The organism is Streptomyces sp. NPDC104096 (assembly GCF_055584385.1).
In genome coordinates, this window is the sequence record NZ_JBVJMD010000050.1 from 1 (window position 1) to 44,864 (window position 44,864).

Below are 44,864 nucleotides of genomic sequence, written 5' to 3' on the forward strand. Positions count from 1 at the left end.
GGCGTGACCTGCCTGAACGCTACGGGCCGTGGAAGACCGTCTACGAGCGCCACCGGCGCTGGTCGGCCGACGGAACCCGGGAACGGCTGCTCCAGCAGGTGCAGGCCCAGGTCGATGCCGCCGGTGGGATCGACTGGGACGTCTCGGTTGATTCGACCTCTATCTGTGCCCACCAGCATGCAGCCGGCGCGCGGAAAGCTCCGCCGCCTGCCGCGTCAGAAGACTCCGCCATGCGCACCAGTGGGTTGTACCCGCTCCTCCACCGAGTAGGGGGCGCCGCTGCGGAGGGCGGCCAGAGCTATCACGCACGCCTCGTCATCACCGATCAACAGCGATTCCAGGACATGCCGTTCCATGGTCACCCCGTTTGGATCGTGCGGTACAGCAGCCAGGTACCGCAACCCTGGTAGCCGCCCCCGCACGGTAGCGTCCCTCCGGGCCCGCCCATCGGGCCTCCTCCAGGTCGCCGGCGGCGCACAGCTCGACGAGCTCGGCCACGTCCACCTGGAGGGCGCTGAGGGTGTCCCCCTGGATCAGGACTCCGGGGAAGTTGCGCCCCGGGAGGCGCACCACGGCGTCGTTGCCGCCATCGGTGAACAGCTCAGCCTCTGCTCGCTCCATCGGAGCCCCCGTCTCAGTTTTGGAAAGCGGTCGCGGCAGATGTAAGGAGGTCGGAGATCATCCGGACCACCAAGAGAACCCCCTGATGTCAGCTGTTGTCGTGGCACTCGTTTTCGGTGGGGGGCTGGCAGGCCCAGCACAGTTCGTGCCGCCCATGAGAAGTGATCACGCTTCCCCAGCCGTTGCACACCTCGCAGCCAGCAGCCAAAGCGGCGTTGGCGCGGGGGTTGGGCTCGAGAGTGATCATCGTTCCGTAGGTCATTGATTCTCCTGACGTCGGGACTGCTCCAGATGCACCCTTGGGCTACGCGACGCCTACTTTATTCCGTTTCATGTCCGATTATGCCCGTTCGTGCAGATTTTATGACTGCTTTACCTGTTGTGGCAGCCGGACTCGCTTGAGGCCGAGGAATCGGCCCCTGGAGTGGCGCCGTGATGGTGGGCCGCCCCTGGGCCGTCCGACGCCGCTCAGCAGCGACCGATGACGCCTGCTAATGACAGTCGTAGCAGGCGGCAGCCGCAGGTCACCGAGTTTGATCTGCGCCTAAGTCCGCTCTTTAGAATGATCTGCATGGACATGCACAGGATCGTTGCAGTGCTGGCCGAGGATGCTGAACACCAGATCCAAGATCAGGTGTGGAAACTGGAGCCGAGCGACCGCGCACTCGCCCTTGAGACCCAGGCCGGCCTGCGCGGCGCTGTCGGGCCGCCGGACGTCCAGGAGGCCCTGCCGCAGATCAAGCGACTCGAACGCCTGCGGGAAACTCTCGCCGTCTTGGCCATCTCTCTCGCGCGTACTCACGGCCGTCTGGCATGGTTTTTCTCCGGCGCTCTCAACGCACTCGAACCGGTCCTGCGCTGGCGTGCCCTGCCAGCCGACCATGGCGGCACCTTCGGCACTGTCCTCCCGAGTCCTGAGGAATATACGGAGGCGGAGGATGCCGTCCGCCGGCTCCAGGACGCCCTTGCGCACATCACCGCCGAGACGAGTGACCTCGGCAGCGTTCGCCCAAATCAGCAATCAGACGGGGTCTGAGCGGGCGAGAAGGCGGAGCCCGGCACACGTCGGCCCGACACACGTACACACCCTGGTCACCAGGCTTCTCTGGCGTGCCCCTCCCGTGCCCGAACCGGCGGGCCCAGGCGGGGACCGCCGGGGGAACTGCGGTCGCGACGCGACGGAGCAGCAGGTCGGCGTCTTGCCAGATCAGACCGCATCCGCATACGCGATCTTCCGAACTGGGGCTGGCCGTCCATGCGATCGCCACCAGGGATAGCCTTCCCGTCCGTCGAAGGTTCCTGGAGGCTCCCTGTGCGCACCACCGTTTTCCTGCTGCGGGACGCACTGGGCCTTGGCGGAGCTCTGGTGTTCGCGTGGGAGTTGAACCGCCAGGCTTCGGGACCAGGCTGGAGGAAGCCGCGGGTCTTTACTGCTGCGGCTGCCGGGCTACTTGCCGCACTGCTGACCGCTTACGCCTAGAGGCCGCCAGTCGACGTGCCCCTCCCGCGCCCGTTCAGTCGGGAAACAGCAGGGAGTCACGGGCACCGCGTGGACACCAAGCACGAGAACGAGCCCTGACCGAGTTAGCCGGGCACAGCCTTTTTGTGCTGGGGGTGGGCGTGAGATTCTAACCCGCGGTGACTCGCGCCACGACGGTCTTCAAGACCGTGTGCCGGACACGGCTTGCCGACGCAGTCCCCACGCCCTGAACCGGCCACTCACAAAGATGCCGACGCCGACGGACAACCCGATCAGCACGATGGAGGCGTCACCCTCCACCGTCACGTGGCGACCCCGGGCTACCGTGGCCCCGAGAAAGGCCACGAGCGCAGTGAAGGTGGCGGCGGCTACGGCAAGGAAGATCGCCATTTCAGCCCACCACATCGCCTGCGCTGGTCGAGTCGTCATGGCGTAGTTGTACCTCACGCTCGCCCGCCGTAGCGCAGCAAGGTCCAGCCAGCAGGCCTCAGGGACCGCCCACCCACAGTTCGCACCGCGGGTCTCCCCATGCGCGAGCGCCCTTCCGGGCCGTCCTGGGGCCGTGGAAGGGCGCTCGATGGTGACCGACGTCGACAGGTGCCGACAGCTCGGCAGCAGGTCGCGGCGTTGATCGAGTAGGCGGCCGCAGGTCACGGCCGCCGGTGATCAGTTGTGGCTGTGCAGATCACGCAGCGCCGAGCTGAGCGGCCAAGAACACCGCTGCCACCGAGGGGCGGACTGCGTACGTTGCGCCGGCGCGCCCCTCAGGGGCCTCCCACCAGTAGAACGGAAGCCGCCGTTCACTGTTGCTGTGCCCCTTGCTCATCCCGGACAGCACCCCTGCCACGCGCCGCGCCGAATCACTCTCGTTCGGCCCGCCCAGGGCCTTGTCCACCAGCTCCGTGCAGTGGATCCTCCGGCCAGGGTTGCGCGCCAGATACTCGAGCACCTGCCTGGCCTGCGGCGCGAGTTCAGCCAAGAACACTACGGCGCGCTGCAAGTCCTCCGGACCCCATTCCGGAGCGCCGTAGTGCCCATCTTCGCCGGAGTGCTCAGCCCACCGCGGATCAACCTCAGACAGATACTCCGTCATGCCCGCCCCCCAACAGATCGTCGCTTGTGTGTCGTTCGCACCGTACAGACCGCCAGGACACCGCGTGTCGAATCCGTGTCGAAGTTCCATCGGCGACCTGCTCAGCTGCGGAAGAGCCGCAGGCCCAGAGGAGGGCGGGGCGCAACCGCAAAGCGCCTTCCAAGCGCTCCGTGATTCGGAACGTGCCACAGCCGTGCCACATCGGGCGGTCGACCACGGTCAACGACGGCTCGCCGCAGTCGAGATGCGCCGTTCACCCGGGACGCGGCTACAGCCGTAGTGACCTGGACGGACATGCCGACGACTACGTCCGCCCTTACAAGGCAGTGGTGGCTACAGCCAGTCGCTTCACCACATGACGGATCGTGGCAACCCCGCCGGCAGAGCGACAGACGAACCAGGTCGGCCGCAAGCTCTCTCGCTACGCCTGCGGCCCCTCGGCATCCCTGCGGCTGGACACGACATGCCGCGCGATCGTGGACAGGGCCAGCTCACGATCCTCGTCGACCACAAGCCAGCCCTTGCCCAGGAGCGCTTGCAGCACCGGGCGAACCTCGTCACCCAGCTCCTCCGCCAAGTCGTCATCCGTGGGGGAGAGGCCGTCCTGGACGAGGCTCGCCACGTGGAACACGACGGCTTCCTCCCCCGCGGTGATGTTGAAGTCCATGACGTGAAGGTATGCGAGCCCCCTTGGCCGCAACACGCCGAGGGCCCTGTCGTCACGGGCCGGCCGTCACGACTTGCTCTGGTCGACGGCACCGACGGCACCGACGGCACCGACGGCGTCGCCGAGGCCCGTGGGGACTGAACGAGGCATACGCGTGCGTGGTCGGCTCGGCGCACCCGCCGTCGTGGCTGACCGTCGTCGGCTGAGGTCCACGCGGCTGACCCGTGAAGGTGTCCGGCGGCGGTACACGGCCGTGTCGGCCAGGGGCGCACGGTGCGACGGGGCGGGGAACCCAGGCACGTGGTTGGGTTCCCCGCCCCGATTGGAACGGCAGTAACGGGTGGTGAACGCTCGCGCCCCGTCGTTCAGATGTTGTGCGGGTCGTCCACCGCCAGGAGGTCACCGCGGATGGTCGCAACGCGCAGGATGTCCCGTAGAGAGCCGGTCAGTTCGCGCGCCAGCCGTCGCATGTCCTCCGGGTTCTCGCTCTGGTCGTCGAGTGTCTCGTGGGCGTGTGCCAGCAACTCGTTCGCCGTGCCGAGTTGGACCGACTCGATGTTGTCCGCCAGGCGGGACATGCAGCCGTCCCGGTCGTCGGTGCTCAGGTAGCAGGGCTTGCCCTCCGGGCCCGACCACGGGAGGAGGCGCAGTTCGTTTCGGGGCGTCACCCTTGCGTCTGCCTCTCGTCAAGCACGTGGTGGGTGGTGAAGACCGCGTCGATGCGGTCCCCCGGGAAGGCCAGGAGTGCGGCTTCGACGACCCGGCCGGTGGCGGCGGTCGCGACTCGTGTGATCGCGAGGACCGGCGCGGCGGAGGCGATCCGGAGGGTCGATGCCTCCTCCGGTGTCGGTGGGCGGGCGCAGACCGTCTCCCGGACAGCAGCCGACGAGACGGTGAGGACAGCGAATCTTGTGATCGGGGCCCGGTCTGCGGATGCGTCGTTGCTCGGCATCCAGAAGGCCGCGCTGGTCACGCACATCCGGCGGACGTACTACAGCGACGACGGACGGCCCGTCGAGACGGCGGACATCGTCGTGCCCGTCGCTCACTGCGAGATCGTCTACGAGATTCCGATCAATCGTTGATCGTCGGTGGAGGCGGGGGCGGTCGCGGGGCATCAACACCCGCGGCCGCCCTCGACTCTTCCCTGCTGCCGTTCGTGGCCGGTCAGAGGCCTCGCCCAAGATCATTCCTGGGCCGTCCCTGGGCCGTGGGAGGTCGACGGAAGCTGACAGAGGACGCTCAGGGGTGACCACCCCCACCCCGCTCTGGCCTGGGGACCCTCGGATGATCTGCCACACTGGACGTGTTATGCCTGCACCCGGAGAACTCACTTTCGTCGCCCCCCGTGGAGCCAAGAAGCCGCCGCGGCATCTTGCCGATCTCACGCCCGCCGAGCGCAAGGACGCCGTGGCCGAGATCGGGGAGAAGCCGTTTCGTGCCAAGCAGCTCTCGCAGCACTACTTCGCGCGGTACGCGCACGACCCGGCGGAGTGGACCGACATCCCCGCCGGCTCGCGCGGCAAGCTCCAGGAGGCGCTGCTTCCCGAGCTGATGACGGTCGTGCGGCATCTGTCCACCGACGCGGGCACCACGCGCAAGACGCTGTGGCGGCTGTTCGACGGGACGCTCGTCGAGTCCGTGCTCATGCGCTACCCGGACCGGGTGACCATGTGCATCAGCTCGCAGGCGGGCTGCGGGATGAACTGCCCGTTCTGCGCGACCGGTCAGGCCGGACTGGACCGGAACCTGTCGACCGCCGAGATCGTGCACCAGATCGTGGACGGGATGCGGGCCCTGCGGGACGGTGAGGTGCCCGGCGGACCGGCCCGGCTGTCCAACATCGTCTTCATGGGCATGGGCGAGCCGCTCGCCAACTACAAGCGGGTGGTCGGAGCCATCCGGGCGCTCACCGATCCCGCGCCGGACGGGCTCGGGCTGTCGCAGCGCGGTATCACCGTGTCGACCGTCGGTCTCGTGCCCGCCATCCACCGGTTCGCCGACGAGGGCTTCAAGTGCCGTCTGGCGATCTCCCTGCACGCGCCCGACGACGAGCTGCGCGACACCCTGGTCCCCGTGAACACGCGGTGGAAGGTGCGCGAGGTCCTCGACGCCGGCTTCGAGTACGTCGAGAAGTCCGGCCGTCGGCTGTCCATCGAGTACGCGCTGATCCGGGACATCAACGACCAGGCCTGGCGCGGTGACCGGCTGGGACGCCTGCTGCGGGGCAAGCCCGTGCATGTCAACCTCATCCCGCTGAACCCGACGCCCGGCTCCAAGTGGACCGCCTCGCGGCCCGAGGACGAGAAGGCGTTCGTCGAGGCCATCGCGGCCCACGGCGTGCCCGTCACGGTCCGGGACACCCGCGGTCAGGAGATCGACGGGGCGTGCGGGCAGCTGGCCGCCACGGAGCGCTGATCCCATCCGGCGGTTGCCGTCCGTACCGGGCGGTAGTCGTAGGGTGGCGATTCGGCGGACGGTAGGCTGACGCCGTACACATCTTCATATTCCGACAGGGGAGCGCCACAGCGCTGAGAGTGCGGCAATCGGGCCGCAGACCCTCTGAACCTCGCCCAGGTCATTCTGGGTAGGAAGTTCGGTCTTCACTCGAGCTGTTGCGCCCTGCCCGGGAGCCGGCGGATCCGTCCGACGGTCCCGGGCAGGGCCGCGTCTCTTCCTGGTCACCCCCAGGAGGAAATCAAGTGCACACCAAGACGTTCGTCGCCGCGGCGATCGGCCTCGGGCTGGTCACGCTGTCCGCCTGCGGCTCGTCCGGCGACAAGGGCGGCGCGGGTTCCGGTGGTTCCGGCGGCTCCAAGACCGTCACCCTCGTCAGCCACGACTCGTGGGCCGTCTCCAAGAACGTGCTCGCGGACTTCGAGAAGCAGTCCGGGTACAAGGTCAAGGTCCTGGAGGACGGGGACGCCGGCCAGGCCGTCAACAAGGCCATCCTCACCAAGGACAACCCGCAGGGGGACGTCTTCTTCGGCGTCGACAACACGCTGCTGTCCCGGGCCCTCGACAACGGCCTGTTCCAGTCGTACCGGGCCAAGGGGCTGGACCAGGTCGGCGCCGCCTACCAGCTCGACCAGGGCGAGCACCGGGTCACGCCGATCGACTACGGCGACATCTGCGTCAACTACGACAAGGCCTGGTTCAGCGCGCACAAGCTGACCCCGCCGGCCTCCTTCGACGACCTGGCCGAGCCCGCCTACAAGAACCTTCTCGTCACCGAGAACGCCGCCACCTCCTCGCCGGGCCTGGGCTTCCTGCTCGGCACCGCCGCGAAGTACGGCGACGGCGACACCTCCGGATGGCAGGGCTACTGGAAGAAGCTCAAGGACAACGGCGTGAAGGTGGTCGACGGCTGGGAGCAGGCCTACAACGAGGAGTTCTCCGGTTCCGCCGGCGGCAAGAAGGCCAAGGGCGACCGGCCGCTCGTCGTGTCGTACGCCTCCTCGCCGCCCGCCGAGGTGATCTACGCCGATCCCCGGCCCACCACCGCGCCCACCGGAGTGGTCGCGGACACCTGCTTCCGGCAGATCGAGTTCGCCGGGCTGCTGGGCAACGCGAAGAACGCCGAGGGCGGCAAGGCGCTCATCGACTTCCTGGTCTCCAGGGAGTTCCAGGAGGACATGCCCCTGAACATGTTCGTCTACCCCGTGGTCACCGGCGCGAAGGTGCCCGCCGAGTTCACCGCGTACGGTCCCGCGGCCAAGGACCCCGAGACCGTGGCCCCGGAGAAGATCGCCGCCAACCGTGACCAGTGGGTCAGGTCGTGGACCTCGCTCGTACTGAAGTAGCCCCCCGCGGGAGCCGGAAGGGGAACGCGGCGCGGTTCGGGCTCATGGCCCTGCCCGTCGCGTTCTTCGGCGTGTTCTTCGCCTGGCCCGTCGCCGCGATCACGGCCCGCGGGCTGAAGTCCGACGGCGCCTGGCACCTCGGGCGGATCGCGGACGTGCTCGCGCAGTCCGACATCCGGCACGTGCTCTGGTTCACCGTGTGGCAGGCGCTCGCCTCCACCGCGCTCACCCTGCTCGTCGCGCTCCCGGGGGCGTACGTCTTCGCCCGGCTCGACTTCCCGGGCAAGCGGGTGTTGCGGGCGGTGGTGACCGTGCCGTTCGTGCTGCCCACGGTCGTCGTCGGTACGGCGTTCCTGGCACTGGTCGGGCGCGGCGGGCTGCTCGACGAGCTGTGGGGCGTACGGCTGGACACCACCGTGTGGGCGATCCTGCTCGCGCACGTCTTCTTCAACTACGCGGTCGTCGTCCGCACGGTCGGCGGCCTGTGGGCGCAGCTGGACCCGCGGCAGGAGGAGGCGGCGAGGATGCTGGGCGCCTCCCGGCTGCGGGCCTGGCGCACCGTCACGCTGCCGGCGCTCGGGCCCGCCGTGGCCGCCGCCACCCTCATGGTCTTCCTCTTCACCTTCACCTCCTTCGGCGTGGTGCAGATCCTGGGCGGCCCCACCTTCTCCACCCTCGAGGTCGAGATCTACCGGCAGACCTCCGAGATCTTCGACCTGGCCACGGCCGCCGTGCTGACCCTGGTCCAGTTCGCGGCGGTGGGCGCGATCCTCGCCGTGCACGCCCGGACCGTACGGCGCTCGGAGAGCGCGCTGCGGCTGGTGGACGCGGCCCGGACGGCGCGACGGCCGCGCGGGGCCGGGCAGTGGACGCTGCTGGCCGGTGTCCTCGGCACGGTCGCCGTACTGATCCTGCTGCCGCTGGCGGTCCTCGTGCAGCGGTCCCTGGACGCGCCCGACTTCGGTTATTACCGGGCGCTGACCTCGGCCGACTCGGGGGTCTTCCTGGTGCCGCCGATCGACGCCGTCGGCAACTCCCTGACGTACGCGCTCGCCGCCACCGCCATCGCGGTGCTGATCGGCGGGCTCGCCGCGGCGGCCCTCACCCGGCGGGACACCGGGCGGTTCGTACGCGGCTTCGACGCGCTGCTGATGCTGCCGCTCGGGGTGTCCGCGGTGACGGTCGGCTTCGGTTTCCTGATCGCGCTCGACGAGCCGCCGCTGGACCTGCGGGCCTCCTGGATCCTGGTACCGCTCGCGCAGGCCCTGGTGGGTGTCCCCTTCGTCGTACGGACCATGCTGCCCGTGCTGCGGGCGGTGGACGGGCGGCTGCGGGAGGCGGCGGCGGTGCTCGGGGCGTCGCCGTGGCGGGTCTGGCGCGAGGTCGACCTGCCGCTGGTGCGGCGGGCGCTGCTGATCGCGGCCGGGTTCGCCTTCGCCGTGTCGCTGGGCGAGTTCGGGGCGACGGTGTTCATCGCGCGGCCCGACAACCCGACCCTGCCGGTCGCGGTGGCCAAGCTGCTGGGCCGCGCCGGTGAGCTCAACTACGGCCAGGCGATGGCCCTTTCGACGATTCTGATGGTGGTGTGCGCGGTGTCCCTGCTGATGCTGGAGGGGCTGCGGAGCGCGGATCGGACGGGGGAGTTCTGATGTTGCTGTCTCTCGCGGGGACGACCGTGCGGTTCGGCGGCCGGGCCGTGCTCGACGCCGTCGACCTGGACGTCGCCGAGCACCAGGTCGTGTGTGTGCTCGGTCCGAGCGGCAGCGGCAAGTCGACGCTGCTGCGGGCGGTGGCCGGGCTGCAACCCCTGGACGGCGGACGGGTGGTGCTGGACGGGCGGGACCAGACGGGGGTGCCCGCGCACCGGCGGGAGGTGGGCCTGATGTTCCAGGACCACCAGCTCTTCCCGCAGCGGGACGTGGGCGGCAACGTGGCGTTCGGACTGCGCATGCGCGGCGCGTCGCGGGCCGAGCAGGGCGCCCGGGTGGGGGAGCTGCTCGACCTGGTCGGACTGCCGGGGGCCGCGCGCCGGGCGGTCGCCGCGCTGTCGGGCGGCGAGCAGCAGCGGGTCGCGCTCGCCCGGGCGCTCGCGCCCCGGCCGCGGCTGCTGATGCTGGACGAGCCGCTGGGCCAGCTCGACCGGTCGCTGCGCGAGCGGCTGGTGGTCGAACTGCGTCAGTTGTTCGGCCGGTTGGGCACGACGGTGCTGGCGGTCACCCACGACCAGAGCGAGGCGTTCGCGCTGGCCGACCGGGTCGTGGTGATGCGGGACGGGCGGATCGCCCAGTCCGGTACCCCGCTGGAGGTGTGGCAGCGGCCCGCGGACGCGTTCGTGGCACGCTTCCTCGGCTTCGACAACGTGGTGGAGGCGACCGTCGCCGGGGAGGCCGCGGACACCCCCTGGGGCAAGGTCGAGGTGGGTGAGGGCGCCCCGCAGGGGGCGCGCACGCTGCTCGTGCGCCCGGCCGGCGTACGGCTGGTGCCGGCGGACGAGGGCCTGCCCTGCACGGTGACCGCCCGCACCTTCAAGGGCACCCATGTCGCCGTGCATCTCCAGCCCCCTGGCGCGCCCCGCCTGGAGGCGGCCTGCGCACTGCGGACGGCACCGGAGACCGGGGACACGGTCGGAGTGCGGTTCGACTCATCGGACGTCGTGGTGCTCGACTGACGGACCGCCCTCACGGCACGGGTCCCGGCTCCGGTTCCGGTCCGCTCCCGGTCGGCACGGCCGAGGTCCGGCCGACATGCCGGTGGCCCGCCCCGGTGCGGGACGGGCCACTGGTGTGTACGTGTCGCGGGGGTCAGCTCTTGCTGCTCGCCCCACGGCGGCGCATGCCGAAGAACACGGCACCGCCACCGACGACCACGAGGGCGCCCGCGATGCCGGCGATCATGCCGGTGTTGGAGTTCGCACCGGTCTCGGCGAGGTTGGACTCACCGACCTCGGCGGCGGACGGAGCGTTGCCCTGGGCGGCAGCGGCGGTCTCCGACTCGGTCGCGGACGGGGCCGGGGACGCGCTGTCGGACTCGTCGTCGGCCGGGGCGGTCGTCGACTCGGCCGGGGACGACGGGGTCGACGGGGCCGACGGCGTCGAGGTGTCCTCGGCCTTGCAGGCCTCGGCCGGGGTGGTCACGAGCCTCTCACCGATCTTCTTGGTGCCGGCCATGACGAGGATGCGGTAGGTGGCGTTCGGCTGCCAGTCCACCGGGAAGGAGACGACGACGCCTTCCTTGGAGCCCTTGACGTCCTGCTGCTCGCCGACCTTCTGCGCGTCCGCGCCGTTGTTCTCGAGGAACACGGAGACAGTGGGCAGGGTGCTGGAGGAGTCCTTGTCGAGCACGCTGATGACGCCATGGCCGCCTTCGCAGGTGGCCTTGGCCTCTGTGAACTCGGAGATGTTGCAGGCGAGGGCGTTGCCCGCGGCACCGAGCGCGAGGGCTGCAGAGGCGGCGGTGACGCCGAGGATGCGCACGGAACGACGTGCGGTGCGACGAGATATGGACACGTTTGCCCTTCGGGGGATGCACAACTGCGGGGGGCTGTGGCGGAGATGAGGTGAGTCCCGGGACAGTCTCAGAACTCCCAGGAGAATCACAGGTCTATAAGTGTCGCGTAAGCAGTGTCAATGCATATGCGCCCCCGCGCCGTCGACTTTACCCATTCGTTGCCGTCAAAGATGTTTCAGCACGTCAGGGGCCTGCTCGATCCGGTCAACCAGGGCTATTCGGGCCTCCATTGAGCGCCCCCGTGCGAGCGCCTGGAGGAGTGGCCACGCGGGCAGTTCCTCCGTCCAGTGCTTGCGGTTCACGAGCACCATCGGGGTGGGCTCGCCGCGGGACTCGTAATGGTTGGGCGTCGCGTTGTCGAAGATCTCCTGTACGGTCCCGGCGGCGCCCGGCAGGAACACCACGCCCGCGGTGGAGCGGGCCAGCAGTCCGTCCTCGCGCAGGGCGTTGGCGAAGTACTTGGCGATGTGCGAGGCGAAGGCGTTGGGCGGCTCGTGGCCGTAGAACCAGGTCGGGACGCCGACCGAGGCCCCGCCGTCCGGCCAGCGCTCGCGCACCTCGAAGGCGGCCGCGGCCCAGTCGCCGACGGACGGCCTGAACGAGGGCGCCTTGGCGAGGATCCGGAGCGCCTCCGCCAGCATCCCGTCGTCGAACGGGGCGGCGTACGCGCCGAGGTTGGCGGCCTCCATCGCGCCGGGGCCGCCGCCGGTGGCCACCGTGAACCCCGCGCGGGCCAGTTCCCGGCCGAGCCGGGCGGCGCCCGCGTACTCCTCGGTGCCGCGTGCCATGGCGTGCCCGCCCATGACGCCCACCACCCGCTTGCCGACGAGGAGTTCGTCGAGAGCGTCGGAGACGGCGTCGTCGTGGATCGAGCGCAGCATGGAGGCGAAGATGTCGCCGTTCGCCTTCGTGCGCCGGAACCAGCCGTAGGTCAGGGCGTCCGGTGTCGCCTCGTAGCCCTGTTCGAGGGCGGCGAACAGCTCGTCGGGCGTGTAGACGAAGCCGCGGTACGGGTCGAAGGGCAGGCCCGGCACGGGCGGGAACACCAGGGCGCCCGAGGCGCGCAGGTGCGCGGCCGCCTCCGGGGCCATCGGGCAGCCGAGGAAGACGGCGCCGGCGGCGTCCAGGGCGAGGAGGACGTCCGTACGGCCCGTCAGGTCGACGGCCTGGACGCGCAGATGGGGTCCTTCGGTCCCGGCGGCGCCGGGAGTGCGGGGCGGGGGCGGGGCGTCGAGGGCGGCGAGGACCTCGTCGAACTCGTCCAGGGTCTCTATCTCGAGGTCGCGAAGGCCCTCGACGGGCCGGCCCGGCAGGGCGGGTGTCGGATTCACCCGCCCATGCTAGGAGGGCCGTTCGGCCGGGGCGGTCAGCCCTGGACGGCCGCCGGGTCCATCCAGATGATTTCCCAGGTGTGCCCGTCGAGGTCGTCGAAGGCGCGGCCGTACATGAAACCGAGGTCCTGCGTCCGGCCGCTGAGCAGGCCGCCCGCCGCCAGGGCCCGCTCGACCAGTTCGTCGACCTTCTCGCGGCTCGGGGCGCTCAGGGCCACCAGCACCTCGCTGGTCTTCTTGGCGTCCGCGATCTCCTTGTCGGTGAACGTGCCGTAGAACGACTTCGTCAGCAGCATCGCCACGATGGTGTCGCTGATCACCACGGACGCCGCGTTCTCGTCGCTGAACTGCGGGTTGATGGTGTAGCCCAGGTCGGTGAAGAACTTCTTCGAGGCGTCGAGGTCGTTCACGGGCAGGTTCACGAAGATCATCTGCTGGTACATGCGGGGTCTCCCCTGAGGTGTCGGTCGATTCGTGCGTCGGGCTTTCGTCGAGATGCGATGTACAGACCGGGGACCGCGGTGAAACTCATCGGTGGGCCAGCGGCAGCGCCGCCAGCTCCGCCACGATCAGGGTGAGCGGGCCGAACAGGGCCACGAGCGCGCCGGCCCGCAGCGCGGCCGCGCTGCGCAGCATGGTGCTCGGGGCGCCCAGGCGCAGCAGGGCGGCGGTGGTGTCGGAGCGGACCTGCCTGGCCTCGACGGCCGCGGTGAGCAGCGTCGCCACCGTGCAGCCCAGCACCAGCACGGCGCCCAGGGTGGTGAGCGGGCCGAAGGACGCACCGCCGGGGTCGCTCAGCGTCGCGGCGGCGTACGTCGCCGACAGCACGGCGCAGACCACGCCGAGCGGCCGGCCGATACGGGCGGCCTCGGCCATCAGGACCCGGCCCGCCAGCAGCCGCAGGGCGCCGGGCCGGCCCGCCTGGAGCAGCACCCCGCACAGGTGGGTGAGGCCGGGGCCGGCCAGGGCGAGACCGAGGGCGGTGAGCAGCCAGCCGGCCAGGACACCGGCGGGGCCGGTGGCCAGACCGGCGGGCAGCCGTGGCCCGGCGGCGGTGGACCGGCTCGCGTAGGCCTCCACGGCCAGGCCGACGGCGAGGACGGCCACGCCCCAGGGCAGCGCGCCGGGGGCCGGGCGGGTGGCCGGGGGGCGCTGCGGGTCGGGGTCGGACGGGTGGTCCGCGGGGTGCCGGGTGCCGTCCTCCTCCGGTGCCTCGGCGGCCGGGGAGGCGCCCTCGGCCGCGGCGGCGTGCGCGGTGCCGTCGGAGGCCGCCGGGGCCTGCGGGCTGCCGTTCGTCGTGGCCCGGGCGGACGGGGCGTCGTCCGCCGTGGACCAGAGGCCGTCCGTACCGTCGGGCAGTGTCGCCGTGCCGTGCGGACCCGGCCGTACCGCCCCGGCGGCGTGGCCGCCCGCGGACCGGCGCGGCTGGAGGACCGGAACCTGTCCGGGCCCCGGGTCCCCGTCCGCACCCGTGCCCCCCGCGGAGGCGGAGGTGCCGGACGCGGTCGTCCGCAGCCGGGCGCCGAATCTGGCGTAGGTCCCGAACGTCTCGCGCGCATCCGTCCGGCCGGACGCGCCGAAGCGGCCGAACCCCCCGGTCGACGTGCGGGCCGGGAGGCGCCGCGGCTCGCGCGGGCGCAGCGCGAGGGCCGCGGCCGCCGAGGCGACGGCGGGCAGCACGGCCAGCAGGGTCAGGGCGCCCGCCAGGGGGAGCGGCGTGTCGGCCGCCAGGAACTGTGCCGCCGCGCCGTCGAACGGCATGCCCGAGAGATCGCCGCGCAGGTGGAGGAAGAAGAACAGGGCCACCACCGAGCCGAGGGCGCAGGACAGCGCCGTCGTCGTCGCCGAGATCGCCATCAGCCGGGCCGGTCCGAGCCCGATCGCCGCGAGGCCGGACCGCGGCCTGGTGGCCGGGTCGGTGCGGGCGACGGCCACCGCGAGCTGGACCGTGGCGGCCAGCGGCACCGCGCACCAGGCCAGGCGCAGCAGGAGCGTGTCGGCGGGGGTGTCCGGGTGGCCCATCGCGTAGCCGAGGCTGCCCAGCAGCAGGAAGCCGGTGCCGGCCGAGGCGGCCGCCACCAGCAGACGGCGCAGCTGGACGGCCGGGTGGGCGAGGCGGCTCAGGCGGAGAGCGAGCACGCGGCCCGGCCTTCCGTCTCGGCCTCGGTGACCGGCGGCAGGTGCAGGGTGTGCACGCGCCGCCCGTCGAGCAGGGACACCTTGCGGTCGGCCAGGGCCGCGGTCTCCGGGTCGTGCGTGGCGAGGACGACCGTGATGCCGTGCGAGCGGGCCGCCGTGGTGAGGGTGCGCAGGACGTGGGCGCGGTCGGCGCGGTGCAGGGGGGCCGTCGGCTCGTCCGCGAACAGGACCGTCGGGGCGGGCGCGAGGGCTCGGGCGATCGAGACCCGCTGGCGTTCGGACTGGCGCAGTTGGTGCGGGCGCCTGCGGGCGATGTCGCCGATGTCGAGCCGCTCCAGCCACTCCAGCGCGGCCACCTTGGCCCGGCGGCGGCTGGTGCCGCGCAGCATCAGGGGCAGCGCCGCGTTCTCCCAGACGTTCAGCTCGGGCACGAGCGCCGGGGCCGGGTCGATCCAGCCGAAGCGGTCCCGGCGCAGACGTTCCCGGGAGACGGGGCCCATGGTGTGCACGGGGACGCTGTTGAACCAGACCTCGCCGCGCCGCGCCCGCACCAGCCCGGACAGACAGCGCAGCAGGGTGGTCTTGCCGCTGCCGCGCGGGCCGCTGACGGCGAGGATCTCGCCCTCCCGGACGCCGAGCGAGACCCCGGCGAGCGCGGGCGAGCCGTCGTCGTGGGTGAAGTGCAGGGAGCGTGCCCAGAGCACGTCGTTGTCCGGCGGGGCCTCCATGGGCGTACACCTCGGTTCAGATCCGTAATTCCCGTCCCGATCCCCCGTCCGGGGGAACGAAGGCAGGGCCGATCGGTCACTGGCACGCTAGGCAGGCGACGACGGGAGGCCGGACAGCACGCGGCCCCGGGTCGCCGTTTCTCACTCGAACGGTCGATACCGGGGCCGGTGCCGATCATCCCTGGGGACGATCGACGCGAGGGGTCAGACGCGAGGGATCAGAGCTTGGTCCACGCCTCGGTCAGGGTCGCGCGCAGGATCTGCTCGATCTCGTCGAAGGTCTCCTGGTTGGAGATCAGCGGCGGGGCGAGCTGGATGACCGGGTCGCCGCGGTCGTCGGCACGGCAGTACAGGCCGTTCTCGAACAGGGCCTTCGACAGGAAGCCGTACAGGACGCGCTCGGTCTCCTCGGCGTTGAAGGACTCCTTCGTCGCCTTGTCCTTGACCAGCTCGATGCCGTAGAAGAAGCCGTTGCCGCGGACGTCGCCGACGATCGGCAGGTCGTGCAGCTTCTGGAGGGTCTTGAGGAAGTTGCCCTCGTTGTCGAGCACGTGCTGGTTGAGGCCCTCGCGCTCGAACAGGTCGAGGTTGGCCAGACCCACGGCCGCGGACACCGGGTGGCCGCCGAAGGTGTAGCCGTGCAGGAAGGTGTTGTCGCCCTTGTAGAACGGCTCGGCGATCCGGTCGGAGACGATGCACGCGCCGATCGGGGAGTAGCCCGAGGTCATGCCCTTGGCGCAGGTGATCATGTCCGGGACGTAGCCGAACTTGTCACAGGCGAACGTCGTGCCGAGCCGGCCGAAGGCGCAGATGACCTCGTCCGAGACGAGCAGCACGTCGTACTCGTCGCAGATCTCGCGGACGCGCTGGAAGTAGCCGGGCGGGGGCGGGAAGCAGCCGCCCGCGTTCTGCACCGGCTCCAGGAAGACCGCGGCGACGGTGTCGGGGCCCTCGAAGAGGATCTGCTGCTCGATCTGGTCGGCGGCCCAGCGGCCGAAGGCCTCGGGGTCGTCGCCGTGGATCGGGGCGCGGTAGATGTTGGTGTTCGGGACCTTGTGCGCACCCGGCACCAGCGGCTCGAAGGGGGCCTTCAGGGCGGGCAGGCCGGTGATGGACAGGGCGCCCTGCGGGGTGCCGTGGTAGGCGACCGCGCGGGAGATGACCTTGTACTTGGTGTGCTTGCCCTTGAGCTTGAAGTACTGCTTGGCGAGCTTCCAGGCGGTCTCGACCGCCTCACCGCCGCCGGTGGTGAAGAAGACCTTGTTCAGGTCGCCCGGCGCGTGGTGGGCGAGGCGCTCCGCCAGCTCGACGGCCTTGGGGTGGGCGTAGGACCACACGGGGAAGAAGGCCAGCTCGGCGGCCTGCTTGGCGGCCACCTCGGCCAGCTCCGTCCGGCCGTGGCCGGCCTGGACCACGAACAGACCCGCGAGACCGTCGAGGTAGCGCTTGCCCTTGTCGTCGTAGATGTAGGTGCCCTCACCACGGACGATCGTGGGGACGGGCGAGTTCTCGTACGAGGACATGCGGGTGAAGTGCATCCACAGGTGGTCGTACGCGGTCTTGCTGAGGTCCTTGGTGCTCACGGTTATCGGGTTCCCCACATGTAGGTCTGCTTCTTGAGCTTGAGGTAGACGAAGCTCTCGGTGGAGCGCACGCCGGGCAGGGCCCGGATGCGTTTGTTGATGACGTCCAGCAGGTGGTCGTCGTCCTCGCAGACGATCTCCGCGAGGATGTCGAACGAGCCCGCGGTCATCACCACGTACTCGACTTCCGACATGCCGGTCAGCGCTTCGGCCACGGGGTCGAGGTCGCCCTCGACGTTGACACCCACCATCGCCTGCCTGCGGAAACCCACGGTGAGCGGGTCCGTGACGGCGACGATCTGCATCACGCCCTGGTCCAGCAGCTTCTGGACGCGCTGGCGCACGGCCGCCTCGGACAGGCCGACGGCCTTGCCGATCGCGGCGTACGGCCGGCGGCCGTCCTCCTGGAGCTGCTGGATGATCGCGAGGGAGACGGCATCCAGGTGGGGGGTGCCGTTCCTGGGCTCGCGGGGCGAGTCCCTCTGGTCTGCGCTTCGACTGGCCACGGCCTCACTCTGCACGACGTCTCGACCGTTCCGCAAGGCTTTACCGATGAAATTCGTTGTCTATGACGTCCAGGTCTACGGATTTCGCAGCGATGACCCGCTTGGGGGTGTTGAAAACGTGGGCTCCCGGATTAGGGTGGGTGTCTCAGCGATTGGACAGTTCGACCTGACAGGAGGCCGGCAGTGAGCACCGAGCTGCGTCGTCTGCGCAACTACATCGATGGTGAGTTCCGGGACGCCGCCGACGGACAGACCACCGAGGTGGTCAACCCCGCGACGGGCGAGGCGTACGCGACCGCGCCCCTGTCCGGACCGGCGGACGTGGACGCCGCGATGGCGGCCGCCGCGGCGGCGTTCCCCGCCTGGCGCGACACGACCCCCGCCGAGCGCCAGAAGGCCCTCCTGAAGATCGCGGACGCGTTCGAGGAGCGCGCCGAGGAACTCATCGCCGCCGAGGTGGAGAACACGGGCAAGCCCGTCGGACTCACCCGGTCCGAGGAGATCCCGCCGATGGTCGACCAGATCCGCTTCTTCGCGGGCGCCGCGCGGATGCTCGAAGGCCGCTCGGCCGGCGAGTACATGGACGGCATGACCTCGATCATCCGGCGCGAGCCGGTCGGCGTCTGCGCCCAGGTCGCGCCCTGGAACTACCCGATGATGATGGCCGTGTGGAAGTTCGCCCCGGCGATCGCGGCGGGCAACACGGTCGTCCTGAAGCCCTCGGACACCACCCCCGCCTCCACCGTCCTGATCGCCGACATCCTCGGCTCGATCCTGCCCAAGGGCGTCTTCAACGTCGTCTGCGGCGACCGCGAGACCGGCCGCGCGATGGTCGAGCACCCGACCCCGGCGATGGCCTCCATCACCGGCTCGGTACGCGCCGGCATGTCCGTCGCCGAGTCCGCGGCCAAGGACGTCAAGCGCGTCCACCTGGAGCTGGGCGGCAAGGCGCCGGTCGTGGTCTTCGAGGACACCGACATCGCCAAGGCCGTCGAGGACATCTCCGTCGCGGGCTTCTTCAACGCCGGCCAGGACTGTACGGCCGCCACCCGCGTCCTCGTCCAGGCGGGCATCCACGACGAGTTCGTGGCCGCGCTGGCGAAGGCCGCCGCCGAGACCAAGACCGGTCAGCCGGACGACGAGGACGTGCTGTACGGCCCGCTCAACAACCCCAACCAGCTCAAGCAGGTCTCCGGCTTCGTCGAGCGCCTGCCCGCCCACGCCAAGGTCGAGGCGGGCGGCCACCAGGTCGGCGACAAGGGCTACTTCTACGCCCCGACCGTCGTCTCCGGCCTGAAGCAGGACGACGAGATCATCCAGAACGAGGTCTTCGGACCGGTCATCACCGTCCAGTCCTTCACGGACGAGGACCAGGCGGTGGAGTGGGCCAACGGCGTCGAGTACGCCCTCGCCTCCTCGGTGTGGACCAAGGACCACTCCCGCGCCATGCGGATGTCCAAGAAGCTCGACTTCGGCTGTGTGTGGATCAACACCCACATCCCGCTGGTCGCCGAGATGCCGCACGGCGGCTTCAAGAAGTCCGGCTACGGCAAGGACCTCTCCGGGTACGGCTTCGACGACTACACCCGCATCAAGCACGTGATGACGTCGCTGGACGCGTGACGCACGGCGGGCCGGCGGCCCGCTGAGCACCCGGGTGCCGGACACGCGCGGCCCCGGACGGGAACTCCCGTCCGGGGCCGCGCCGTTCCCCCTGACGGGACGGTCAGACGCGCTCGTCGACACCGCTCGTGACGAGCGTGGGCCCACCGGACTCCTAGATCACACTGCTCGTGACCTTGGTGGGCTTCCCCGGCTTCCCCGGCTTGCCCGGCAGGTCGGGCAGCGGCGGCAGCTCGGCGCCGGCCGGGAAGGTGACGCCCGCCTTCGCCATGATCGGACCGCACGTCTTGAGCGCCTTCTGGAAGCGCTTGGACGTCGGGTCGAACGTCCCGCCCTTGTTGACGATCCTCACCTGCAACAGGACGCGGCCCTTGGCGTCCTTGGACGCGTGGATGTCCGGGACGGTCTTCTGGCCCGCCCGGCGCAGGCAGACGGCGAACTTCCTGTTCGCCGCGTTGACGTCGCCGGGGGCGTCGGCGGTGGGGTGGTAGGCGACGCCGAAGCCGCCGGTCACCCCGCCCTGACCCGCCCCGGCGTGGCCCGCGCCGCCCGTCGTCCCGCCGCCCTGGCCCGTCTCGCCCTTCGTCTGCCCGCCCTGCTCGTGCCCGACGGACGTGGCGGTCGCGGTGGCCGTACGGAGCTTCGCGCCCGTCGGGGCGCCGGCCGCGGACGCGGCCGACGCGGTGGCCGTGCAGAGGGCGGCGGCCGACAGGACGGCGACGCCCAGAGTGAGCAACTGTGCCCGGGGTGCCGGAGCACGCATGGGTTCCTCCTGGGATGAGATGGATGGGTGTGGCCGCGGTGCTGCCGGTGCGGCCACGGCCTACGGAACCGGGTGGGCGGTTACGGCACGGGAACGGCCGCTCTTACGCGGGCGTAACCGTGTGGTCGGCCACCCTGGCTGCCCGCGCCGACATTCACCCCCGCCGTCCGCGCCGATGCCCACCCCCCGCCGTCCGCGCCGACGGTCGCCCCCGCCGGCGGTCGCTCCGCCGTACGCCCCGCCGTCCGCACCGCGGACCGGCCGCTCTTACGCGCGTGTAACCGGCGACCCACCACACTGGGCGCCATGCGTGTGCTGCTGGCCGAGGACCACCGGGAACTCGCCGAGACCGTGGCCGCCGGGCTGCGCCGGGAGGGCATGGCCGTCGACCTCGCTCTCGACGGTTCGACCGCCCTGGAGCGTGCCGAGATCAACGGCTACGACGTCGTCGTGCTCGACCGGGACCTGCCCGTGGTCCACGGCGACCAGGTGTGCCGGACGCTGGCGGCCGGCGGCGGACGGGCCCGGGTCCTGATGCTCACCGCGTCCGGCACCGTGGCCGACCGGGTCGCGGGGCTCGGGCTCGGCGCCGACGACTATCTGCCCAAGCCGTTCGCCTTCGCCGAACTGGTCGCCCGGATCCGGGCGTTGGCCCGCCGGGCGCAGCCCGCCCTGCCGCCGGTGCTGGTCCGCGGCGAACTGCGGGTCGACCCGGCCCGGCGCGAGGCGAGCCGGGCCGGGTTCCGGCTGCCGCTCAGCCCCAAGGAGTTCGCCGTGCTCGAACTCCTGCTCTGCGCGCAGGGCGCGGTCGTGTCCACCGAGGAACTCCTGGAGCGGGCGTGGGACGAGGCCGCCGACCCCTTCAGCCAGACCGTCAAGGTGACCGTCAGCAGACTGCGCCGCAAACTGGGGGAGCCACCGCTGATCGAGACGGTGGACCGGGCCGGGTACCGCATCCGGTGACCGGCTCCGCCCAGTGGTTCGCGCGCAGTATCCGATGGCGTCTGACGCTTCTCTACAGTGCGCTGTTCGTGGCGGCCGGCGCGCTGCTGCTGGCCTTCGTCTACTTCCTCGCCGCCCACTCCGAGTCCGGCGCCAGGACGGTCACCTCCGTGCAGGGCCCCGGCGTCTCGGGCGACGCCTTCGACCCGGCGGACCCGGGAACCCCGGCGGCGACCATCGACGCCGTCGCCGAGATCCTGCACGAGGGCCAGCTGCACGACCTCCTCGTCGAGGGCGCCGTCGCGCTCGCCGTGATGGCGCTGGTCTCGCTCGTGCTCGGCTGGCTGATGGCCGGCCGGGTACTGGCGCCGCTGCGCACCATGACCGCCGCCGCCCGCCGGATCTCCGCCGACAACCTGCACGAGCGGCTCGCCGTACCCGGGCCCGACGACGAGCTGAAGGCCGTGGCGGACACCTTCGACGACGTACTCGCCCGGCTGGAGGGCGCGTTCGAGGCACAGCGGCAGTTCGTCGCCAACGCCTCGCACGAACTGCGCACCCCGCTCACGCTCCAGCAGACCATCGTCGACGTGACCCTCGCCGACCCCGGTGCCGGCGCCCCGGACCTGCGGGCGGCGCTGCTGCGGGTGCGGGCGGCCGGCCAGGAACAGGAACGGCTGATCGAGGCGCTGTTGACGCTGGCCCGCAGCCAACGCGGTCTGGAGCGACGTGAGTTCGTCGACCTGGCGGCGATCGTGCGGGAGCATCTGCCCCGGTCGGGCCCGCGCGTCGAGGCCCGCCTGGAGGCCGCCCCCGTGCTCGGCGACCCCCAACTCGTCGAGCGGCTGGTGGTCAACCTCACCGAGAACGCCGTACGGCACAACCTCCCGGCGGACGAAGAGGGTTGGGTCAGCGTGTGGACAGGGGTGGACGCGGCCGGCCGGGCCGGGCTGCGGATCGAGAACAGCGGTCCGGTGATCCCGGCCGACCGGGCCGAGGGACTGTTCCAGCCCTTCCGGCGACTGGGTCCGGAGCGCGTCCGCAGCCGGGACGGACTGGGCCTGGGCCTGTCCATCGTGGCGGCCGTGGTCGCCGCGCACGGGGGCCGGGTGCTGGCCCGGACCCGGCCCCGGGGAGGTCTGGTGGTCGAGGTCGGTCTGCCCCGCTGTCCCGGCGCCCCGCCCGTCGCCGCGCTCGGGCCAGAGGTGGCGACGGCCCGCCGGATCCGCTGACCGTCCGGTCCGGACCTGGGGGACGACCTGGGGCGTCCTTGGTCGACAAGATGTCGGGACCGCGCCGTCGAGCTCGACGCAGCGTCGATTGTCCGGCCGCGCGCCGGACAGGCATGCTGTCGCTCATGTCCCCCATGTCTCTGCCTCGCGGCACCTCGCCCGTCGCCCGTCGGACCCTCCTGCGCGCGCTGGGCGGCGGTGCGCTGCTGGGCGGACTCGCCGGCTGCGGTGTGCCCGCCGCGTACGTGGCGCCCGGCGACCGGGCCGCCGCCGACCTCTCCCGCTCGGACAAGAGGCTGACCTGGGCGAACTGGCCGCTGTACATCGACACGGACGACGACGACACGACCGTGCGGCCCACGCTGAAGGCCTTCGGCAAGCACACGGGGATCTCCGTCGACTACGTCGAGGAGATCAACGACAACGACGAGTTCTTCGGAAAGATCAGCCCCGCGCTGATGAACCACCAGTCGACCGGCCGCGACCTGATCGTCATCAGTGACTGGATGTGCGCGCGGTTCGTCCGGCTCGGCTGGGTGCAGGAGATGGACCGGGCCCGCCAGCCCGGCGTGGCCGAGTACCTCGACCCGCTGCTGCGCTCGCCCGCCTTCGACCCCGGCCGCAGGTTCACGGTGCCGTGGCAGTCCGGCATCACCGGCATCGCGTACGACCGCCGCAGGCTGGGGCGCGAGATACGCCAGGTCTCCGACCTGTGGGCGGACGACCTGAAGGGCCGGGTCACCCTGCTGTCCGGACTCGACGAGTCGTTCGCGCTGCTGATGCAGGGCAACGGGGTCGACGTCACCCGGTGGACGGCCGACGACTTCCACACCGTCTGCGACCAGGTCGAGCGGTACGTGCACCAGGGCCGGATACGCCGCTTCACCGGCAACGACTACACCAAGGACCTGGTCAGCGGGGACGTGCTGGCCTGCCAGGCGTACTCGGGCGACGTCATCCAGCTCCAGGCCGACAACCCCGACATCCGCTTCGTCGTCCCCGAGTCGGGCGCCGAGCTGTGGTCGGACTCCCTGATGATCCCCAACCTGGCCCGGCACAAGGCGAACGCCGAACGGCTGATCGACTTCTACTACGATCCCGAGGTCGCCGCGGAGCTCGCGGCCTGGGTGAACTACGTCTGCCCGGTCCCGGCTGCCCAGGACGTCCTGGCCGCCTCCGACGACGAGGACACCGCAGCCCTCGCGGAGAACCCGCTGATCTTCCCCGACGCGACCATGCGCGAGCGGCTCGCGATCGCCCGGGACATCACCTCCGCGGAACGCGTGGAGTTCGCCAAGCGGTGGAACGCGATCGCGGGGCTGTGACGGCGCCGGCCGCGGAGCCCTCGACCGCGGAACCCCTGGCCGCGGGGTCCTAGCGGTCGGTCAGGTCCAGGGAGTGGGCGGCCGGGCCCGGGCGGGTGCGGGCGTGGGGCGGGTCGAGCGTGCCGTGTCCCGCCGTGCAGACGACCACGGCTTCCACCGGCTCGCCGCACTCGCGGTGCACGACCTCCAGGGGGCTGCCCTCCGGGTCCGCCGCGTGGCGGTCGCCCCACTGCTTCAGGGCGATCATCGCGGGCCACAGCTCCCAGCCCTTCCGGGTCAGCCGGTACTCATGGCGGGTGCGGCTGCCGGGTTCGCTGTAGGGGACGGTGCGCATGATCCCCGCGGCGACCAGCTTCCGCAGCCGGTCGGCCAGCACGCTCTCGGACAGACCGACGTGCCGGCGGAAGTCGTCGAAGCGCCGTACGCCGTTCATGGCGTCCCGGACGACCAGCAGCGACCACTTCTCGCCGACCAGGTCCAGGGTCCGCTGGAGCGTGCAGTTGTCGGTGCTCGTCTCAAGCCACGTCATACCGCCATCGTAGGCAGACTTCGAGATTGACATCCAGAAGGGGATCGCCGCCGAGGTGCTTTTGAACATGTTCAATAAAGGCGTACGCTCTGGCCATGAGCGACAGAGCCGCCCTGCTGAAGGGCATTCGCGTGTGGCTGGTCATCTTCGTCGTCTGCCTGGTGCTCAGCGGTGCCACGGCCTTCCCCCTGGTGCACGAACTCCGCTGGACCGAGGACCTGTTGCGGGCCCTGTCCGTGCCGGAGCACCTGCCCGCCCTCATGAACTGGATCGAGCGGGTGCGGACCGGGCTGGACACCGCCGACGCCCGGTACCCGTTCCTGCTGTACGGCACGGACTGGCTCGCGTTCGCGCACCTCGTCATCGCGGTCGCCTTCTACGGCCCGTACCGCGATCCCGTACGCAACATCTGGGTGGTGGAGTTCGGGATGATCGCCTGCGCCGGGATCATCCCGCTCGCGCTGATCTGCGGCCCGGTGCGGGGGATCCCCTTCTGGTGGACGGTCGTCGACATGTCCTTCGGGGTGTTCGGAGTGATCCCGCTGTACGTCGTGCGCAGGCGGATCAAGCTCCTGGAGGCGCTGACCCCCACCCCCGCCCCGGTGCCCGCTACTTGAGCGCGGCCAGGGCGATCCGCTGCGACACCGGGTTCATCTCCTCGCCCTTGGCGTCCGTCGAGCCGACCGAGTAGACCACGGTCCGGCTCAGGTCGCGGGTGGCGGCGACGACCGTGCTGTAGCCGTACCGGGCACCGGACTTGAGCCAGTACTCCTGTCCCCGGTACTCGAACCGCTGGAGCCCGGCGCTGTACGAGGCGCCCGGGATGCCGGACGGGACCGTGAACATCTCCGCCAGCTCGGGGCCGGGCACGATCCGGCCCCGGAACAGCGAGGTGATCAGCCGCTCCAGATCGGCGGTCGTGGAGATCATGTCCCCGGCCGCCCGGCGGTCCGCCTGGTTCCACTCCGTCACGTCGACGAACTCCGTCGTCCCGTCCGTCCGCCGCACCGCCTGGTAACCGTGGTTGTGCGGGCCCCGGATGCGGGGGTCGGTGCCGGGGAAGTACGTGTCCCGCATCCCGGCGGGACGCAGCACGAGCCGGGTGGCCTCCGAGGCGTACGAGTGTCCCGTCACCTTCTCGACCAGCAGGCCGAGCACCGTGTAGTTGATGTTGAGGTAGTCCTGCCCGTGCCCCGGGCGGAACTCCGGTCCCTTGGCCACCGCCGACCGCACGACCTGCCGTGGGGTCAGGGTGTCGAAGCGGTGGGCGTACTGCTCCTCGAACGAGTCCCCCCAGCCGTCGCCCGCCCGGATGCCGCTGGTGTGGTTCAGCAACTGCCGTACGGTGATGGGCTCGAAGTCGGGCGTGAACAGGCCGGGCAGATAGTGCTGGACGGGCGTGCCCAGGTCGATCCGGCCCTGTGCGGCCAGCTTCAGCACGACCGCCGCCGTCACCACCTTCGTCGTCGAACCGGCCCGGAAGCGGGCGTCCGGGTCCGCCGCCCGGCCGCTCGCAAGGTCGTGCACGCCCGCGCTGCCGCGCCAGGCGCCGTCGGTGCCGCCGATCCGGACCAGCGCGGCGGTGGCGTCCGCGTCCGGCAGACCCGCGATCGCGGCGCGCAGCGCCTCGGCGTCCGGGCCGGTCGTGGCGGTGGCGGTGACGGAGGCCCAGGTGGTCGGTGCCGGGGCGGCGAAGGCCGGAGCGGCCAGCGGGCCGGCCGTCAGCGCGAGGGCGACGGAGGCGGCGAGGGCGAGGGTGCGGCGGTGAGCGCGCATCGGATGCTCCTGAGGAGGTCGAGGCCGGATCTGCGAGCGGTTCGCGATCATCCTCGTGCCGTGCGCGGGCCGCCGGATCGTCGCCGAGGAGGGCGTCCGACCCTGGTTCGTCCCGGCCGATTCGCCTTTCCCGTAAGGGACTTGTCCGGGTGGTCTCCCCTAGGGGGAGGGGCGGCGGTATCCCCTGTCGTCCCGCAGCGCGCGCAGGGCGTCGATGCGGTTGGTGGTGATGGAGTCGACGCCCAGGTCGATCAGACGGCGCATCGAGCGGCGGGTGTCGGGGGTCCAGACGGAGAGCAGCCGGCCGCCGTGGTGGACCCGGGCGGCGAGCTCGCGATCCACCAGGGTGAACCGGTAGTTGAGCCACCGCGGGCGCACGACGTCCAGCAACGCGGGCCGCGGCGGCGCGAGGGACGTCCAGGTCAGGGCGATCTCGGCGGCCGGGTCGGCGGCCCGGACGGCGAGCATCGCCTCGGCGTCCGCGCAGTAGTAGGCGCGGTCCCGCGCACCGCACCCGCGGACGACGTCCAGGACCGCCTGGGCCGAGCGGCGGCCGGCCAGGCCCGGCAGATCGATCATCACCCGCAGTCCGTCCGTCGCGGCCAGCGCCTCCGCGAGCGTCGGCACCCCGCCCGCGGTCAGGGCGCGCACCTCGTCCGCGGTCAGGGAACGCAGCGGCCGGTCGTGTCCCCACAGCCGCTTCAGCGTGTCGTCGTGCAGCAGCACGGGGACGCCGTCGCGGGTGAGCCGTACGTCGAACTCGACCGCGTCCGCGCCCTGCTGGAGCGCGGAACGCAGCGAGTCGACCGTGTTCTCACGGAAGCGGTAGGGGTCGCCGCGGTGGGCCACGGCGGTCAGGGTCTGCATGGGCCCCATTGTGCGCGAGTCAGCGCACGAGCCACGCCGAGGTGTGGGCGTCGATCTCGGCGGCGATCCGGGCCTTGCCCGCCGAGTCGAGGAAGGACGCCTCGACGGCGTTCTTCGCCAGGTCGGCGACGCCCCGCTCGTCGAGGTCCAGCAGCCGCGCGGCCACGGCGTACTCGTTGTTGAGGTCGGTGCCGAACATCGGCGGGTCGTCGGAGTTGATCGTGACCAGGACCCCGGCCCGGGTGAACTCCTTGATCGGGTGCTCGTCGAGCGTGCGGACCGCGCGGGTGGCGATGTTGGAGGTCGGGCACACCTCCAGCGCGATGCGGTGCTCGGCGAGGTGGGCCAGCAGCCGGGGGTCCTGGGCGGAGCTGGTGCCGTGGCCGATGCGCTCGGCGCCCAGGTGGTTCAGGGCGTCCCACACCGTCTCGGGCCCGGTGGTCTCGCCGGCGTGCGGTACGGAGTGCAGCCCGGCCGCGATCGCGCGGTCGAAGTAGGGCTTGAACTGCGGCCTCGGCACACCGATCTCCGGTCCGCCGAGCCCGAAGGACACCAGGCCCTCGGGCCGCAGCCGGTCGTCGGTGGCGAGCCGGGCCGTCTCCTCGGCCGACTCCAGACCCGCCTCGCCGGGGATGTCGAAGCACCAGCGCAGCACGGTCCCGAACTCGGCCTCGGCCGCCTTGCGGGCGTCCTCGATCGCGTCCATGAAGGCGGCCTCGTCGATACCGCGGCGGGTCGAGGAGAACGGGGTGATGGTCAGCTCGGCGTAGCGCACCTGCTGCCGGGCCAGGTCCCGGGCCACCTCGTAGGTCAGCAGCCGGACGTCCTCCGGGGTGCGGATCAGGTCGACGACGGACAGATACACGTCGATGAAGTGGGCGAAGTCCGTGAACGTGAAGTAGTCGGCCAGGGCCTCGGGGTCGGTGGGGACCTTGGAGTCGGGGTGCCGGGCGGCGAGTTCGGAGACGATCCGGGGCGAGGCGGAGCCGACGTGGTGCACGTGCAGCTCGGCCTTGGGCAGTCCGGCGATGAAGGCGTGCAGGTCGTGCGAGGTACGCGGGTCGCGTCCGGCGTCGGCGTGGGTGGTCATGGGGTCCTCCCCGGGGCGGGCGTCCCGGACGCTGCGGCGCCGGGCGGGACGCGGGTGATCGGCTGATCGACGACTCGGGGATCATCGTAGGCCGGGCCCCCGCCGCAGGAGCGAGGGCCTTAGCATGACGGCACGTACAACAGAGGGGACCCCGCGCATGTCCGACGACGCGTCGACGCCGGAGACAGCGGAGAACGCGGCCGCACCCGGACCGGTTCCGGCCGGTGTCCCGGTCCCCCCGGTGTCCCTCGGCAAGCGGCCCGCGGTCGTCGTACCCGCGGACGCCGTGCCGACGGACGGGGTGCCGTCCACGGACTCCGGGGCCGCAGGGGCAGGCGCGCCGAACCCCTGGGCACCGCCCGCCGATCCGGCCGCGGGCGACGGGCCCGGCCACACCCTCGTCTCGCCCGACTGGCCCGCTCCCGCCCCTCCGGCCGGCCACGACCGGCAGACGGCCGTGGCCATGCCGGACGCGGGCAGCGCCACGGCGCCCGGAGCGCCGTTCGGCGGCCCGGGCGGCACGCTCCACGGCGCACCCGGCGCCGGGACGGACCAGCCGTGGGCCGGTCCGTTCGCCCCGCCCTCCCCGGCCGCTCCCTCCCCGGCCGGGCCCGGCGGTCCGGTCGGCGCCTATCCGCCGCCCTACCCCAACGCATGGACGGCCGGTCCGGCCGGCGCCCCCGGCAACCCCTTCGCACCTCCGGCCCAGGGCGGCGAGCCGGTCCCGCCGCCGCCCATCGCCCCCGACGGCCCCGGGCAGACGCCGTACGGCTACCCCGGTGGCTACGGCTATCCGGGCCAGCCGGGCTACGGCGGCGCCCCCGGACCGCAGGCCCCGGGCACCGGCGGCCTCCCCGGCTACTACGGCTGGTCCGGTATGCCGCCCATGGCGGACAACGGGATGGGCACCGCCGGTCTGGTGCTGGGCATCCTGTCGGCCGTCGTGTTCTGCCTGTGGCCGATCGCCATCATCATGGGCGTCCTCGGACTGATCTTCGGCGTGATCGGCCGCAGGAAGGCCAACCGGGGCGAGGCCACGAACGGGGGCCAGGCCCTGGCCGGTGCCATCTGCGGCGTTGCGGGCATCTTCCTCGGCATCGGAATGATCGTCCTGATGTTCGTCGCCCCCTGAACCCGGGCGGGGTGAGGCGGGACGGGGCGGGGCGGGGGCCCTTGTGCCCCTCTGCCTCGGCTGCCCCTACGCCCCCGCGCCCGTTTCCGTGATCCCCTGCGCCCGTATCCGTTCCCGGGCCTCCATCAGCGCGAATCCCAGCAGGTTCGGGCCCCGCCACCGCCGCGGGTCCGCCGCCGCCTCGTCGTCCGCGGCGAGGCCGATGCCCCAGATCCGGTCGACCGGGCTCGCCTCCACCAGGACGCGGTCGCCCGTGCCCAGCAGAAAGCCCCGCAGCCCGGCGTCGGAGCCGAACTTGTGGACGCTGCCCTCGACCACGATCCGGAACCGCTCTCGTTCCCACACCGAGTCGTCGAAGCCGCGTACCAGGCGCCCGGCCTTCTTCGCCTGCGCGGGGTGCCCGGCGGCCAGCACGAGCCGCTCCGCCTCCGGGTCGCCGAAGAGCCGTGCCTTGCCGGCCATCATCCAGTGCTCGGCGGTCGCGTAGACGATCCCGTCGACCACGAACGGTGACGGCCACCACTGACTCAGACAGCTCGCCCCGAGCCGGCCGTCGGGCCGGGGGCGGTGGCCCCAGAACCGCAAGTACCTGATCCTCGCCCCCGCGTGGACCTCGCTGACCAGGGTCTCCCAAGAATCGATCTTCCCCATGCACGCGAGTCTGGCAGGTGCCACTGACACTCCGTCCTTCCTTTTCCGCGTCGACTCGACACCTGGTCGACAGATTTCGTCGCGTAACCAAAAGGCAACAACGGAATCACTTGTTGGAGTCCTTTTGCTCTGTCAGGATCGGCACTCAAATCGAGCTGGAGCTACGCCACCCGCCCCCCGTACCACCGGTACGAGCGGGCCGACGGCGGAGGAGAGCGACATGCAGAACCCGGGCACAGCCAACGCCGCCCCGGACCGGTTTCCCGCCCAGGAACGCCTGGCGGACGGTGCGCAGTTCATCGCCGGCCGTCTGACGAAGGGCACCTCCGGCCGCACCCACGCGGTCGTCGACCCCGCCACCGGTGAGGAGGTCTACACCTACGAACTGGCCGGACCCGACGACGTGGACGCGGCCGTCGCCGCCGCACGCGAGGCGTTCCCCGGCTGGTCCGGCGCCACGCCCGGCGAACGCTCCGAGGCGCTGCACCGCTTCGCCGCCGTACTCGCCGAGCGCGCCGAGGAATTCGCGCGCGCCGAGTCGCTCCAGTGCGGCAAGCCGCTCAAGCTGACCCGCGAGTTCGACGTCCCGGGGACCATCGACAACACGGCCTTCTTCGCCGGTGCCGCCCGGCATCTCCAGGGGCAGTCCGCGGGCGAGTACTCCGGCGACCACACGTCGTACGTCCGTCGTGAGGCGATCGGCGTGGTCGGCTCCATCGCGCCCTGGAACTATCCGCTCCAGATGGCCGCCTGGAAGATCCTCCCGGCGATCGCCGCGGGCAACACCATCGTGCTGAAGCCGGCCGAGCTCACCCCGCTGACCGCGCTGCTCTTCGCCCAGGCGGCGACCGACGCCGGACTGCCGGACGGGGTCGTCAACATCGTCACCGGCACCGGCCGGGAGGCGGGCGAGCACCTCGTCGCCCACCCCGACGTGGCGATGACCTCCTTCACCGGTTCCACCGCCGTCGGCAAGCGGGTCGCCGAGATCGCGACCGCCACCGTCAAGCGGATCCACCTGGAGCTGGGCGGCAAGGCCCCCTTCGTCGTCTTCGACGACGCCGACCTGGAGGCCGCCGCCAACGGCGCCGTCGCGGGCGCCCTCATCAACACCGGCCAGGACTGCACGGCCGCCACGCGCGCGTACGTGCAACGCCCGCTCTACGAGGCGTTCGTCGCGCGCACGGCCGAGCTGATGGAGACCGTACGGCTCGGCGACCCGTTCGCCCCCGGCACCGACCTCGGTCCGCTGATCTCGCACGTCCAGCGCGACCGCGTCGCCGGGTTCGTCGACCGGGCGCGCGCCTACGCGCGCGTGGTCACCGGTGGTGAGGTTCCCGAGGGGGATCTCGCGCACGGCGCGTACTATCGACCCACCCTTGTCGCGGACGCCGCGCAGGACAGTGAGATCGTCCAGTCGGAGATCTTCGGTCCGGTACTGGTCGTTCTGCCGTTCGACAGTGATGATGAGGGCCTCCGGTTGGCCAACGACACCCCGTACGGCCTTGCCGCCTCGGCGTGGAGCCGGGACGTCTACCGGGCGAACCGGGCCACCCGTGAGATCAAGGCGGGCTGCGTGTGGGTCAACGACCACATTCCGATCATCAGTGAGATGCCGCACGGCGGATACAAGCAGTCCGGCTTCGGCAAGGACATGTCCGCGTACTCGTTCGAGGAATACACCCAGGTCAAGCACGTCATGTTCGACAACACCGCGGTAGCCGGGAAGGACTGGCACCGCACCGTCTTCGGGGACCGGCCGTGACCGCCGCCCGGCGGTAGCCGGATACGCGGCGGCCGGACACCCGAGACGTCCGGCCGCCGCCGAGTGAGAAACCAGGCCGCCTGACCCGCGGCCGCCCATCCTCCCGAAAGGGCACCACGCGCATGGAGCAGTACGAGCCCGACCGCCTGACCCCGGCCCAGACGGCCGCCATGCGGCGCAGTCTCCGCAACGGCAGGGCAGCCATGACCCGCCGGTCGCTGCTGCGCGCCTCCGCGGGCGGCGCGTTCGCGATCGGCGGACTCGGGGCGCTGAGCGGCTGCGGGATCCCCGCGGCCGGCAAGACACAGGGCGGCACCTCGGCAGAGGACCACTCGGCCACGGAGAAGACCCTCAGCTTCTCCAACTGGACCGAGTACATCGACCTCGACGACAGCGGCAAGCACCACCCGACGCTGGAGACGTTCCGCAAGCGGACCGGCATCTCGGTCAAGTACACCGAGGACATCAACGACAACAACGAGTTCTTCGCCAAGATCAAGCCGCAGCTCGCCGCGGGCCAGGACACCGGCCGCGACCTGGTCGTCCTCACCGACTGGCTGGCCGCGCGCGTGATCCGCCTGGGCTGGGTGCAGAAGCTGGACCCCTCGAACCTGCCGCACGCCTTCACCAACCTGTCGCCGCAGTTCCGCAACCCCGACTGGGACCCGGGCCGCGCCTACTCGTACCCGTGGCAGGGCATCCCCACCATCGTCGCCTTCAACAAGAAGGCGCTCGACGGGATCGAGGTGAAGTCGGTCTCCGACCTCCTCGACAACCCCAAGCTCAAGGGCCGCGTCTCCTTCCTGTCCGAGATGCGCGACACCATGGGCATGACCCTGCTGGACATGGGCAAGGACCCGGCCAAGTTCACCGACGACGACTTCGACGCCGCCATAGCCCGGCTCCAGAAGGCCGTCGACAACGGCCAGATCCGCCGCTTCACCGGCAACGACTACACGTCGGACCTGACCAAGGGCGACATCGCGGCCTGTGTGGCCTGGGCGGGCGACATCGTCCAGCTCAAGAACGACAGCCCGGACGTCGACTTCGTCATCCCCGACAGCGGCTACATGACGTCGACCGACAACCTGCTGGTCCCCAACAAGGCGCGTCACAAGACGAACGCCGAGCGGCTGATCGACTTCTACTACGAGCCGGAGCAGGCCGCCGAGCTCGCCGCGTACATCAACTACGCGACTCCGGTCGAAGGCGTGAAGTCCTACCTTGCCAAGATCGACGAGGACGCGGCGAACAACCCGCTGATCGTCCCCGACAAGGCCATGCAGGCCAGGTCCCACTCCTTCCGCGCGCTGAGCCAGAAGGAAGAGACGGCCTACGAAGAGAAGTTCGCGAAGCTCACAGGGGCGTGACGATGATGACGACAGAAACCAGCGGCGACGTCCGCCTCACCGGGATCAGCAAGACCTACGGCTCCTTCACCGCCGTGCACCCGCTCGACCTGACCGTGCCGCAGGGCTCCTTCTTCGCGCTGCTCGGCGCCTCGGGCTGCGGCAAGACCACCACCCTGCGCATGATCGCCGGTCTGGAGGAACCTTCCTCCGGCACCGTGCACCTCGGCGACCAGGAGGTGACGCACCTGCCGCCGTACAAGCGGCCGGTGAACACCGTCTTCCAGTCGTACGCCCTCTTCCCGCACCTGGACATCTTCGAGAACGTCGCCTTCGGCCTGCGCCGGCGCGGGATCAAGAGCGTCAAGAAGCAGGTCGAGGAGATGCTCGACCTGGTCCAGCTCGGCGAGCAGGCGCGCAAGAAACCCCACCAGCTCTCCGGCGGCCAGCAGCAGCGCGTCGCGGTCGCCCGCGCGCTGATCAACCACCCCAAGGTGCTGCTGCTCGACGAGCCGCTCGGCGCCCTCGACCTCAAACTGCGCCGTCAGATGCAGCTGGAGCTCAAGCGGATCCAGACCGAGGTGGGCATCACCTTCGTCCACGTCACCCACGACCAGGAGGAGGCCATGACCATGGCCGACACGGTCGCGGTGATGAACGCGGGCCGGGTCGAGCAGCTCGGCTCGCCCGCCGACCTGTACGAGAACCCGCAGACGACGTTCGTCGCGAACTTCCTCGGCACCTCCAACCTCATCGAGGCCGAGGTCGACGCCAAGTCCGGCGCCGAGATCGTCCTGAAGGCCGGCGGCGGCAGGCTCGTCCTGCCCGAGGCGCGCTGTTCCGCGCCCACGACGACCGGCGGCAAGGTCCTCGTCGGTGTCCGCCCGGAGAAGATCTCCCTCGTCCACGCCGACGAGGCGGACGAGATACCCGACGGCCGCAACCGCGTCACCGGCAGGATCGCGCAGTCCAGTTTCATCGGGGTCTCCACGCAGTACGTCATCGACAGCCCCGTCTGCCCCGAGTTCGAGGTCTACGTCCAGAACATCGACCGCGACTCCCGGCTCGCCCCCGGCGCCGAGGTCGTCCTGCACTGGAACCCGGCGCACACCTTCGGTCTCGACGCCGCACAGTCCCTGCTTGCTGGGACGACGGGCTCCGCCGGTGTCGAGACGGCCGAGGAGGAGGCCGCCTGATGGCAACCGTCACCGAGGCCGAGGCGCCACCGCTCGCGCCGCAGCCCGACCCGAAGCCGCCGAAGAAGCGGGGCCGCCTCGTCCCGTACTGGCTGCTGCTGCCCGGACTCCTGTGGCTCGTCGTCTTCTTCGCGCTGCCGATGATCTACCAGGGCTCCACCTCCGTGCAGACGGGCTCCCTGGAAGAGGGCTACAAGGTCACCTGGCACTTCGCGACCTACTGGGACGCGCTGAGCGAGTACTGGCCGCAGTTCCTGCGATCGGTCTTCTACGCGGGCGCCGCCACCGTGCTGTGCCTGGTGCTGGGCTATCCGCTGGCGTACCTGATCGCCTTCCGCGCGGGCCGCTGGCGCAACCTGATCATGATCCTGGTGATCGCGCCGTTCTTCACCAGCTTCCTGATCCGCACCCTCGCCTGGAAGACGATCCTCGCGGACGGCGGCCCGGTCGTCGGCGCCCTGAACACGCTGCACGTCCTGGACGTCACCAGCTGGCTCGGCTGGACGGCCGGCGACCGCGTACTGGCCACCCCGCTGGCGGTGGTCTGCGGTCTGACGTACAACTTCCTGCCGTTCATGATCCTGCCGCTCTACACCTCGCTGGAGCGCATCGACGGACGCCTCCACGAGGCGGCGGGCGATCTGTACGCCAAGCCGATCACGACCTTCCGCAAGGTCACCTTCCCGCTGTCGATGCCCGGGGTGGTCTCCGGCACGCTGCTGACCTTCATCCCGGCGGCCGGCGACTACGTCAACGCCGAACTGCTCGGCTCCACCGACACCCGCATGATCGGAAACGTCATCCAGACGCAGTTCCTGCGCATTCTCGACTATCCGACGGCCGCGGCGCTGTCCTTCATCCTCATGGCCGCGATTCTCCTCATGGTCACCTTCTACATCCGCAGGTCCGGGACGGAGGATCTGGTCTAAATGCCCTTCGTCAACTGGCTCAAGCGCCATCTCGTGGTCATCGCGGGACTGCTGACGCTCTCCTATCTGCTGCTGCCGAACATCGTCGTCACGGTGTTCTCCTTCAACAAACCGAAGGGCCGCTTCAACTACCAGTGGCAGCAGTTCTCCACGGACGCCTGGAAGGACCCGTGCGGCGTCGCCGACATGTGCGGCTCGCTGTCGCTCAGCCTCCAGATCGCCTTCTGGGCGACGGTCGGCGCCACCGTCCTGGGCACGATGATCGCCTTCGCGCTGGTCCGCTACCGCTTCCGCGCCCGCGGCGCGGTGAACTCGCTGATCTTCCTGCCGATGGCGATGCCCGAGGTCGTCATGGCCGCCTCGCTGCTCACCCTGTTCCTCAACATGGGCGCCCAGCTCGGTTTCTGGACGATCCTGATCGCCCACATCATGTTCTGCCTCAGCTTCGTCGTCACCGCGGTCAAGGCGCGCGTGATGTCGATGGACCCGCGCCTGGAGCAGGCGGCCCAGGACCTCTACGCCGGACCGGCGCAGACGTTCCTGCGGGTCACCCTGCCCATCGCGGCCCCCGGAATCGCGGCCGGCGCGTTGCTGTCCTTCGCGCTCTCCTTCGACGATTTCATCATCACCAATTTCAACGCGGGCTCGACCGTCACGTTCCCCATGTTCGTCTGGGGTTCGGCGCAGCGCGGTACGCCCGTCCAGATCAACGTCATCGGTACGGCCATGTTCCTGCTCGCCGTACTGTTCGTCCTGGTTTCCATGCTCATCGGAAACCGCCGCAGCAGGCAGAAGGCATAAGCCTTCTCAAGAAATCCAATTCGCCAGACCCTTCGTAGGGAGTTGAAATCATGGCCCCAAGCGCCATGACCCGGTGGACAAAATCTCTTTCCGAAGCACAGCCGGTCCCGTACTGGCTCGAAGACCCCGGCAAGCCCCACCCCGAGCCCGCGCTCACCGGCGCCGAGACCTGCGACCTGCTGGTCGTCGGCGGCGGCTACAGCGGACTGTGGACCGCGCTGATCGCCAAGGAACGCGATCCGCACCGCGACGTGGTGCTGCTGGAAGGCCGTGAGGTGGGCTGGGCCGCCTCGGGCCGCAACGGCGGCTTCTGTGCCGCCTCCCTCACGCACGGCCTGCCCAACGGCCTCACCCGCTGGCCGGACGAGATCCACAAGCTGGAGGAGCTGGGCGCCCGCAACCTCGACGAGATCGAGAAGGCGGTCGCCCGCTACTCCCTCGACTGCGACTTCGAGCGCACCGGCGAGATCGACGTCGCCACCGAGACGTACCAGGCGTGGGAGCTGCGCGACTGGTACACGGAGCTGGAGCGCAAGGGCCTCGCCGACGGCATCGAGTTCCTGGACGCCGACGCGGTGCGCGAGCAGGTCGCCTCGCCGACCTTCCAGGCCGGCCTGTGGGACCGCCGGGGCGTGGCCATGGTCGACCCGGCCAAGCTGGCCTGGGGCCTGAAGAAGGCCTGCGCCGAGTCGGGCGTACGGATCTACGAGCACACCCCCGCCCTGACCCTGAAGCCGTACGGCGCCGGCATGGCCGTCAGCACCCCGTACGGCGAGGTCCGCGCCCGCCGGGTCGCGCTGGGTACGAACATCTTCCCGAGCCTGGTCAAGCGGGTACGGTCGTACACGGTGCCGGTCTACGACTACGCGCTGATGACCGAGCCGCTGACCGACGCGCAGCTCGCGTCGGTCGGCTGGAAGAACCGGCAGGGCCTCGGGGACTCGGCGAACCAGTTCCACTACTTCCGGCTGTCGGCGGACAACCGGATCCTGTGGGGCGGCTACGACGCCATCCACCACTACGGCGGCCGGGTCCGCGCCGAGTACGAGGACCGGCCGGAGACGTACGCCAAGCTCGCCGGGCACTTCTTCACCTGCTTCCCGCAGTTGGAGGGCGTCCGCTTCACCCACGCGTGGGGCGGCGCGATCGACACCTGCTCGCGCTTCTCGGCCTTCTTCGGCACGGCCCACCAGGGGAAGGTCGCCTACGCGGCCGGCTTCACGGGTCTGGGCGTCGGAGCGACCCGGTTCGGCGCGGACGTGATGCTGGACCTGCTGGCGGGTGAGCGGACCGAGCGCACGGAGCTGGCGATGGTGCGCAAGAAGCCGCTGCCCTTCCCGCCCGAGCCGTTCGCCTGGACCGGGATCGCGCTCACCAAGTGGTCGCTGGCCCGGGCCGACGCGCACGCCGGCCGGCGCAACCTGTGGCTGAGGACGATGGACCGGCTGGGTCTCGGCTTCGACAGCTGACCGGCGGTACGCCGGTCACCGGGTGCGGGCCGACCGGCGGGTATGACCCGGTTCACTCCTTCGGGGAGCCGCAACCCGCGTAATGCCGACGGGGGACCTCCCTCTCCCTCGTGACGCGACAGCGTCCACGAGACACGGGGAGGTCCTCTCATGACCGGCGCGAAGACGGCCGTCGACTGGCTGGCATCCGTCGCACCCGACCCCGAGGCCTGCCGCTTCGAGTGGGAGCGCAACCCCCGAGGGATCGCGTTGCTGCCGGCCGGCAAGGCCTGGGACGTACTGATCCTGCCGGGCGAGCTCGGCCTTCCGACGCTCGACGTGCTCACCCGCATCCTCGACCAGCCGGGTCCGGTGCTGGCCGACTTCGGCGACGCGCGCGTCGGCTTCCTGGTGCCGCCCGGCACCGCGGCCCGCTGGCTCGGCACCGGCATCCGTACGGTCGGCGCCGGAAGCTGGATCGTCGTGCCGTATCCGGGCCGGTCCACCGGCAAGGTCCGCTGGCTGGTACCGCCGGACGGCACCGGCACCCTCACCGACCCGACCCTCCTGGAACTGGCGATGCACGAGGCGGCGGCGGGGCTGGCGATGGAGGAGGGCGGTTAGCGTTCCCGCCGCTGCCGACGGGTGCTCTCCGCGGACAGCCGGAGCAGGAAGCGCCACAGCGCGAAGAGCAGCACCGTACCCAGGCACCAGCTCGCCACGACGTCCAGCGGCCAGTGGTAACCGCGCCGGACCAGGCCGAAGCCCACACCGAGCACCAGGACGAGGCAGCCGCCGACCAGCGCGCGGCGGGCCGGGCCGGGGCGCAGCAGGGGCAGGAGCAGCAGGGTCGCGGCGCCGTAGGCGACGGCGGCGGTGGCGGTGTGGCCGGAGGGGTAGTAGCCGACCGCGGGCGGCACGGCCGGGGTGCCCGTGCGGGCGGTCCATTCCTTGAGCGGTACGACGATCGCCGGGACCAGGACCAGCAGCACGGCCGCGGCCAGCGGCGGCAGCCACCAGCGGGGTGTGCCGGCGGCCCGGCCCGCCCGGGCGGCGTAGGCCGCGACCAGGGCCAGGACGGGCACCGCGACCGGGACGCCGCCGAGGTCGGAGAGCAGCTCGCCGAGGCGGTCGGGACGGATCAGGGCGTGGCTGACCCGTTCGTCCACCCGCAGCAGCGGACCGTCGACGAGGACCTGCCAGGTGATGAGCGCGAACAGCAGCGTCGGTACCCCGGGCACGAGCAGCAGCAGTGGGCGCGGTCGTCGTCCGGGCGGCGCTGTCGCGACGGCGGGCGCCGTCGCGACGGTGGGCGGTCCTGCGACGGTCGGTGGCGCGGGAACGCACTCGTGCTGGGGGTCCGGGCGGGTCGGCATGGGCTCCACCCTGCCAGGTGCGAGGCGGAGCACGGGAACACCGCGGCTCCGGGACGACGCGGACCGCCCCGCTCACGGAGGCGAGCGGGGCGGTCGGGTGGCGCGTGGTCGCGTCGGCCCGGTGGCCGAACGCAGGTCGGCCGCCCCGGAACAAGGGGGGGTGGTTCCGAGGCGGCCGTCCGGATCGGCAGGCCGCGCGCCCCGGGGGGTCTGGGGCGGGCGACTGTCCGATCGGTGAGGAAATCCGGAGCCGGGGCCCCGGTTGTGTGCGCTGGGGCACGACCAGGTCGAAGCTGGGGAGGCCCCGGCCCGAGATCACCCACAGTCCCCTGTGGGTGGGGGTGTATCTCTCATCTGAAGAGAACCTACGGCAGCGGATCCCCCCGGGACAGACGGAACCGGGCCCTGCCATCCACCTCGCACACGTTCTTCACACGCTCTGCCGTTTCGTCCCGACAGACGTGCGGGAGGTGGGCTCAGATGCGCGTGAAGGTCTGCTCGATGATGTCGAGACCCTCGTTGAGGAGGTCCTCGCCGATGACCAGCGGGGGCAGGAAGCGCAGCACGTTGCCGTAGGTGCCACAGGTCAGGACCAGCAGGCCCTCCTGGTGGCAGGCCTTGGCGAGCGCGGCGGCCGCCTCCGGGTGCGGCTCCTTGGTGGCCCGGTCCTTGACCAGCTCGATGGCGATCATCGCGCCACGGCCGCGGACATCGCCGATGATGTCGAACTTCTCGGCCATGGCGGTCAGGCGCGCCTTCATGACCGCCTCGATGTTCTTCGCCTTGGCGTTGAGGTCGAGCTCCTTCATCGTCTCGATGGCGCCGAGCGCACCCGCGCAGGCCACCGGGTTGCCGCCGTAGGTGCCGCCCAGGCCGCCCGCGTGCGCGGCGTCCATGATCTCGGCGCGGCCGGTGACGGCGGCGAGCGGCAGACCGCCCGCGATGCCCTTGGCGGTGGTGATCAGGTCCGGGACGATGCCCTCGTCCTCGCACGCGAACCACTGACCGGTGCGGCAGAAGCCGGACTGGATCTCGTCCGCGACGAAGACGATGCCGTTGTCCTTGGCGAACTTGCTGATGGCGGGCAGGAAGCCCTTGGCCGGCTCGATGAAGCCGCCCTCGCCGAGCACCGGCTCGATGATGATCGCGGCGACGTTCTCCGCCCCGATCTGCTTGTTGATCATGTCGATGGCCTGCGCGGAGGCCTCGGCGCCGGCGTTCTCCGGGCCGGTCAGCCAGCGGTAGCCGTACGCGACCGGCACCCGGTAGACCTCGGGCGCGAACGGGCCGAAACCGTGCTTGTACGGCATGTTCTTCGCGGTCAGGGCCATGGTCAGGTTGGTCCGGCCGTGGTAGCCGTGGTCGAACACGACGACCGCCTGGCGCTTGGTGTAGGCGCGGGCGATCTTGACGGCGTTCTCGACGGCCTCGGCGCCGCTGTTGAACAGCGCGGACTTCTTGGCGTGGTCACCCGGGGTGAGCTCGGCGAGGGCCTCGGCGACCGCCACGTAACCCTCGTAGGGCGTGACCATGAAGCAGGTGTGGGTGAAGTCGGCGAGCTGCGCGGAGGCGCGGCGCACGACGGCCTCGGCGGAGGCGCCGACCGAGGTCACGGCGATGCCGGAGCCGAAGTCGATGAGGCGGTTGCCGTCGACGTCCTCGATGATGCCGCCGCCCGCGCGGGCGGTGAAGACAGGGAGCGTGGAACCCACGCCGGCCGCGACCGCGGCCAGACGGCGGGCCTGAAGCTCCTGCGACTTCGGGCCGGGGATGGCGGTGACGACGCGGCGCTCCTGCGGAAGTGCGGTCATGGGGGGCTCCCTGAAGATCTTGCGAAACCGGAGAATCCGGGCGGGCGTTTTCGGACGCTTACCTCTTTTCTCGCAGGCTAGGACGGGGAGGGCGGGGTGGGCATGCTCCATGTGGGCGTTTTCCGTGGCGCCGGTTGTCCGCCGTGGACATAGCAGGCCCCCGGGGGCATTGCCGAGGTCCGGCCGGGTAAGCGGTGAACTCCCCTTGCGGGGGCGTTAGATTGACTCGCTGATGGTGGACGGAGCGGCTGGTCAGGGGGCAACGGCGATGGACAGCGACGGGACGCAGGACGCGCGGGGCACGCATGCGAATCCTGTGCCGCGCCCGGCCGGACCACCGGAGGTGCCGGCCGCGCCGGCCAGGCCGACGGTGCCGCCACCGCCCGCGCGCGCCCCGGAGCCGGGCGCGCGGCCCCGGCCGGCCGTCGCCGACTGGCTGGACGCGCCCCGGCCGGACGCCCGGCCCGGCATCTGGCGGCTCGGATACCGCCTGCCCAAGGCGGCCCGTGCCGCGCAGCGACTGGCCCCGGTCACCGTCGTCGGCGTGCTGGTCCCGCTGGTCGTCGCGCTGCTCCTGTGGTCCCTGTGGCGCCGCGGCACCCTGCCGTACCAGTGGGCGCTGCTGCGGCTGTTCACCCCGGACGACTGGTGGTGGGGCGGCACCCTGGCCTCCCCCCGGGGCATGGACGGCGCCGAGGCCAGGGTGGTCTACGACGGCGTCTTCTTCGCCGTGCTGGTGTACGCCATGGGGCGGCTGGGCAGCTGGGGCGACATCGTCCGGCACCTGGTCACCCGGCGCGGGCAGCCCGCGCGCGCCCTGCTCGCGGCCCTGGGCGCGCTGGTCACGCTGAGCTTCGTCTTCCCGGGCGCCTTCGGCGTCGGCTGGGACGCGCTGCCCGTCGTGGACCCCCTGTTCTCCCTCGTCGTCCTGATCACCGGCGGCTACGACGTCTTCACCTCGGCGCTGACCACGGACGCCCTCTACGCCCTGATCACCCTGCTCGTCCTGTGGCCCTTCGCCAGGATCGGCGGCTGGTGGCTGCTGCTGCGCACCCGGCTCGCCGCCCGCGGCGGCACCAAGGCGGGCCCGGCCCCGCAGCCGGCCCCCGACGAGTCCCGGGCGTCCTGGCCCGAACTGCGTGCCGCCGGGCAGCACGAGGCGGCGGACGTCCTCACCGCCGAGGTGCGGGCCGGCCGGATGAACGACGTGGACTGCGCCCGGCTCGCGCACGCCTGGACCCGGGCCAGGAGCCTGGCGCGGCTCGCGGCCTTCACCGACGCCGTGCTGCGCCAGGGCGCCGCCGCCCTCACCCACCCCTCCGGCGCCCGCGACCTGCCCGGCCGCGGCGCCCGGCACGACCTGCTCGCGGGACAGGTGCGGATCGGACGGTGGGCCGGCGGCGACCGCACCCCGCCGGCCTACGGCGGGGCGGGCGCGGCCCTCGGCCCGGAGACGCTCGGCACCTCGCTCCTCGTCGTCGGACCGTCGGGGTCGGGCAAGACCCGGCACGTGATCGCCCCCGTGGTCGAGTCCCTCGCCCTCCAGGCGCTCACCGGCCGGTGCGCCGTGGTCGCCGTCTGCGCGGCCGGGACGCCGCTCGGCCCGGACTCGGCGTTCGACGTCGTGGTGCGGATCGGCGACCCCGCGTCCGTCCACGACCTGGACCCCTATGCCGAGTCCGACGATCCCGACGACGCCGCCGGCCTCCTCGCCGAGGCACTGGCGGGCGACCTCGACACCGTGGGCGCCCAGCGGGCCGCCACGGCGCTGGCCCAGCTGCTCGGGCCGTACCGGGCGGCCCACGGCGCGTTCCCGTCCCTGCCCGTGCTGCGGGAACTGCTGGAGGGGGAGCCCACGGCGCTGGCGGCCCTGCGCGAGGCGCTCGCGGACGAGCGGCACCTCGCGATGCGCCGGGAGCTCGACGCCCGGCTGCGGCAGGCCGGCACCCCCGCCGACCCGGCCCCGGCCCTCGCCGACCGGCTCGCCCTGCTGGACCGGCCGGCCTTCGCCGACTTCTTCGGTGCGGGCGACGCCACGATCCGTCCGTTCTCGCTGCGCGCGGTGGCCCACCATCCGCTGCGGGTCCGCGTCGACCTGCCCGAGCACGGGCACGAGGAGGCGTCCCGGCTGATCACCCGGCTCGTGCTGGCCCAGTTCGCCGCGGTCGTCCGCGACACCGGCCGGGCGCACTTCGCCGGGCTCGTCCTCGACGACGCGACCGGCGCGGTCACCGCCGGGTCCGTACGCCGGACGCAGGGGCTGCGCTCGCAGAACGCGGGCGTGGTGTTCGCGCTGCGTACCGTCGCCGACGTCCCCGAGGCCCTGCACGGGCCGCTGTACGGCGCGGTCGGCTGCCGGCTGGCCCTGTCCGGGGTGACCACCTGGGACGGCAGCAGGTTCGCCGCCGCCTGGGGCACCGAGTGGGTGGAGACGCGGGAGGTGGCCCAGCACACCGTCTTCGCGGACCAGCCGATGACCCGCGCCATCCACGCGCTGCGCAAGCTGGTGACGGGCAAGGCGGTGACCACGGAAGCGGTGACCGTGCGCAAGGTCGAACGGGAGCGCTGGTCGGCGTCCGAACTCGCGCACGGGGTGCCCCCGGGGCACGCGGTGCTGTCGCTCACCACCGTCGAGGGCGATCACGCGCCGCCGCTGCTGGTGGAGCTGGGCGACGGACGGGCGGCGCGGGGCCGCTGAGCCGCCGGGCCACATCTGTGAACGTACGGTCACACGATGACCGTACGGTGAGGCAGAATCGGCATAGGTTGTTCATACGCGGCGGCCAAAAGGTCGCGGTGACCACCGGAGCCGCCCGGACCCGTACGGACGGCGCCGGACCGGACCCACAGACCTGAAGGCCTCATGCCCCCTACGCTCGCCTCGCTCGTCCACCACTCCGCACTCAAGCTGACCGTGCGGGCGGGGGAGGAGCGCCTGGACGTGCCCGTCCGGTGGGCACACGTCAGCGAGCTCGCCGACCCCGTCCCGTACATGGAGGGCGGGGAGCTGCTGCTGATCACCGCGCTGACCCTGGACGCGGAGGATCCGGAGGCGATGCTGCGGTACGTCAAGCGGCTCGCGGGCGCCGGGGTGGTGGGGCTCGGCTTCGCCGTCGGGGTCAACTACGACGAGATCCCCAAGGCGCTGGTCGACGCGGCCGAGCAGGAGGGACTGCCGCTGCTGGAGGTGCCGCGCCGCACGCCGTTCCTGGCCATCAGCAAGGCCGTCTCCGCGGCGATCGCCGCCGACCAGTACCGGGCCGTGACCGCGGGCTTCGCCGCCCAGCGCGAGCTGACCCGGCAGACCCTGAGCTCCGGCCCCGAGGGCCTGCTCGCCGCCCTCGCCGCGCAGGTCGACGGCTGGGCCGCGCTGTACGACGCCTCGGGCGCCGTCGTCGCCACCGCGCCGGAGTGGGCGCTGCGCCGGGCCGCGCGGCTCACCGCGGACGTGGAGCGGCTGCGCGAGCGGCCCGCCCCGGCCTCCTCCGTGGTCGGCGGCCCCGGCAACGAGGACCGCGTCGAACTCCACTCGCTCGGCACCGGCCGCCGCCCGCGGGCGGCGCTCGCCGTGGGCACGGCCGCCGCGCTCGGCACCGCCGAGCGGTACGCCGTCCACTCGGCCATCGCGCTGCTCACCCTCACCACCGAGCGCTCCCGCTCGCTGCACGCCGCGGAGCAGCGGGTCGGCGCGGCCGTGCTGCGCATGCTGCTGGCCGGGGAGCCGGACCACGCCCGCGCGGTCGCTGGAGACCTTTACGGCGGGCTGCTCGACGCGCCCTTCCGGGTCATCGTCGCCGAGTCGGCGTCCGCCTCCGCCGCGCTCGCGCGCACGCAGTCCGACCCGGCCGCGAGCGTGGCCGCCGCCAAGCCCTCGGCGGCCGCGCTGGTGGCCGCCGAGGCGGGCGGCGATCCGCTGGGCGGGCTGGCCGAGACCGCCGAGTCCGCCGCCGCGCGCGCCGGGGAGGCCGTCCTCGTCGTCCCGCAGGGGGAGCGGCTGGTGGTGCTGGCGGTGGACGGGGGCGCGGCCGTGGCGGCGTGCGGGGAGTACGCGACGGCGCTGGAGGCGGCGCGGGCCGCGGGGACGCGCGAGCAGGCGGCCGGCGGTGAGGAGGACGAGCTCGTCGTGGGGCTGTCCGCGCCGGCCGGGCCGATCGCGGCCGGGGCGGCCTACAAGCAGGCCGAACAGGCGCTGTCCGTGGCCCGGCGGCGCGGACGGGTCTTCGTCGAGCACGAACAGCTCGCCGCGGGGTCCGTGGTCCCGCTGCTCGCCGACGACGCGGTGAAGGCGTTCGCGGACGGGCTGCTGCGGCCGCTGCACGAGCACGACGCGACCGGCCGCGGCGACCTCGTCGCCTCACTGCGGGCCTGGCTGTCCCGGCACGGGCAGTGGGACGCGGCGGCGGCGGACCTGGGCGTGCACCGGCACACCCTGCGGTACCGGATGCGGCGGGTGGAGGAGATCCTCGGCCGCTCGCTGGACGACCCGGACGTACGGATGGAGCTCTGGCTGGCCCTGAAGGCAACGGCGGGCCCGGAACCCACCCCGCCCCGGACCTGAGCCCGCCCCGGACCCGAGGCCGTACCGGGGCGGCCACATCCGCGGGCAGCCGGCTCGTCCGGGCCCGAGGCGGTCCCGAGGCCGGGAAGTCCGCGGGGAGCCCGGCGGCTCGTCCGGGGCCTGATGATCCGGCCGGACCTCGACCGGTCCGGACCCGAGGCCGTACCGGGGCGGCCACATCCGCGGGCAGCCGGCTCGTCCGGGCCCGAGGCGGTCCCGAGGCCGGGAAGTCCGCGGGGAGCC

At 71.7% G+C, this 44,864-nt stretch carries 39 protein-coding genes and 4 pseudogenes; 22 read left to right on the plus strand and 21 right to left on the minus strand.

Features of this window, described 5'->3' with window-relative positions; genetic code table 11:
- A pseudogene (locus tag ACZ60B_RS33930) lies at positions 1 to 221 on the plus strand (transposase); the annotation flags it as partial.
- Between the two features lie 97 nt (positions 222 to 318).
- Here the strand turns inward: ACZ60B_RS33930 and ACZ60B_RS33935 are convergent.
- Positions 319 to 621 carry a DUF6959 family protein gene (locus ACZ60B_RS33935; protein ID WP_469393922.1) on the minus strand — a complete coding sequence of 101 codons (303 nt, stop codon included), beginning with the start codon at positions 619 to 621 and terminating at the stop codon, positions 319 to 321.
- 571 nt (positions 622 to 1,192) lie between these two features.
- Here ACZ60B_RS33935 and ACZ60B_RS33940 point away from each other — a divergent pair.
- On the plus strand, positions 1,193 to 1,657 hold the full coding sequence (locus tag ACZ60B_RS33940) for a hypothetical protein (protein WP_469393924.1): 465 nt from the start codon (positions 1,193 to 1,195) through the stop codon (positions 1,655 to 1,657).
- A gap of 624 nt (positions 1,658 to 2,281) precedes the next feature.
- Here ACZ60B_RS33940 and ACZ60B_RS33945 read toward each other — a convergent pair.
- The 5 genes and pseudogenes from ACZ60B_RS33945 to ACZ60B_RS33965 all read right to left on the minus strand — a co-directional run.
- On the minus strand, positions 2,282 to 2,530 hold the full coding sequence (locus ACZ60B_RS33945; RefSeq protein ID WP_469393926.1) for a hypothetical protein: 249 nt from the start codon (positions 2,528 to 2,530) through the stop codon (positions 2,282 to 2,284).
- A gap of 256 nt (positions 2,531 to 2,786) precedes the next feature.
- Complete coding sequence (locus ACZ60B_RS33950) at positions 2,787 to 3,194, minus strand: DUF6416 domain-containing protein (protein ID WP_469393928.1); 408 nt, start codon at positions 3,192 to 3,194, stop codon at positions 2,787 to 2,789.
- A 421-nt stretch (positions 3,195 to 3,615) separates the two neighbouring features.
- The gene (locus ACZ60B_RS33955) at positions 3,616 to 3,861 is read right to left on the minus strand and encodes a hypothetical protein (protein WP_469393930.1); all 246 of its coding nucleotides are present in this window, start codon (positions 3,859 to 3,861) and stop codon (positions 3,616 to 3,618) included.
- Positions 3,862 to 4,226: 365 nt separating this feature from the next.
- A complete protein-coding gene (locus ACZ60B_RS33960; protein ID WP_469393932.1) occupies positions 4,227 to 4,529 on the minus strand; it encodes a hypothetical protein in 303 nt (100 codons plus the stop codon).
- Positions 4,526 to 4,795: pseudogene (locus tag ACZ60B_RS33965) on the minus strand (UTRA domain-containing protein); the annotation flags it as partial. The gene ACZ60B_RS33960 and the pseudogene ACZ60B_RS33965, both read right to left, overlap by 4 nt.
- Here ACZ60B_RS33965 and ACZ60B_RS33970 point away from each other — a divergent pair.
- The 5 genes and pseudogenes from ACZ60B_RS33970 to ACZ60B_RS33990 form a co-directional block, all read left to right on the plus strand.
- A pseudogene (locus ACZ60B_RS33970) lies at positions 4,782 to 4,946 on the plus strand (GntR family transcriptional regulator); the annotation flags it as partial. The pseudogenes ACZ60B_RS33965 and ACZ60B_RS33970 overlap by 14 nt on opposite strands.
- A gap of 226 nt (positions 4,947 to 5,172) precedes the next feature.
- Positions 5,173 to 6,279: a dual-specificity RNA methyltransferase RlmN gene (rlmN, locus tag ACZ60B_RS33975; protein WP_450661934.1), complete on the plus strand. Its 1,107-nt coding sequence runs from the start codon at positions 5,173 to 5,175 to the stop codon at positions 6,277 to 6,279.
- Between the two features lie 284 nt (positions 6,280 to 6,563).
- Positions 6,564 to 7,664, plus strand: coding sequence for a thiamine ABC transporter substrate-binding protein (locus ACZ60B_RS33980; protein WP_469393934.1), 1,101 nt, complete (start codon positions 6,564 to 6,566; stop codon positions 7,662 to 7,664).
- A 44-nt stretch (positions 7,665 to 7,708) separates the two neighbouring features.
- A complete protein-coding gene (locus ACZ60B_RS33985) occupies positions 7,709 to 9,313 on the plus strand; it encodes an ABC transporter permease (protein ID WP_469393936.1) in 1,605 nt (534 codons plus the stop codon).
- Positions 9,313 to 10,332 carry an ABC transporter ATP-binding protein gene (locus ACZ60B_RS33990; protein ID WP_469393938.1) on the plus strand — a complete coding sequence of 340 codons (1,020 nt, stop codon included), beginning with the start codon at positions 9,313 to 9,315 and terminating at the stop codon, positions 10,330 to 10,332. The genes ACZ60B_RS33985 and ACZ60B_RS33990 overlap by 1 nt, the downstream gene beginning before the upstream one ends.
- A 133-nt stretch (positions 10,333 to 10,465) precedes the next feature.
- On the opposite strand, the gene ACZ60B_RS33995 is transcribed toward ACZ60B_RS33990, so the two are convergent.
- From ACZ60B_RS33995 to ACZ60B_RS34025, 7 genes are all read right to left on the minus strand, one after another.
- Complete coding sequence (locus tag ACZ60B_RS33995; protein WP_469393941.1) at positions 10,466 to 11,170, minus strand: LAETG motif-containing sortase-dependent surface protein; 705 nt, start codon at positions 11,168 to 11,170, stop codon at positions 10,466 to 10,468.
- Positions 11,171 to 11,335: 165 nt separating this feature from the next.
- Entirely contained in the window at positions 11,336 to 12,502 is a 1,167-nt protein-coding gene (locus ACZ60B_RS34000) for an LOG family protein (RefSeq protein ID WP_469393943.1), read from the minus strand.
- 35 nt (positions 12,503 to 12,537) lie between these two features.
- Complete coding sequence (locus tag ACZ60B_RS34005; RefSeq protein ID WP_469393945.1) at positions 12,538 to 12,945, minus strand: VOC family protein; 408 nt, start codon at positions 12,943 to 12,945, stop codon at positions 12,538 to 12,540.
- Between the two features lie 85 nt (positions 12,946 to 13,030).
- The gene (locus ACZ60B_RS34010) at positions 13,031 to 14,641 is read right to left on the minus strand and encodes a hypothetical protein (RefSeq protein ID WP_469393947.1); all 1,611 of its coding nucleotides are present in this window, start codon (positions 14,639 to 14,641) and stop codon (positions 13,031 to 13,033) included.
- On the minus strand, positions 14,623 to 15,369 hold the full coding sequence (locus ACZ60B_RS34015) for an ABC transporter ATP-binding protein (RefSeq protein WP_469393949.1): 747 nt from the start codon (positions 15,367 to 15,369) through the stop codon (positions 14,623 to 14,625). Before ACZ60B_RS34015 ends, ACZ60B_RS34010 begins: the two co-directional genes overlap by 19 nt.
- 218 nt (positions 15,370 to 15,587) lie before the next feature.
- Positions 15,588 to 16,952 carry an aspartate aminotransferase family protein gene (locus tag ACZ60B_RS34020; RefSeq protein ID WP_469393951.1) on the minus strand — a complete coding sequence of 455 codons (1,365 nt, stop codon included), beginning with the start codon at positions 16,950 to 16,952 and terminating at the stop codon, positions 15,588 to 15,590.
- A gap of 2 nt (positions 16,953 to 16,954) precedes the next feature.
- A complete protein-coding gene (locus tag ACZ60B_RS34025; protein ID WP_162469671.1) occupies positions 16,955 to 17,473 on the minus strand; it encodes an Lrp/AsnC ligand binding domain-containing protein in 519 nt (172 codons plus the stop codon).
- 168 nt (positions 17,474 to 17,641) lie between these two features.
- Between ACZ60B_RS34025 and ACZ60B_RS34030 the strand changes: the two genes are divergently transcribed.
- Positions 17,642 to 19,081 carry a gamma-aminobutyraldehyde dehydrogenase gene (locus ACZ60B_RS34030; RefSeq protein WP_469393953.1) on the plus strand — a complete coding sequence of 480 codons (1,440 nt, stop codon included), beginning with the start codon at positions 17,642 to 17,644 and terminating at the stop codon, positions 19,079 to 19,081.
- A 154-nt stretch (positions 19,082 to 19,235) separates the two neighbouring features.
- Here the strand turns inward: ACZ60B_RS34030 and ACZ60B_RS34035 are convergent, their stop codons facing one another.
- On the minus strand, positions 19,236 to 19,844 hold the full coding sequence (locus ACZ60B_RS34035) for a hypothetical protein (protein WP_469393955.1): 609 nt from the start codon (positions 19,842 to 19,844) through the stop codon (positions 19,236 to 19,238).
- 306 nt (positions 19,845 to 20,150) lie between these two features.
- Here ACZ60B_RS34035 and ACZ60B_RS34040 point away from each other — a divergent pair, with 306 nt between their 5' ends.
- The 3 genes from ACZ60B_RS34040 (at position 20,151) to ACZ60B_RS34050 (ending at position 23,343) form a co-directional block, all read left to right on the plus strand.
- Positions 20,151 to 20,807 (plus strand): response regulator transcription factor, encoded by a 657-nt coding sequence (locus ACZ60B_RS34040; protein ID WP_469393957.1) that lies wholly within the window; start codon positions 20,151 to 20,153, stop codon positions 20,805 to 20,807.
- Complete coding sequence (locus ACZ60B_RS34045; RefSeq protein WP_469393959.1) at positions 20,804 to 22,018, plus strand: sensor histidine kinase; 1,215 nt, start codon at positions 20,804 to 20,806, stop codon at positions 22,016 to 22,018. The genes ACZ60B_RS34040 and ACZ60B_RS34045 overlap by 4 nt, the downstream gene beginning before the upstream one ends.
- Before the next feature lie 134 nt (positions 22,019 to 22,152).
- Positions 22,153 to 23,343 (plus strand): polyamine ABC transporter substrate-binding protein, encoded by a 1,191-nt coding sequence (locus tag ACZ60B_RS34050; RefSeq protein ID WP_469394015.1) that lies wholly within the window; start codon positions 22,153 to 22,155, stop codon positions 23,341 to 23,343.
- 49 nt (positions 23,344 to 23,392) lie between these two features.
- Here ACZ60B_RS34050 and ACZ60B_RS34055 read toward each other — a convergent pair whose 3' ends face one another.
- Entirely contained in the window at positions 23,393 to 23,872 is a 480-nt protein-coding gene (locus ACZ60B_RS34055) for a winged helix-turn-helix transcriptional regulator (protein WP_469393961.1), read from the minus strand.
- 95 nt (positions 23,873 to 23,967) lie between these two features.
- Here ACZ60B_RS34055 and ACZ60B_RS34060 point away from each other — a divergent pair, with 95 nt between their 5' ends.
- Positions 23,968 to 24,489: a hypothetical protein gene (locus ACZ60B_RS34060; protein ID WP_469393963.1), complete on the plus strand. Its 522-nt coding sequence runs from the start codon at positions 23,968 to 23,970 to the stop codon at positions 24,487 to 24,489.
- On the opposite strand, the gene ACZ60B_RS34065 is transcribed toward ACZ60B_RS34060, so the two are convergent.
- The 3 genes and pseudogenes from ACZ60B_RS34065 to ACZ60B_RS34075 all read right to left on the minus strand — a co-directional run bounded on the left by ACZ60B_RS34065 (position 24,482) and on the right by ACZ60B_RS34075 (position 27,664).
- Positions 24,482 to 25,648 (minus strand): serine hydrolase domain-containing protein, encoded by a 1,167-nt coding sequence (locus ACZ60B_RS34065; RefSeq protein WP_469393966.1) that lies wholly within the window; start codon positions 25,646 to 25,648, stop codon positions 24,482 to 24,484. The two genes, ACZ60B_RS34060 and ACZ60B_RS34065, sit on opposite strands and share 8 nt — an antisense overlap.
- Before the next feature lie 159 nt (positions 25,649 to 25,807).
- On the minus strand, positions 25,808 to 26,515 hold the full coding sequence (locus ACZ60B_RS34070; protein ID WP_469393968.1) for a glycerophosphodiester phosphodiesterase: 708 nt from the start codon (positions 26,513 to 26,515) through the stop codon (positions 25,808 to 25,810).
- Between the two features lie 19 nt (positions 26,516 to 26,534).
- A pseudogene (locus ACZ60B_RS34075) lies at positions 26,535 to 27,664 on the minus strand (adenosine deaminase).
- Between the two features lie 98 nt (positions 27,665 to 27,762).
- On the opposite strand from ACZ60B_RS34075, the gene ACZ60B_RS34080 reads away from it, so the two are divergent.
- Positions 27,763 to 28,737, plus strand: a complete 975-nt coding sequence (locus ACZ60B_RS34080; protein WP_469393970.1) for a hypothetical protein — start codon at positions 27,763 to 27,765, stop codon at positions 28,735 to 28,737.
- A 66-nt stretch (positions 28,738 to 28,803) separates the two neighbouring features.
- Here ACZ60B_RS34080 and ACZ60B_RS34085 read toward each other — a convergent pair whose 3' ends face one another.
- Positions 28,804 to 29,388 (minus strand): NADAR family protein, encoded by a 585-nt coding sequence (locus tag ACZ60B_RS34085; protein WP_469393972.1) that lies wholly within the window; start codon positions 29,386 to 29,388, stop codon positions 28,804 to 28,806.
- A gap of 220 nt (positions 29,389 to 29,608) precedes the next feature.
- On the opposite strand from ACZ60B_RS34085, the gene ACZ60B_RS34090 reads away from it, so the two are divergent.
- The 7 genes from ACZ60B_RS34090 (at position 29,609) to ACZ60B_RS34120 (ending at position 37,500) form a co-directional block, all read left to right on the plus strand.
- On the plus strand, positions 29,609 to 31,153 hold the full coding sequence (locus tag ACZ60B_RS34090; protein ID WP_469393974.1) for a gamma-aminobutyraldehyde dehydrogenase: 1,545 nt from the start codon (positions 29,609 to 29,611) through the stop codon (positions 31,151 to 31,153).
- Between the two features lie 122 nt (positions 31,154 to 31,275).
- Positions 31,276 to 32,523: an ABC transporter substrate-binding protein gene (locus ACZ60B_RS34095; protein ID WP_469393976.1), complete on the plus strand. Its 1,248-nt coding sequence runs from the start codon at positions 31,276 to 31,278 to the stop codon at positions 32,521 to 32,523.
- 5 nt (positions 32,524 to 32,528) lie between these two features.
- Positions 32,529 to 33,698 (plus strand): ABC transporter ATP-binding protein, encoded by a 1,170-nt coding sequence (locus tag ACZ60B_RS34100; RefSeq protein ID WP_469394017.1) that lies wholly within the window; start codon positions 32,529 to 32,531, stop codon positions 33,696 to 33,698.
- Positions 33,698 to 34,627 (plus strand): ABC transporter permease, encoded by a 930-nt coding sequence (locus ACZ60B_RS34105; protein WP_469393978.1) that lies wholly within the window; start codon positions 33,698 to 33,700, stop codon positions 34,625 to 34,627. Before ACZ60B_RS34100 ends, ACZ60B_RS34105 begins: the two co-directional genes overlap by 1 nt.
- Positions 34,628 to 35,428, plus strand: coding sequence for an ABC transporter permease (locus tag ACZ60B_RS34110; protein WP_469393980.1), 801 nt, complete (start codon positions 34,628 to 34,630; stop codon positions 35,426 to 35,428). It begins immediately after the preceding gene.
- Positions 35,429 to 35,478: 50 nt separating this feature from the next.
- The gene (locus tag ACZ60B_RS34115) at positions 35,479 to 36,897 is read left to right on the plus strand and encodes an NAD(P)/FAD-dependent oxidoreductase (RefSeq protein ID WP_469393982.1); all 1,419 of its coding nucleotides are present in this window, start codon (positions 35,479 to 35,481) and stop codon (positions 36,895 to 36,897) included.
- 150 nt (positions 36,898 to 37,047) lie between these two features.
- Positions 37,048 to 37,500 (plus strand): bifunctional DNA primase/polymerase, encoded by a 453-nt coding sequence (locus ACZ60B_RS34120; protein ID WP_469393984.1) that lies wholly within the window; start codon positions 37,048 to 37,050, stop codon positions 37,498 to 37,500.
- Here the strand turns inward: ACZ60B_RS34120 and ACZ60B_RS34125 are convergent.
- Positions 37,497 to 38,252 (minus strand): phosphatase PAP2 family protein, encoded by a 756-nt coding sequence (locus ACZ60B_RS34125; RefSeq protein ID WP_469393986.1) that lies wholly within the window; start codon positions 38,250 to 38,252, stop codon positions 37,497 to 37,499. The genes ACZ60B_RS34120 and ACZ60B_RS34125 overlap by 4 nt on opposite strands.
- A 476-nt stretch (positions 38,253 to 38,728) precedes the next feature.
- Positions 38,729 to 40,063 carry a 4-aminobutyrate--2-oxoglutarate transaminase gene (gene gabT, locus ACZ60B_RS34130; RefSeq protein WP_469393988.1) on the minus strand — a complete coding sequence of 445 codons (1,335 nt, stop codon included), beginning with the start codon at positions 40,061 to 40,063 and terminating at the stop codon, positions 38,729 to 38,731.
- 268 nt (positions 40,064 to 40,331) lie between these two features.
- Here gabT and ACZ60B_RS34135 point away from each other — a divergent pair, with 268 nt between their 5' ends.
- Both ACZ60B_RS34135 and ACZ60B_RS34140 read left to right on the plus strand, forming a co-directional pair.
- Positions 40,332 to 42,761 (plus strand): type IV secretory system conjugative DNA transfer family protein, encoded by a 2,430-nt coding sequence (locus tag ACZ60B_RS34135; RefSeq protein WP_469393991.1) that lies wholly within the window; start codon positions 40,332 to 40,334, stop codon positions 42,759 to 42,761.
- A gap of 165 nt (positions 42,762 to 42,926) precedes the next feature.
- A complete protein-coding gene (locus ACZ60B_RS34140) occupies positions 42,927 to 44,621 on the plus strand; it encodes a PucR family transcriptional regulator (protein ID WP_469393993.1) in 1,695 nt (564 codons plus the stop codon).
- Positions 44,622 to 44,864 lie beyond the last annotated feature (243 nt).

What these genes read in the sequence shown, in the direction of transcription:
- ACZ60B_RS33935 (WP_469393922.1), bottom strand. Translation starts at nt 621, where the DNA reads ATGGAGCGAGCAGAGGCTGAGCTGTTCACCGATGGCGGCAACGACGCC.
- ACZ60B_RS33940 (WP_469393924.1), top strand. Translation starts at nt 1,193, where the DNA reads ATGGACATGCACAGGATCGTTGCAGTGCTGGCCGAGGATGCTGAACAC.
- ACZ60B_RS33945 (WP_469393926.1), bottom strand. Translation starts at nt 2,530, where the DNA reads ATGACGACTCGACCAGCGCAGGCGATGTGGTGGGCTGAAATGGCGATC.
- ACZ60B_RS33950 (WP_469393928.1), bottom strand. Translation starts at nt 3,194, where the DNA reads ATGACGGAGTATCTGTCTGAGGTTGATCCGCGGTGGGCTGAGCACTCC.
- ACZ60B_RS33955 (WP_469393930.1), bottom strand. Translation starts at nt 3,861, where the DNA reads ATGGACTTCAACATCACCGCGGGGGAGGAAGCCGTCGTGTTCCACGTG.
- rlmN (WP_450661934.1), top strand. Translation starts at nt 5,173, where the DNA reads ATGCCTGCACCCGGAGAACTCACTTTCGTCGCCCCCCGTGGAGCCAAG.
- ACZ60B_RS33985 (WP_469393936.1), top strand. Translation starts at nt 7,709, where the DNA reads ATGGCCCTGCCCGTCGCGTTCTTCGGCGTGTTCTTCGCCTGGCCCGTC.
- ACZ60B_RS33990 (WP_469393938.1), top strand. Translation starts at nt 9,313, where the DNA reads ATGTTGCTGTCTCTCGCGGGGACGACCGTGCGGTTCGGCGGCCGGGCC.
- ACZ60B_RS34005 (WP_469393945.1), bottom strand. Translation starts at nt 12,945, where the DNA reads ATGTACCAGCAGATGATCTTCGTGAACCTGCCCGTGAACGACCTCGAC.
- ACZ60B_RS34015 (WP_469393949.1), bottom strand. Translation starts at nt 15,369, where the DNA reads ATGGAGGCCCCGCCGGACAACGACGTGCTCTGGGCACGCTCCCTGCAC.
- ACZ60B_RS34035 (WP_469393955.1), bottom strand. Translation starts at nt 19,844, where the DNA reads ATGCGTGCTCCGGCACCCCGGGCACAGTTGCTCACTCTGGGCGTCGCC.
- ACZ60B_RS34040 (WP_469393957.1), top strand. Translation starts at nt 20,151, where the DNA reads ATGCGTGTGCTGCTGGCCGAGGACCACCGGGAACTCGCCGAGACCGTG.
- ACZ60B_RS34050 (WP_469394015.1), top strand. Translation starts at nt 22,153, where the DNA reads ATGTCTCTGCCTCGCGGCACCTCGCCCGTCGCCCGTCGGACCCTCCTG.
- ACZ60B_RS34055 (WP_469393961.1), bottom strand. Translation starts at nt 23,872, where the DNA reads ATGACGTGGCTTGAGACGAGCACCGACAACTGCACGCTCCAGCGGACC.
- ACZ60B_RS34060 (WP_469393963.1), top strand. Translation starts at nt 23,968, where the DNA reads ATGAGCGACAGAGCCGCCCTGCTGAAGGGCATTCGCGTGTGGCTGGTC.
- ACZ60B_RS34065 (WP_469393966.1), bottom strand. Translation starts at nt 25,648, where the DNA reads ATGCGCGCTCACCGCCGCACCCTCGCCCTCGCCGCCTCCGTCGCCCTC.
- ACZ60B_RS34070 (WP_469393968.1), bottom strand. Translation starts at nt 26,515, where the DNA reads ATGCAGACCCTGACCGCCGTGGCCCACCGCGGCGACCCCTACCGCTTC.
- ACZ60B_RS34080 (WP_469393970.1), top strand. Translation starts at nt 27,763, where the DNA reads ATGTCCGACGACGCGTCGACGCCGGAGACAGCGGAGAACGCGGCCGCA.
- ACZ60B_RS34085 (WP_469393972.1), bottom strand. Translation starts at nt 29,388, where the DNA reads ATGGGGAAGATCGATTCTTGGGAGACCCTGGTCAGCGAGGTCCACGCG.
- ACZ60B_RS34090 (WP_469393974.1), top strand. Translation starts at nt 29,609, where the DNA reads ATGCAGAACCCGGGCACAGCCAACGCCGCCCCGGACCGGTTTCCCGCC.
- ACZ60B_RS34095 (WP_469393976.1), top strand. Translation starts at nt 31,276, where the DNA reads ATGGAGCAGTACGAGCCCGACCGCCTGACCCCGGCCCAGACGGCCGCC.
- ACZ60B_RS34100 (WP_469394017.1), top strand. Translation starts at nt 32,529, where the DNA reads ATGACGACAGAAACCAGCGGCGACGTCCGCCTCACCGGGATCAGCAAG.
- ACZ60B_RS34105 (WP_469393978.1), top strand. Translation starts at nt 33,698, where the DNA reads ATGGCAACCGTCACCGAGGCCGAGGCGCCACCGCTCGCGCCGCAGCCC.
- ACZ60B_RS34110 (WP_469393980.1), top strand. Translation starts at nt 34,628, where the DNA reads ATGCCCTTCGTCAACTGGCTCAAGCGCCATCTCGTGGTCATCGCGGGA.
- ACZ60B_RS34115 (WP_469393982.1), top strand. Translation starts at nt 35,479, where the DNA reads ATGGCCCCAAGCGCCATGACCCGGTGGACAAAATCTCTTTCCGAAGCA.
- ACZ60B_RS34120 (WP_469393984.1), top strand. Translation starts at nt 37,048, where the DNA reads ATGACCGGCGCGAAGACGGCCGTCGACTGGCTGGCATCCGTCGCACCC.
- ACZ60B_RS34125 (WP_469393986.1), bottom strand. Translation starts at nt 38,252, where the DNA reads ATGCCGACCCGCCCGGACCCCCAGCACGAGTGCGTTCCCGCGCCACCG.
- gabT (WP_469393988.1), bottom strand. Translation starts at nt 40,063, where the DNA reads ATGACCGCACTTCCGCAGGAGCGCCGCGTCGTCACCGCCATCCCCGGC.
- ACZ60B_RS34135 (WP_469393991.1), top strand. Translation starts at nt 40,332, where the DNA reads ATGGACAGCGACGGGACGCAGGACGCGCGGGGCACGCATGCGAATCCT.
- ACZ60B_RS34140 (WP_469393993.1), top strand. Translation starts at nt 42,927, where the DNA reads ATGCCCCCTACGCTCGCCTCGCTCGTCCACCACTCCGCACTCAAGCTG.